Origin of the sequence: Rufibacter aurantiacus (assembly GCF_017916345.1) — a bacterium.
GTDB lineage: Bacteria > Bacteroidota > Bacteroidia > Cytophagales > Hymenobacteraceae > Nibribacter > Nibribacter roseolus.
Genome location: NZ_JAFMSV010000003.1, coordinates 346029 through 403699 on the forward strand (window position 1 = coordinate 346029; position 57671 = coordinate 403699).

Annotated in this window: 53 protein-coding genes and 2 tRNA genes (2 of these 55 cut by a window edge); 28 read left to right on the forward strand and 27 right to left on the reverse strand. The window is 50.0% G+C overall.

The window, feature by feature from the left end; translation table 11 throughout:
- A protein-coding gene (locus J3P34_RS11990; RefSeq protein WP_210488929.1) for an efflux RND transporter periplasmic adaptor subunit crosses the window boundary here: on the forward strand, positions 1–122 show its end. 1264 nt of this gene lie to the left of the window's left edge; the window shows 122 of its 1386 coding nt (coding positions 1265–1386); its start codon lies beyond the left edge, outside the window; its stop codon occupies positions 120–122.
- A gap of 3 nt (positions 123–125) precedes the next feature.
- A complete protein-coding gene (locus J3P34_RS11995; protein ID WP_210488930.1) occupies positions 126–1124 on the forward strand; it encodes an NAD(P)H-dependent glycerol-3-phosphate dehydrogenase in 999 nt (332 codons plus the stop codon).
- Between the two features lie 139 nt (positions 1125–1263).
- Here J3P34_RS11995 and J3P34_RS12000 read toward each other — a convergent pair whose 3' ends face one another.
- Genes J3P34_RS12000 through pdxH form a run of 3 tightly spaced genes read right to left on the reverse strand, consistent with a single transcriptional unit; the run spans position 1264 to position 3794 of the window.
- Positions 1264–1833 carry a Maf family nucleotide pyrophosphatase gene (locus J3P34_RS12000; protein ID WP_210488931.1) on the reverse strand — a complete coding sequence of 190 codons (570 nt, stop codon included), beginning with the start codon at positions 1831–1833 and terminating at the stop codon, positions 1264–1266.
- A complete protein-coding gene (locus tag J3P34_RS12005; RefSeq protein ID WP_210464910.1) occupies positions 1820–3097 on the reverse strand; it encodes a DUF1015 domain-containing protein in 1278 nt (425 codons plus the stop codon). The genes J3P34_RS12000 and J3P34_RS12005 overlap by 14 nt, the downstream gene beginning before the upstream one ends.
- A 43-nt stretch (positions 3098–3140) precedes the next feature.
- On the reverse strand, positions 3141–3794 hold the full coding sequence (pdxH, locus tag J3P34_RS12010) for a pyridoxamine 5'-phosphate oxidase (protein ID WP_210488932.1): 654 nt from the start codon (positions 3792–3794) through the stop codon (positions 3141–3143).
- 206 nt (positions 3795–4000) lie between these two features.
- Between pdxH and J3P34_RS12015 the strand changes: the two genes are divergently transcribed.
- From J3P34_RS12015 to J3P34_RS12035, 5 genes are all read left to right on the forward strand, one after another.
- Positions 4001–4567 (forward strand): YqgE/AlgH family protein, encoded by a 567-nt coding sequence (locus tag J3P34_RS12015; RefSeq protein WP_246853690.1) that lies wholly within the window; start codon positions 4001–4003, stop codon positions 4565–4567.
- Positions 4568–4592: 25 nt separating this feature from the next.
- Positions 4593–6869, forward strand: a complete 2277-nt coding sequence (locus J3P34_RS12020; RefSeq protein WP_210488933.1) for a DUF349 domain-containing protein — start codon at positions 4593–4595, stop codon at positions 6867–6869.
- Positions 6870–6998: 129 nt separating this feature from the next.
- Positions 6999–7071 (forward strand) — tRNA-Thr (locus J3P34_RS12025).
- 94 nt (positions 7072–7165) lie between these two features.
- Positions 7166–7238, forward strand: a tRNA-Thr gene (locus tag J3P34_RS12030).
- A gap of 515 nt (positions 7239–7753) precedes the next feature.
- On the forward strand, positions 7754–9058 hold the full coding sequence (locus tag J3P34_RS12035) for an erythromycin esterase family protein (protein WP_210488934.1): 1305 nt from the start codon (positions 7754–7756) through the stop codon (positions 9056–9058).
- Between the two features lie 198 nt (positions 9059–9256).
- Here the strand turns inward: J3P34_RS12035 and J3P34_RS12040 are convergent, their stop codons facing one another.
- From J3P34_RS12040 to J3P34_RS12050, 3 genes are all read right to left on the reverse strand, one after another.
- Complete coding sequence (locus tag J3P34_RS12040) at positions 9257–10435, reverse strand: SDR family oxidoreductase (protein ID WP_210488935.1); 1179 nt, start codon at positions 10433–10435, stop codon at positions 9257–9259.
- A 238-nt stretch (positions 10436–10673) separates the two neighbouring features.
- Positions 10674–10913: a heavy-metal-associated domain-containing protein gene (locus J3P34_RS12045; RefSeq protein ID WP_210488936.1), complete on the reverse strand. Its 240-nt coding sequence runs from the start codon at positions 10911–10913 to the stop codon at positions 10674–10676.
- A 255-nt stretch (positions 10914–11168) separates the two neighbouring features.
- Positions 11169–11525 (reverse strand): cupin domain-containing protein, encoded by a 357-nt coding sequence (locus J3P34_RS12050; protein WP_210464916.1) that lies wholly within the window; start codon positions 11523–11525, stop codon positions 11169–11171.
- 354 nt (positions 11526–11879) lie between these two features.
- Between J3P34_RS12050 and J3P34_RS12055 the strand changes: the two genes are divergently transcribed.
- From J3P34_RS12055 to J3P34_RS12085, 7 genes are all read left to right on the forward strand, one after another.
- Positions 11880–13217, forward strand: coding sequence for a hypothetical protein (locus tag J3P34_RS12055; protein ID WP_210488937.1), 1338 nt, complete (start codon positions 11880–11882; stop codon positions 13215–13217).
- Between the two features lie 2 nt (positions 13218–13219).
- A complete protein-coding gene (locus J3P34_RS12060) occupies positions 13220–13633 on the forward strand; it encodes a hypothetical protein (protein WP_210488938.1) in 414 nt (137 codons plus the stop codon).
- Between the two features lie 3 nt (positions 13634–13636).
- Entirely contained in the window at positions 13637–15088 is a 1452-nt protein-coding gene (locus tag J3P34_RS12065) for a hypothetical protein (protein ID WP_210488939.1), read from the forward strand.
- Positions 15089–15248: 160 nt separating this feature from the next.
- Entirely contained in the window at positions 15249–18704 is a 3456-nt protein-coding gene (locus J3P34_RS12070; protein WP_210488940.1) for a cell division protein FtsA, read from the forward strand.
- A gap of 175 nt (positions 18705–18879) precedes the next feature.
- Complete coding sequence (locus J3P34_RS12075; RefSeq protein WP_210488941.1) at positions 18880–19824, forward strand: hypothetical protein; 945 nt, start codon at positions 18880–18882, stop codon at positions 19822–19824.
- 229 nt (positions 19825–20053) lie between these two features.
- Positions 20054–21811 (forward strand): hypothetical protein, encoded by a 1758-nt coding sequence (locus J3P34_RS12080; RefSeq protein ID WP_210488942.1) that lies wholly within the window; start codon positions 20054–20056, stop codon positions 21809–21811.
- A gap of 6 nt (positions 21812–21817) precedes the next feature.
- Positions 21818–22477: an OmpA family protein gene (locus tag J3P34_RS12085; RefSeq protein ID WP_210488944.1), complete on the forward strand. Its 660-nt coding sequence runs from the start codon at positions 21818–21820 to the stop codon at positions 22475–22477.
- Positions 22478–22572: 95 nt separating this feature from the next.
- Here J3P34_RS12085 and J3P34_RS12090 read toward each other — a convergent pair whose 3' ends face one another.
- Complete coding sequence (locus J3P34_RS12090) at positions 22573–23712, reverse strand: BamA/TamA family outer membrane protein (protein ID WP_210488945.1); 1140 nt, start codon at positions 23710–23712, stop codon at positions 22573–22575.
- A gap of 461 nt (positions 23713–24173) precedes the next feature.
- Between J3P34_RS12090 and J3P34_RS12095 the strand changes: the two genes are divergently transcribed.
- From J3P34_RS12095 to J3P34_RS12105, 3 genes are read left to right on the forward strand one after another with little or no spacing between them, the layout of a single operon-like run.
- Positions 24174–24866, forward strand: coding sequence for an HD domain-containing protein (locus J3P34_RS12095; protein WP_210488946.1), 693 nt, complete (start codon positions 24174–24176; stop codon positions 24864–24866).
- 22 nt (positions 24867–24888) lie between these two features.
- Complete coding sequence (locus J3P34_RS12100; protein ID WP_210488947.1) at positions 24889–26550, forward strand: M14 family metallopeptidase; 1662 nt, start codon at positions 24889–24891, stop codon at positions 26548–26550.
- Positions 26551–26601: 51 nt separating this feature from the next.
- Positions 26602–28335, forward strand: a complete 1734-nt coding sequence (locus J3P34_RS12105; protein WP_345890358.1) for a M14 family metallopeptidase — start codon at positions 26602–26604, stop codon at positions 28333–28335.
- Between the two features lie 57 nt (positions 28336–28392).
- Here J3P34_RS12105 and J3P34_RS12110 read toward each other — a convergent pair whose 3' ends face one another.
- Entirely contained in the window at positions 28393–29154 is a 762-nt protein-coding gene (locus tag J3P34_RS12110; protein WP_210488949.1) for a hypothetical protein, read from the reverse strand.
- A gap of 239 nt (positions 29155–29393) precedes the next feature.
- Here J3P34_RS12110 and J3P34_RS12115 point away from each other — a divergent pair, with 239 nt between their 5' ends.
- The 5 genes from J3P34_RS12115 to J3P34_RS12135 all read left to right on the forward strand — a co-directional run bounded on the left by J3P34_RS12115 (position 29394) and on the right by J3P34_RS12135 (position 34629).
- On the forward strand, positions 29394–29543 hold the full coding sequence (locus J3P34_RS12115) for a hypothetical protein (protein ID WP_210464929.1): 150 nt from the start codon (positions 29394–29396) through the stop codon (positions 29541–29543).
- A gap of 70 nt (positions 29544–29613) precedes the next feature.
- On the forward strand, positions 29614–32247 hold the full coding sequence (gyrA, locus tag J3P34_RS12120) for a DNA gyrase subunit A (RefSeq protein WP_210488950.1): 2634 nt from the start codon (positions 29614–29616) through the stop codon (positions 32245–32247).
- Between the two features lie 66 nt (positions 32248–32313).
- Positions 32314–33465, forward strand: coding sequence for a tetratricopeptide repeat protein (locus J3P34_RS12125; RefSeq protein WP_210464931.1), 1152 nt, complete (start codon positions 32314–32316; stop codon positions 33463–33465).
- Positions 33466–33597: 132 nt separating this feature from the next.
- A complete protein-coding gene (locus J3P34_RS12130) occupies positions 33598–33999 on the forward strand; it encodes a methylglyoxal synthase (protein WP_210488951.1) in 402 nt (133 codons plus the stop codon).
- Positions 34000–34074: 75 nt separating this feature from the next.
- Positions 34075–34629 (forward strand): DUF4136 domain-containing protein, encoded by a 555-nt coding sequence (locus tag J3P34_RS12135; protein ID WP_210488952.1) that lies wholly within the window; start codon positions 34075–34077, stop codon positions 34627–34629.
- Positions 34630–34797: 168 nt separating this feature from the next.
- Here the strand turns inward: J3P34_RS12135 and J3P34_RS12140 are convergent, their stop codons facing one another.
- The gene (locus J3P34_RS12140) at positions 34798–35178 is read right to left on the reverse strand and encodes a hypothetical protein (RefSeq protein ID WP_210464934.1); all 381 of its coding nucleotides are present in this window, start codon (positions 35176–35178) and stop codon (positions 34798–34800) included.
- 564 nt (positions 35179–35742) lie between these two features.
- Entirely contained in the window at positions 35743–36417 is a 675-nt protein-coding gene (locus J3P34_RS12145) for a TIGR02117 family protein (RefSeq protein WP_210488953.1), read from the reverse strand.
- Between the two features lie 286 nt (positions 36418–36703).
- Between J3P34_RS12145 and J3P34_RS12150 the strand changes: the two genes are divergently transcribed.
- Entirely contained in the window at positions 36704–37744 is a 1041-nt protein-coding gene (locus J3P34_RS12150; RefSeq protein ID WP_210488954.1) for a nucleoid-associated protein, read from the forward strand.
- Between the two features lie 160 nt (positions 37745–37904).
- Complete coding sequence (locus J3P34_RS12155; protein WP_210488955.1) at positions 37905–38837, forward strand: D-2-hydroxyacid dehydrogenase; 933 nt, start codon at positions 37905–37907, stop codon at positions 38835–38837.
- Between the two features lie 186 nt (positions 38838–39023).
- On the opposite strand, the gene J3P34_RS12160 is transcribed toward J3P34_RS12155, so the two are convergent.
- The 5 genes from J3P34_RS12160 to J3P34_RS12180 all read right to left on the reverse strand — a co-directional run bounded on the left by J3P34_RS12160 (position 39024) and on the right by J3P34_RS12180 (position 43687).
- Positions 39024–39428: a phage holin family protein gene (locus tag J3P34_RS12160; protein ID WP_210488957.1), complete on the reverse strand. Its 405-nt coding sequence runs from the start codon at positions 39426–39428 to the stop codon at positions 39024–39026.
- 94 nt (positions 39429–39522) lie between these two features.
- Entirely contained in the window at positions 39523–40224 is a 702-nt protein-coding gene (locus tag J3P34_RS12165; RefSeq protein WP_210488958.1) for an N-formylglutamate amidohydrolase, read from the reverse strand.
- Positions 40221–41465 carry a carboxylate-amine ligase gene (locus tag J3P34_RS12170; protein WP_210488959.1) on the reverse strand — a complete coding sequence of 415 codons (1245 nt, stop codon included), beginning with the start codon at positions 41463–41465 and terminating at the stop codon, positions 40221–40223. The genes J3P34_RS12165 and J3P34_RS12170 overlap by 4 nt, the downstream gene beginning before the upstream one ends.
- The gene (locus J3P34_RS12175) at positions 41446–42927 is read right to left on the reverse strand and encodes a RimK family protein (protein ID WP_210488960.1); all 1482 of its coding nucleotides are present in this window, start codon (positions 42925–42927) and stop codon (positions 41446–41448) included. The genes J3P34_RS12170 and J3P34_RS12175 overlap by 20 nt, the downstream gene beginning before the upstream one ends.
- Positions 42902–43687: a peptidase-C39 like family protein gene (locus J3P34_RS12180; RefSeq protein WP_345890359.1), complete on the reverse strand. Its 786-nt coding sequence runs from the start codon at positions 43685–43687 to the stop codon at positions 42902–42904. Before J3P34_RS12180 ends, J3P34_RS12175 begins: the two co-directional genes overlap by 26 nt.
- A 252-nt stretch (positions 43688–43939) precedes the next feature.
- On the opposite strand from J3P34_RS12180, the gene J3P34_RS12185 reads away from it, so the two are divergent.
- The 3 genes from J3P34_RS12185 to J3P34_RS12195 all read left to right on the forward strand — a co-directional run bounded on the left by J3P34_RS12185 (position 43940) and on the right by J3P34_RS12195 (position 46255).
- Positions 43940–44659 carry a LytR/AlgR family response regulator transcription factor gene (locus J3P34_RS12185; RefSeq protein WP_210488961.1) on the forward strand — a complete coding sequence of 240 codons (720 nt, stop codon included), beginning with the start codon at positions 43940–43942 and terminating at the stop codon, positions 44657–44659.
- A 139-nt stretch (positions 44660–44798) separates the two neighbouring features.
- Positions 44799–45368 (forward strand): TetR/AcrR family transcriptional regulator, encoded by a 570-nt coding sequence (locus tag J3P34_RS12190; RefSeq protein WP_210488962.1) that lies wholly within the window; start codon positions 44799–44801, stop codon positions 45366–45368.
- Positions 45369–45379: 11 nt separating this feature from the next.
- The gene (locus tag J3P34_RS12195; protein WP_210488964.1) at positions 45380–46255 is read left to right on the forward strand and encodes an alpha/beta fold hydrolase; all 876 of its coding nucleotides are present in this window, start codon (positions 45380–45382) and stop codon (positions 46253–46255) included.
- A gap of 48 nt (positions 46256–46303) precedes the next feature.
- Here J3P34_RS12195 and J3P34_RS12200 read toward each other — a convergent pair whose 3' ends face one another.
- The 10 genes from J3P34_RS12200 to hisG all read right to left on the reverse strand — a co-directional run bounded on the left by J3P34_RS12200 (position 46304) and on the right by hisG (position 55019).
- The gene (locus tag J3P34_RS12200) at positions 46304–46912 is read right to left on the reverse strand and encodes an HD domain-containing protein (protein WP_210488965.1); all 609 of its coding nucleotides are present in this window, start codon (positions 46910–46912) and stop codon (positions 46304–46306) included.
- Positions 46913–46941: 29 nt separating this feature from the next.
- Complete coding sequence (locus tag J3P34_RS12205; protein ID WP_210488966.1) at positions 46942–47511, reverse strand: RBBP9/YdeN family alpha/beta hydrolase; 570 nt, start codon at positions 47509–47511, stop codon at positions 46942–46944.
- Between the two features lie 23 nt (positions 47512–47534).
- The gene (hisIE, locus tag J3P34_RS12210; protein ID WP_210488967.1) at positions 47535–48185 is read right to left on the reverse strand and encodes a bifunctional phosphoribosyl-AMP cyclohydrolase/phosphoribosyl-ATP diphosphatase HisIE; all 651 of its coding nucleotides are present in this window, start codon (positions 48183–48185) and stop codon (positions 47535–47537) included.
- Between the two features lie 125 nt (positions 48186–48310).
- Positions 48311–49063, reverse strand: coding sequence for an imidazole glycerol phosphate synthase subunit HisF (gene hisF / locus J3P34_RS12215; RefSeq protein ID WP_210488968.1), 753 nt, complete (start codon positions 49061–49063; stop codon positions 48311–48313).
- A 207-nt stretch (positions 49064–49270) separates the two neighbouring features.
- Entirely contained in the window at positions 49271–49990 is a 720-nt protein-coding gene (hisA, locus tag J3P34_RS12220; RefSeq protein ID WP_210488969.1) for a 1-(5-phosphoribosyl)-5-[(5-phosphoribosylamino)methylideneamino]imidazole-4-carboxamide isomerase, read from the reverse strand.
- Between the two features lie 3 nt (positions 49991–49993).
- The gene (hisH, locus tag J3P34_RS12225; RefSeq protein WP_210488971.1) at positions 49994–50575 is read right to left on the reverse strand and encodes an imidazole glycerol phosphate synthase subunit HisH; all 582 of its coding nucleotides are present in this window, start codon (positions 50573–50575) and stop codon (positions 49994–49996) included.
- Positions 50575–51669 (reverse strand): bifunctional histidinol-phosphatase/imidazoleglycerol-phosphate dehydratase HisB, encoded by a 1095-nt coding sequence (hisB, locus tag J3P34_RS12230; RefSeq protein WP_210488972.1) that lies wholly within the window; start codon positions 51667–51669, stop codon positions 50575–50577. The genes hisH and hisB overlap by 1 nt, the downstream gene beginning before the upstream one ends.
- Positions 51670–51672: 3 nt before the next feature.
- Positions 51673–52740: a histidinol-phosphate transaminase gene (gene hisC, locus J3P34_RS12235; RefSeq protein WP_210488973.1), complete on the reverse strand. Its 1068-nt coding sequence runs from the start codon at positions 52738–52740 to the stop codon at positions 51673–51675.
- Positions 52741–52884: 144 nt separating this feature from the next.
- Positions 52885–54165: a histidinol dehydrogenase gene (gene hisD, locus J3P34_RS12240; protein ID WP_210488974.1), complete on the reverse strand. Its 1281-nt coding sequence runs from the start codon at positions 54163–54165 to the stop codon at positions 52885–52887.
- A 2-nt stretch (positions 54166–54167) separates the two neighbouring features.
- Positions 54168–55019, reverse strand: a complete 852-nt coding sequence (gene hisG, locus J3P34_RS12245; RefSeq protein WP_210488975.1) for an ATP phosphoribosyltransferase — start codon at positions 55017–55019, stop codon at positions 54168–54170.
- A 426-nt stretch (positions 55020–55445) separates the two neighbouring features.
- Between hisG and J3P34_RS12250 the strand changes: the two genes are divergently transcribed.
- Complete coding sequence (locus tag J3P34_RS12250; protein WP_210488976.1) at positions 55446–56318, forward strand: DUF2911 domain-containing protein; 873 nt, start codon at positions 55446–55448, stop codon at positions 56316–56318.
- Positions 56319–56476: 158 nt separating this feature from the next.
- On the opposite strand, the gene J3P34_RS12255 is transcribed toward J3P34_RS12250, so the two are convergent.
- Together J3P34_RS12255 and J3P34_RS12260 are read right to left on the reverse strand one after the other, a co-directional pair.
- Entirely contained in the window at positions 56477–57217 is a 741-nt protein-coding gene (locus J3P34_RS12255) for a hypothetical protein (RefSeq protein ID WP_210488977.1), read from the reverse strand.
- Between the two features lie 80 nt (positions 57218–57297).
- Positions 57298–57671 carry the end of a TonB-dependent receptor gene (locus tag J3P34_RS12260; RefSeq protein ID WP_246853691.1) on the reverse strand. Its footprint extends 2029 nt past the window's final position, so only the last 374 of its 2403 coding nucleotides appear in the window; the start codon falls outside the window, past its right edge; it ends in the stop codon at positions 57298–57300.

The following is a 57671-nucleotide window of genomic DNA, read 5'->3' on the forward strand; positions in this document are numbered from 1 at the left end:
TTTCTGGCCCATTCAGAGCGGTCTCCAAACAACTCAAAGATGGTGACCTGGTAACTGTGAAGGATGAAAAATCACTGAGCCAAAATTTAAAAGAAGATCAACCAGAAGAAGAAGATAACTAAGCTTTGCAGGAAAGAGAGAGAATTGCCGTATTAGGCGGCGGAAGCTGGGCAACCGCCCTGGTGAAGATATTATCAGAAAATAAAACGGATGTAAGCTGGTGGCTCAGGAACCAGGACGATGTGCACCATCTCCAACAGTATGCCCACAACCCCAGATACCTGAGCGGGGTTAGGTTTGACCTGGAATACGTTCATCCTTCAAGTGACATCCGGGAAACTGTAACCCAGGCAGACTGGGTGATTCTAGCTGTTCCCGCAGCCTTTGTGAAAGAAGCTTTGTCGCCTTTGGCCCCAGACGCCTTAAAAGGCAAAACAGTGGTATCGGCGGTGAAGGGCATGATCCCAAAGGAAAACCTGTTGATCACTGATTTTCTGGAGCAGCATTACGGCGTTCCGCCCGAGCGCCAGTGTGTGATTGCTGGTCCTTGCCACGCTGAGGAAGTAGCCCTGGAAAAGCAATCATACCTGACCATCGGATCAGTGGATCTGGACCGTGCCGAGCAGTTCTGCGCCTTGCTCCGGAACCGCTACGTGAAAGCCAATCCGCTGGATGACATTGACGGCGTGGAGTACTGCGCGGTTATGAAAAACATCATCGCCCTGGCCTGCGGCATCGCCCACGGCCTTAACTACGGCGACAATTTCCAGGCAGTATTGGTGTCTAACTCCATGGAAGAGATTGAGCGTTTCCTGGACGCACTCATGCCCCTGCACCGAGATCTGAAAGGTAGCGCCTACCTGGGGGACTTACTTGTAACCGCCTATTCGCAGTTTAGCCGGAACCGTACCTTCGGGAATATGATCGGGCGGGGCTATACGGTGAAATCTGCGCAGTTTGAGATGAACATGGTGGCCGAAGGGTATTACGCCGTGCAAAGCATACATGAACTGAACAAGCGCCTGAAGGTAGATATGCCTATTACCACAGCCGTTTACAATATTCTCTATGAACGTATTTCTCCAGGAGTTGAGATTGAGATCTTAAAGGATAAGTTTAAGTAAGCACGACAGCTTTTCCTTAGGAAACTACCCGATATGCATGGTTTAGGATTAAAACAGAACACCCGCCTCTAATAAAGGCGGGTGTTCTGTTTTAGGGGCGTTTATTAAAAATCGGCCTCAATACGGTTCTAAGATTATACTAGAAGGTCAGGAGTTCTTCGTAGAGGCGGTGGACTGGTAAGCCCATCACGTTGAAATAAGAACCCTCAATGCGCTTAATACCTACCAAGCCCAGCCAATCCTGGGCGCCGTAGCTTCCGGCTTTGTCGAAGGGTTTGTAGTGGTTGATGTAAAAATCTATCTCATCTCGGGTGAGATCTCTGAAGTGGACCGTGGTCACATCATGAAAGACCACGCTTTTCTCCAGGCTGAGGAGGCAAACCCCGGTGTAGACCTCGTGGCTGCGGCCTGAGAGCATGGTGAGCATGCGGGTGGCCTGCGCGTGGTCATAGGGCTTGTTCAGAATTGTCTGGTCCAGGCAAACAATGGTATCGGCGGTGATGATGACTTCCTCGGGCTGCAGTTCCTCACGGTAGGCGCTGGCCTTGTGGGCGGCCAGGTACTCGGCAACCTCGGCGCGTTCCAGTTCTGTGGGGTAAGTCTCGTCTATTTCCTTTACGCGGGATTCAAACGGGAGGCCCAGGTTGGTGAGCAGTTCCTTCCGGCGAGGGGAGTTGGAGGCCAGGATGTATTTTTTAGTAAAATTCATTTTCGTCTATTGAGCTGAATAAAAACCCGCAAATGGTTTTGGGGTAGAAAAACGTTGATTTCTGAGGCATAACAGCACCCGAGTGACAAACCCGCTGCACCTCTTCCATCTTCACCTCGTTCGTGATCAGGGCCACTTCGGCTTTGCCACTGTCCACTTTGGCCATGCACTCGGCAAAGGACCGGACGTAGGAGAGACCCGGGTACTGACGCTGTTCCTCTGGGGAGATTCCTAGTACGCGTTCCAGAATAAAATAGTGCATGACGGTTAGGTCCAGGTCTTTCACCTCCTGCGGAATGTCCCAATCCAGTTGGGCGTGTACCTCAGGTTTGAGCCGCGCTTTAAAGCTGTTTTCGCCAAAATAAACTCCAAACGCCCACTTCTTACCCACAATCACCTCGTTCAGTTCATAGGCCTCTTCAATGGGCGTAACTACGAAAAACTCCTGCAACCGCTCCAGAAATTCTTCCGGTGAGATGGGTAAACGCTCTAACAGCCTGTGGGTTGGCAAGATGCGGAGGTCATCTGAGGCGGCATTGGTCAGGTACATCAAATGGTAATTGAAAGGCTCCTCACCTGTGGCTCCGGGGAATTGTTCCTGCATCTTTTTGCGGTACTGCAAAGACCCTTCGTAGCGGTGGTGGCCGTCTGCCAGAATGATCTGCTGGTCCCGCAGCAGGTCTACAAACATTTGGATAACCTCGGCATCATGGATCACGGAGAGCACATCGCGCACGCCCTGGTAATCCTCAGATTCATACAGCGGCGAAGTGATGCTTTCATCCATGTACTGCTCCAGGGTGAAGTCGGGGTCCAGGAACAAGCCGTGGGTAGCACTGGTGTGCATGCGGGTCTCGGCCAGTAGTTCTATGCGGTCGTTCACGGCCGCCGGGATGGTGTTCTCGTGCCGGAGGATTACCTGCTCTTCCCATTGGTAGGCCTTGATGTGGCACATGAACCCTTTGCGGCAGTACTCGCGGCTGGAGCCCGGCAAGGTGAAATACTGGTAATAGACGTAGATGCCGGGTAACTGGTCTTGGAGCAGAATGCCAGCCCTTTTCCAGTGCTCGGCGGTTCGGCGGGCCATGTCGGCGGGATCCGGGCCGGGCGGCACCGATAAGTGGATGCTGTTATAGGGATTCCGGTAAAGGGCCTGGCGTTGCTTCACAGAAACCACATCGAACAGGGGAGAGGTGAGCGCGTCTATGGAAAACGGGAGCCTGGGGTTGTACCTGAAGCCTTTGATGGGGAGTATTTCAGCCATTGACTGGTTTTAAGCTGTTTTTTGAAATATGGACCTTAAACGATCAGGGCGCCAGGCGCTGGATGTGCCAGTGTCCGTGGCTGTCCACTTCGTACAAGAGCCGGTCATGGAGCCGGTTCTGGCGCCCTTGCCAGAACTCAATCCGGTTTGGCTTGACCTGGTAACCACCCCAATGCTCGGGCCGGGGAATCACCTCCAGGTCCTGGAAGCGGGCCGAGTACTCTTTCTCCAGGTTCTCCAGGATGCTGCGGTCCGCAATGGCGGTACTCTGCGGCGAGGACCAGGCCCCTATCTGGCTCCCGCGCGGCCGGCTATGGAAATAGGTGTCTGACATTTCCGGGGAAATGCGTTCCACGCGGCCTTCCACGCGCACCTGCCGTTCCAGCGCCGGCCAGAAAAAGGTGAGGGCGGCAAAAGGGTTTTCCAGAAGTTGCTGGCCTTTACGACTCTCATAATTGGTGTAGAACACAAACCCCTCTTTTTGCAAAGCCTTCAAGAGCACCACCCGGGCCGTAGGACGGCCGTGCGCATCGGCGGTGCTTAGGGTCATGGCGGTGGGCTCATCGGCTTTGGCTTCCAGGGCTTCCTGCATCCAGGTCTCAAACTGTTGCAGCGGGTCCTGGGAGACGGCTTCCAGGGTAAGTTCCTTCAGGGAATAGTTGATCCTGATATCGGCAAGAGACAGGGGAGTGGCCATGGTATTTACACTGAATTGTTAGACGGTTCCAAAAGTAGGGCTTTCTATTTAAATGCGATGGATTTACGGCGAAAAGCCTTTTCTTTTACGCTTTAACAATTACGACCGGCGTTTTTTATGCGTTTTCTCAATTTTGGTACAGAATCTGCCGCAAACCAAATAACCCCCGATTCAGTAAGTATAGAAAGCTAAATCCACGGAAAAAGATGACTAGAAAGATGGCGAAAGAAATCCAGAAGGGCAGCATCCTTATCTCAGAACCATTCTTGGGTGACCCCAACTTTGAGCGTAGTGTGGTGGTGATCTGCCAGCATGACAAAGACGGCACGGTAGGACTGGTGCTGAACCGGGTTTCTGCCTTGCATCTGTCTGATGTGGTGGACATCAACGCAGAGGTCTTTGACATGGCTTTGGCGGTGGGAGGCCCCATGCAGCCCAACACCTTACACTATATCCATCGCCTGCCTAATTTACCGGATGCGCAACCCATTGCCTCTGGTCTTTACTGGGGCGGAGACTTTGAAGAACTCACCCGTTGGCTGAACCAGGGAATTGTATTACAGGACGAAATCAGGTTTTTCGTGGGTTATTCCGGGTGGAGTCCCGGGCAGCTAGATGAAGAAATTGATAAAAATGTTTGGTTTGTTAATAACAATGCTGCGAATAAATTGCTTACTTTGAATATAGATACCTTGTGGCGCGATATATTAAAGGAAATGGGAGGCAAATACAAAATGTACGCCAACTATCCCGCGGACCCAAGTTTAAACTAATCCAAAGGCGCAAAGCCCCACGTGTATGATGAACCTAAATCCGGAAAATCAGCCAAACGGAAAAGCGGAAGAGCAGTCTACCGAAGCACAATCTAGCCAAGACCAGGCGCTGGACCAACGTAGAATTCTGGAAGAACGTTTAGCTGAAATAAATGCCCGTAATGAGGCCCCCGCAGTTCCCGCAGAAACTTTTGAGCAAACCCCAGTCACAGAGGCTTCGGCTGCTCTGGAAGTAGCCGCTCCCCAAGTGGAGCCAGCGTTGACCCAATCATCCGTCCTGGCTACCGAGCCCGCCTTTGATGGATCGCCGCCAGAAACGTCTGCACAAGTACCCGTGCAGACGGACCTGCCAACTCCTGCAATGGCTACAGCTAGCCCAGAAGCAGAAACGCCAACCGCCTCCACCGAAGAACCAACCACTGCGGCCACCCCGATAACAGAAACGCCGTTGGCCCAAACAGAAGAACCTTCCGCCCCAAATGACCCGAGTCCAGAAAGCCCCTCAGCCGGTCCTGAGGTGCAAACACCAGCCACTCCGGTCGCCCAGGAAACTCACGAGGAAACCACTTCTGAAGAGGAAGACTTGCACCCAGAGGAAGATTACACCCATTTATCCATAGATGAGGTAAGAACCAAGATCCTTTCTTTGGCCCAGGAAGGTAACACCAGGAAATCTGGCCGTGCCCTCAACACCCTGTACAGAATCTATGAACCGCAGTTCCAGGAAGAGCGCCAGGCGGCCCTGAACCGGTTTATTGCCGAAGGCGGCTCTCCAGACGATTTTGAGTACAATGCCCCCCGCGCCCACAAAGACGTGGAGCAGGCCATGCAGCGTTTCAGGGAGGCTCGGTTCAGAGAGCAGCGCCAGGAAGAGGAGCAGAAAATCCAGAACCTGCAGAAGAAGCGCGACCTTCTGGAGCGTCTTCGCCTGTTTATTGAGTCTTCTGAGACCCAGACCAGCGGTAACGCCATCAAAGAACTGCAGAATGAGTGGAAGGCCATTGGCCAAGTACCTACCGCCGAGGCCCAGCAGCTGTGGAACTCTTACCATGCCCTGCTGGACATGTACTACAACAACCGCAGCATCTTCTTTGAACTGAAAGAGCTGGACCGCAAACGCAACCTGGATGCCAAGAACCAGCTGTGCGAGCGCGCCGAAGGCCTGGCCAACGAAGAGAACATCAACAAAGCGCTGCAGGAGCTCCGCCACCTGCATGATGAGTGGAAACACATAGGTCCGGTACCCAATGAGATGCGTGACCAGGTATGGAACCGCTTCATCCAGGCCTCTGAGCAGGTGCACGAGAGAAAAAAACAGTTCTTTGAGTCCCGGAAAACCGAGGAACTGGCCAACCTGGAGAAAAAAAGAGCCCTTCTGGCCCAAATTGAACAATTCCAGCATTTTACCTCAGACCGCATCAATGACTGGCGCGACAAAACCGACCAGATTCAGCAGTTGAAGGAAGCATGGGATGCCGCCGGTTTGGTGCCTAAGGAAAACGCCGAGGAAGTTAACAAAGCTTTCTGGAGCAGCTACAAAGCCTTCTTTCACCACAAGAACACCTTCTTCAAAGCCCTGGACGAGGAGAAGATGCAGAACTACCGCCAGAAGGTAGCCCTGTGCGAGGAAGCCGAAAGCCTGCAGAACAGCGAGGATTGGGACAGCACCAAAGAAAAGCTCATTCAGCTGCAGAAGAAGTGGAAGACCATTGGCCGCGTGCCAGACAAGTACTCAGACAAAATCTGGAACCGTTTCAGAACGGCCTGCAACGCTTTCTTTGACAGACTGCACCAGGAAGTACAGAACAAGGAAACCCACCTGAACCAGCTCTCGGCGCAGAAGCAGAACTACTGTGAACAGTTGGCGGGCAAAGTTGCGGATCCAACCTTTATTGGTTCCCTAGAAGAGTTCAACCAGATTCACCAGGAGTGGCAGTCTTTCTCCACAGAAGGCAAAAGAAACCCCAAAGTGGAGGACAGATTCCAGCAACTGCTGGCCAAGTACCTGGACAAAGTGCCGGAGATGAGCCCGCAGCAGAAAGAGCAGACTTTGTTCCAACTGCAGCTGAACCACATGAAGGCCAGCCCTGACGGCGACCAGAAGCTGTACCAGAAAGAGCAGCACCTGCGCCGCGATATCACCTCGCTGGAAAATGACATATCTACTTTGAAGACCAACATTGAATTCTTTGCCCGGTCTAAGAACGCAGAGAAGCTCCGGCAGGAATACCAGTCTAAGATTGACGATGCCCAGAACCGCATTCAGCACCTGAAAAGACAGCTGAAAGCACTTCGGTCGTAAATTTTTCCCGTTGACTTTCAGGGCCTTTCTGCAAAGGCCGCAAATTAGTTGAGAGGTCTTTTTGCAAATATCAAAAAGACCTCTACTTTTGTATCGCTTTCAGAAACCACCAGGGTTTCAGAAGCAAAAGCCTCCATAGCTCAGCTGGTAGAGCAACTGACTTGTAATCAGTAGGTCGCTGGTTCGATCCCGGCTGGGGGCTCCCAAACAGCACTTATAGGACAGACCTGTAAGTGCTGTTTTTTGAAAATCTTTTTATTGCCGCTTTCAGAGGCCATATGGCTAATAAAGCAAAAGCCTCCATAGCTCAGCTGGTAGAGCAACTGACTTGTAATCAGTAGGTCGCTGGTTCGATCCCGGCTGGGGGCTCTCTTCAAAGCGCTTGCATTCATTAAAGATGCAAGCGCTTTTTTTTGCCTTATTTTTTCTGCGGCAGTGACCAACTCTGCATTTTTGCCTGTCATTTTCCAGAGCATGATCAAAGAGAAACCATTAAGGTTAATGCTTGGAGTTTTTCATGGTGCTTTGGATGGCTAATGCGTCTAGTTCATTTCGCGTATGTTTTGCCAAAACAGGCTCCAAAACAAAGGCCTCGCTTCATTTCCTAAGCACCGCCTTGCCACACCTGGCGTTATCCTGTTCTCCAAGTTTGTATTCCTTGCTTTAAGAACCAATCATAGGTCCGCTGTAATTGGCTTGTTTTATGGAAAATACCCTTAAAACAGAAACCTCCCTCTATTCAACAGAAATCATGATAATCAATGGCCTATCCGTATTTTCTGCGACTCCCATGAAATAACATCTGTTTTAGCTTAGGTAGACAGATTGGGCAAACCCGATAGTGCAAGGTTCGTTGAGAATAAGGTCATCAGAAGAACCTCACCATGGCGGAATCCACTGCAAAGAACAGGACCGGATTGGCTAACTACTGCCTTCCTCTTCAGAATGCCCAGGACCTTGATCCCTTGTTGGAAAGGATAGGTGATGCCCGGTATGTGCTATTAGGGGAGGCTACCCACGGTACCCATGAGTATTATACCTGGCGGGCCGAGATTACCCGGCGGCTCGTCAAGGAGAAAGGCTTTTCATTTATCGCCGTGGAAGGTGACTGGCCCGACTGTTTTGAGATAAACCGATGGATCAAAGGCTACCCAAACACGCCGGAGAGCATTGAGGAGGTGCTGCGCCAGTTTAACCGCTGGCCTACCTGGATGTGGGCCAACTGGGAAGTAGCCGCTCTCGCCCGTTGGCTGCGTTGCCACAATGACAAGCTTGTACCGGCGCGGAAGATTGGATTATACGGCCTGGATGTCTACAGCATGTGGGACTCCATGAAGATCATAGTGGATTACCTGGAAAAGGAAGACCCGCAGGCGGCAGCTTACGCGCGGCGGGCCATAGATTGCTTTGAGCCCTACGGCGAAGAAGAGTCTTATTCCACTGCCCTCAGTTCCATGAAGCCCAGCTGCCGGGAGGCTGTACTGCAGTTATTGCTGGAAGTAAGGCAAAAGGCCGGGCAGTACAACCACGCGCCTGAAGCTGGTCTAAACGCCGAGATCAACGCTCTGGTAGCCGCCAACGGTGAGAAATACTACAGGGCCATGTCGGCTTTCGGAGACAATTCCTGGAACATACGGGACCGCCACATGGTGGAAGCCCTGAATACCCTCATGAACTACCATGGACCTGAAGCCAAGGTTATCGTCTGGGAACACAACACACACATCGGCGACGCCCGGGCCACCGATATGATAGATGACGGGGAAATTAATGTAGGCCAATTGGTACGGGAACAGCACAAGCCAGAGGAAGTAGTGCTGGTGGGTTTCGGGTCATACGAGGGTTCCGTGATTGCGGGACGCAGGTGGGACGGCCCCATGCAGGAAATGCCCGTGCCGCCGGCCATGGAAAAGAGCGTGGAGAAGATCCTACATGAGGCATCGGCAGAAAACAAACTCCTGATCTTTGACCAACAACCGGCTTTGAAAGAATACTTCCGGGGCTGGATGGGCCACCGGGCCATTAGAGTGGTGTACCACCCAGAGCGGGACCGTGGCAACTATGTCCCTACCAAACTATCGGCTCGATACGATGCCTTTCTGTACATAGACAAAACCAACGCCGTTCACCCGCTGCACCTGGAACACAAGGGCCACCAAATGCCTGAAACCTTCCCTTTCGGGATGTAATCCTGGATAAGGGATTAGGGATTTAAAGGCTGTTTTTCAGGAAGGAGCCTTAAACTTTTTGTTTCTATTAACTATTTAAACAGTTTTATAATTAGAAGTTTAAACAAAAAAAGCGGGCCGGAATTCAAACAGAGTTCCGGCCCGCTTTTTACTTTTCCTATCCTTTTATAAAGAATCATTTATGATGGCAGTACCTTATCAGATTCTTCCGCTCTCCGGATAGATGGAGGTGTCAGGGGCATTGTTTGCCTCCGGGAAACGGTCATCTGCCGCGAAGCTGGTGTTATCAGGGTAGGTGGTGTTTACCGGATAGGTGCTGCCGGTTTGGGTGTCACCTGTGCTGTAGTACCCGCTGGTAGCCTTGGTGTGGCCTTTCTTTTTGGAGTTGTTGATAAGGGCATACACGGCGGCTCCGGCGGCCAGGGCAATGGCACTGGTCACTTTGGGATGCATGACGGCGCGGGTGTAAAGGCTGGTTTTCATCACGTAGCCATCATGGTTGCCGTGCACCCGGGCATCTGAGACAGATCTATGCAGAGAATCCCGGCGGGAAGTGTCGGGTTCATCCTTCAACTGACCTTTAGACATCATTTTAGAGCTAACCCAGTCCATCACACCTGGAATCCTTTTGTTCAAGGTGCTCATGACTTTTGCTCCGCCACCCACCATAATGTCTCTGTGCGGATTTACAGCGGCATGCAGAATAGCATTTGCCACCTCCTCGGGCATATACACCGGGGCGGGCAGGGTCTGCGCCTGACCCGTGTAGTTTTTGGCGTGTTCAGGATACGGCGTGTCAATGCCGGCCGGTTTGATGAGGGTTACTGAGATAGGCTCCTTGTCCTCCAGCAGTTCAATACGCAGGGCATCGGTGAATCCTTTTACCGCATGCTTGCTGGCCGAGTACATACCCTGCAACTGAATGGCTACGTCTGAGAGCTCGCTTCCCACGTTAATGATGGCACCGCCTTTGCCGCGCATGTGGTAAGCGGCGGCCAGGGAGCCGTACACCACCCCCCAAAAATTGGTATCAAAGAGACGTTTGTTGTCTTCATCGCTCACCTGGCTCAGACGCCCGTAAATGGAAACGCCGGCATCGTTCACCCAGGTGTCAATGCGTCCGTAATGGCGTAGGGCAGCATCGGCAATCCACTGCACCTCTTCCCAGCGTCCTACATCGGCCGCCACGTGAATAGCTTCGCCGCCTTCATTCCGGATTTGCTGTTCCACCCCGGTCAGGGCTTCCCGGTTCCGGGCGGCCAACACTACTTTGGCGCCTTTTTTGGCTGCTGCCAGGGCAGTAGCCAAACCAATGCCGCTAGAGGCACCGGTAATCACAATTACCTGCTCATTGAGCGGTTTTAAAGAGTAATTCATAGCTATCGTTTTTAGGGATTGGATTATTGCAAATGGTTATAGGTAATTTCTTACGAGGCTTATTTCCAGAAGATACAATGTTCTGCCTCTAAGTGAAGATGGAGGTGCTACCAGAAAGCTTTTCCGGCCAATGAAAGTACGGGTTAGAATAGGGCAGCAGGGTAAATGAACAGCAGCTTAGGGAAGTAGAAGAACCAACTGAAAGGAGCAGGGCAACTATATAAAGGCTGACAAGCAGCTAAAGTTCTGACCCGTCCACCCCCAGGATACGGAGAAGCTCCGCCTGGTAACCGGCATCTTCAAGGGCATTCTGTACTTTCTGCGGATCTAAGCCAGAACCTGAGATGCTGAGAATATTTTCCTGGGTTTGGGTGTCTATTTTCCAGTTTTCTATCTCCTTTACCTTATCCAGGAAAGGAGATACTTTGGCTATACCATCCTGGTCAGACACATTGGTTTTAAATTTGAGAATTTCCATAATAGTAGCAGTTGTTTAAAGGAATCAATAAGCAAATGGCTTTCAATACTTTGTCTTTTTAACTCGGTTTCCTGAAAAAGGGGGCAGAAACGAGGGCATTAAAAAGTTTTATTTGACTTCTATCAAATTATTGCCCAAAAAGGATTTTTCTGTTTTGGTCCGTTTTTTACCCAATTAGGGCTTAAACGTATAATAAACAGGATAGGAGAACGGGCTCTCAAATGAGGAACACAAGCCGGTATAATTGGTTGAAGTTTAATCTGGTATGAAGTTGATATCCATGTCTTGGTTGAAGACCACATAAACCCTTTTCCAGGGCTGGTCACCCAGCATTCTCCATTTGTGGCCGTTGCCGGTGGTATCAGTGGCCAGCAGCACATCGCCGGGTTCCAGAATGAAAGTCTCGCCCAGGCTGGTGGTGAACTCCAGGGTTCCGGTCAGGCTCATGACATACTGGGTGTTGGGGGCGGGGTGCCAGTCATACTCTGAATGAGGTGGCGTTTCCTTGAAATGGATGGAAAGCGCATGGGTGGATAGCTTCTCTTGAATGGTTCCTTGCGTAAAATGGGAGTGCCCATCTGCCCCAGTGTACAGTTTAAAAGCTCTGATCATACGTGGTGGTTTCTGGTAGGTCTGTATATATACCTATCTGGCAGGAAGTAGTTACCTGGAATCTGAATGACGTAATTGCTTGTCCTTTTTAATCATGGAAGGAAACCGGCCATTTCACGTCTTTCATTGTCCGTACGCAAGGGCGTACACGAGCCTGGGTTTTACAACGTTCTAGAACCAGTTGACTAAGTTAAAGTTATGGTGAGCCAGGCCAGGAAGTTGGAACAGGCAGTACCTACAAATCAGTTTTTTGCCTAAATTGGAAAAATAACCTTTTTTCTATATTCTAAGTAAGTGCGCAATAATACTCATCCCAAGGGCATGTACAGATCAAGGTGTATTCGTAGAGGTGAAATGATACTGCTTTGCATGGCGCTGGTTTTCTCCGGTTGCTATAAAAAGGAATCCAAACAGGAGGGAACCCCCTCAGAAAAGCCATCGGCGCAGGAGCAAAGCCACACGCAGAAGCCCGTAAACGAACCAACCGCAGAAAACCCACCCGCGGCCCAGACCAAAGTAGACGTGGACCTGTACTTAGAGGTATCCAATGGTATGAAAGGCTTTATGCCACCGCCCGCTGCTGAAAAAGAGCCCACTGTTTTCCAGAAGCGGTTGAACAAGCTCATATCTGAGGTGCAGGACGGTATTTACGTGGAGGATAAACGCTTTTACCTGGCCGGGCAGAATGCCCAGGGTCAGCCGGTGCTGGACAGCGTTGCCTACGGTACCCTCAAAAACACCATCACCAGCGGCATCAAAGCCAATGTACTGGGCACGCCGCTGCCCGACATGCTGCAGGCAGCCCTTGTCAATTCGTTGAAGCGTGGGGCGGTGACTGTGGTGGTCTCGGATTTCATCCACGGACCAGACCCCAATAACCCCGGACAGTTCCTTTCCCTGGACTCAGACATCCGCAGCAGCCTGAAACAGGCCGAGCATGAGAACCTGGTAGTAGCGGTTTTGGCCAATGCGTCTCCGTTCTTCGGGAGTTTTTACCCTGCCGTGAAAAAACCGGCCGTAAAACGCACGCTCAACGGGGAGGAAGTGCCATTCTACATCTGGGTTATTGGTAAACAGCAGGAGGTGCAGACCGTCACAAACAAGGTGCTGCGCGATCTGCCGGCCCAACAGGCATATTTTGGGTTTGACTACCAGCGGGTTCCGTATTCGGCCATTCTTAAATCCAATACATTCAGACCCGCGGGCGTTGTGTATTGTACCAGCCGGACCGCGGAGGTATGTACCAACGTAAATTTAATGCCGGAAAAAGACGAACCGGTGGAGTTCACCATCGGGTTGAACCTCAGCGATTTCCCGGCCTCCTTGCAGGACGAGGCTTACCTCAAGCAGCACCTGCGGCTGGCGGTGACCGGCGGAAAGGCGTCTATTGGTACAGTAATTGCAGCCTCGGAAGACGTAAAAGCCACCCCAGACCTGAATCAGTACACCCACTTTGTGCGGGTGAGAGTTCCGCAACTGACGGCCAACACGGGTTCTATCACGCTTGCTTTGCCGCAGGTAGTGCCCACCTGGATTAGTCAGTGGTCAACCGCCAACGACAACAACCCGGCCGGGGCTCCCAGGAAAACGTACCAGTTGAATTCAATTATGGAAGGCGTGCAGGCGCTCTACCGAGATAAAAGTGAAAATGTGTTTAGTGTAACCATGAAGTTTAACAAAGAAACCAAGTAAGGATGATCCAAAATTTCTTCTCCGGGCTCTATGAATTGTTTCTGGGCCGCCCCATGCCTGCCAACTACACCAATGATTACCGCGAGGTGGTGTTTCCCAACACCGGTATCCAACTCATATTGATCTCGCTGGCGCTGGTCATCCTGTATTACTACGTTTTTAACCGGGTCATGAGCACCGGTTTCTACAAGCCCATTCACTGGACCATCATGCTCATCATCAACGCCGTGATTGCCTTCATTGTGCCTATCACCCAGGTAAACAGCAATGGCATAGAAACCCATTCCTACACCTACACCTTTGCGCTGGTGAACGCCATTCTCAGCCTTATTCTGTTTTTCATTTTCTCATTGCTGCTTAAAAAAGGATCTGTCCAGGCCTGGACTACTCCTATGAAATGGCCCCACACAAGATAAACTATGGCAAAACTTTTTGTATTCGGAATTGGGGGCACGGGCTCCAGGGTCATCCGCTCGCTGGTCATGCTCATGGCCGCAGGTGTCAAGATCAAGAACTGTGACAAGATAGTACCCATCATCATTGACCCTGACACCCAGAACGGGGACATGAACCGCACCGTAGAGCTCCTCAAAACCTACAAGCACCTCCACGACCAACTGGGCAAACGCGAGGAAGGCTTCTTCCACACCAACATCAGCACCCTCTCCAGCATTGCCGGCGACGGTTCCTCCAAGATCAGAGATTCTTTCGTGTACGATTTCGGGGGCATCAACAAGCCGTTCAAAGACCACGTGGGCTACAACCAACTGGACATTGACTCCCAGGCGCTGGTGGACCTGCTCTTCACCCCCGAGAACCTGAACAACAGCCTGGACGTGGGTTTCCGGGGCAGCCCGAACGTAGGAAGCGTGGTTCTGAACGAGATCATTGATTCGCCGGAGATGCGTTTCTTCGCCTCCAACTTTCAGGCCGGGGACCGCATTTTCTTCGTGAGCTCCATCTTCGGGGGTACCGGTGCGGCAGGTTTCCCGCTCTTGCTGAAGAACTTCAAGGATGTTCATTCCAAACTGCCCAATGCCTCTAGCCTAAACTCGGCGCTGACCGGAGCCATGGTGGTGTTGCCGTATTTCTCCCTGGAGCAGCCCGCGCCCGGCGTGGAGGCGGATTTTATTGACTCCAATACCTTTACCACCAAAGCCAAAGACGCGCTTTCGTATTACCAGAATCACCTCACCGGGGTGAACGCTACCTATTACATTGGTGACACGCCGGACAAACCGCTGGAAAACAACCCCGGCCGCGCAAGCCAGAAAAACGATGCGCACCTCATTGAGTTGCTCAGCGCCTTGTCTATCATTGATTTCATGGATTACTCAGATAACGAGCTTACCGGATCTTCGCATTACCATGAGTTCGGTTTAAGAGAGGACGTGGATAATGTGCAGTTTTCAAATTTTGACCAGGAAACGCGTGACCGTTTGGCCAAGCAGCTCATCAGGTTCCATTACTTCTCCCGCTACTACAACACCCACGTGCCCGAAGATGCGCAGGCGGCCTACGCCAAAGGAGTGGACCTGGCCGGCGCCATCCGCAATGAGCCGGTCTTCAAGGAACTGAATAAGTTTCTTAACAGTCCAGAGTACGGCTATGAATCATGGTTGCGGGAACTGAGCCGCTTGGAGCGAACCTTCTCAGCCTTCAACCTCAACGAGCCAGATTTCAACCGCATGGTCTCAGACAAGCAGGTAGAAACCGGTTTCCTGAACAAGGGCATTCACCAGGGATCATTCGTGAAAGAGCTGAACCGCGCCTCAGAATCCATCACAGACCGCGAGGCCTTCAAAGCCACCATCAAGGCTTTTGAGATTGCCACCAACAGGTTGGTAGAGGAAAAGCTGAAATATTCCTGATGTGCTCTAGCTTGTTTTTAGGGTAATTTCTAGAAAACAGCCTTAGAACAGAAGATCAACATGGGTTTGCCTTTGGCCAACCATCAAAAGGGAGGGTATTAGAAATGACTATAGTCGTTTAGCGCCTCTTTTTTCAAAAACACCTTAAAAAGACAGATTTATGCCGAAAGTACTTCGTCTTCATAAAACCGGCTCAAACGTAGAAGGGTGGGCGAAAACCGCCCAGATCACCAGCACCGAGATCAAAGACATGGTGGACGGAGCTGGCGGAAGGGCGCAGAAAATCAACGCCTCCATTCCTACGCCGTTTGCCCGCATGCACCTGTTTGAGACAGCGTTTGACTTTGTGAAGCAAGGGGTCACCAGCACCCACAACAGCATCTACCATAAGTTTGTGACCCATTTCTGGGACTTGTGGGAATTGCTCTACAACCACCAGAGCTACGCGCAAGGCGGAAACAAGATCGTGATCCGGCGCTGGAACAAACACCAGCAGCTCGCGGCCATGCAGGCGAACCAGAACACGCACCTGTTGGGCAAAACGCTGGAGCTGTTCATGAACGACAGCCGCTTCCATGGGGTAGAGGACCTGTTCCTGTTTTACCTGGAGTCCACCTCAGCCCGCGGTGACCGCAGCCTGCAGTTGTTGGGCGGTACCTCGCCGCTGACCTTCTTGTTTGTGTCGCCCAATGTGCAGCCACTGGCCATTAACCGCGCACAGAACGTGGGTGTGTACTTTGACAACAACTACATTTCTCTCAATGACCGCGAGCGCGACTTCAAAGAGTACGTGCACAAGCTGTTTGTCTCTAATCCGGAATACATCCGTGCCTTCCCGGCCGTGTATAATTCCCTGGATGAACACCTGCTCAAAAGCATCAGCATGTCAGGCGTGGGGGGGCAGGCGGGCATCTCCGCTGAATACCTGCCGTTGGTAGACCTGCAGCAGAATCCGGTACACGTGGGCCATCTTACCTTTTTGGTGAAGAAAGACCAGACCGCGGTAACCAGCAGCGACCTGTTCCTGCGGCCAACCAACCTCATGTTCTCCGGTGACCGACCCATCGTGCTGAAACCAGACCTGCGTCTGGCGCCGCACGTGAAGTACGTGAACAACCTGGCCTGGCCGGCTAACACCAACGTAGGCTACTTAGACAACAAAGAGATTGAGGCCCGTTCCCTGCCCGGCGTAGGTTTCAATTACCCGTACCTCACTGTTAATGACTTGTTGCAGGAAACCATCGTGCAGGTTCCTTATGAGGTGAACACCGACCGTTTTTACAGCGGCACGGTGCTGTATCAACCCGGCGTGACCGAGAAGGTCTTCAATTACCTGTTGCCGGTAACCAGTCTGTACTTCCAGTATTTTACGCCCCAGGACCTGGCCACGCACCTCACTTTCTACGTGGATGTGAACCACGTGCGGGTGACTTTGTCTATCCCTACGGAGAAGGGCAATGTGGTTTACGAGCGCAGCTACTATGACAACCCGTTGAACTCCAAGGATGCCCACGGCGAGATCATCCCTGAAAAAGGGCATATCTTGAAATCCCGGGTGGGCATAGGCGTATTTCCGTTCTACAAGTTCACAGATGCGCCTACCTACAATGATTTCTACAAGGTAATGCTGGTAGACGAGGACATTGATCCTCTACTGGTAAATAGAAACCATTCGCTCAACTTCTACGCCGGCGGACGGCAACTGGAAGCCAGCGGAGGATTAATCTCTGCCACCTCGCAGCGCAGGACGAAGAAAAGCAACGCCAGCGCCGGCAGCACTTACTATGAGATTAGGGGCACGCACTTTGACGTGGCCGAGCTGGTGCACACAGGCGTAGACGTAACCGGTCGGGCTTTGATCGTGCCTAAGTTCCAGGAAGTGCAGCAGGGCATCCAGACCTTTACCTTCGCCATTGACTTCGGGACCTCCAACACGCACATCGCGTACACCTCTGGGGCGAACCAACCTCCTAAAGAGTTCTCCATCACGGCCAATGACCAGCAATTGGTGATGCTGAACAAGCCCTCTGATGATACCTCTTTATCGGATTACCAGCGGTTCCATAAGCGGGGCTTCGGGCGATTGTTTGCGGTGGAGACTCTGCTTAAGCGCGAGTTCCTGCCCTTGATTATCAACTCGGGCGGATCTTTGTACACTTTCCCTACCAGAACCGCAACCTGCGAATCCATTGACTTTGAGAACCAGATTCCCAGCTTGTTTGGGAACATCAACATCGGGTTCTCCATCAATACCGAGGGCACGCACCAAGACCAGTACAAGCAGAATTACCATACAGACCTGAAGTGGAGTGAGACACTTTCCAATACCGGCAAGCGCCGGATTGAGGCGTTCTTCACCGAGATCATGTTGCTGATCAAGAACAAGGTGGTTTTGAACCACGGCAACGTGGCCAACACCAAGGTGGTGTGGTTCGCGCCGCTGAGCTTTGATGATTACTCCCGCAACATGTTCCAGAACGTGTGGGACGGCGTTTACCACAACATTTTTAAAAACGGCCGCAATACGGCCTGCATCACTGAGTCGGTGGCGCCGTTCTATTACCTGTCCAGAACTGGAGTAGTAGTGCCCAGCCAAGACGAGAACCTCATCAACGTGGACATAGGCGGCGGTACCACTGATGTACTTTTATTTACGAACCGCAAACCCTCGCACAGCGCCTCTTTCCGCTTTGCCGGGAATGACCTGTGGGGCGATGGCTTCGCCTCGGTGAAGACAAGCAAGGACAATGGTTTGCTGCAATACGGCGTGGCCCACGTGCTGCAGATCCCGCTCACCGAGGAAGGCAAGGAGTACAAGAAGTTCCTGGAGACCGCGCTGGATAACCCTGATTTCAGCTCCGCCGATATCACCAGCTTACTTTTCAGCTATGACAAGGAACTCCATTACAGCTCGCAGCTCTTGCAGGCCCGTCAGCTGAGACTGATGTTCTACCTGCACTTTGGAGCCTTAATGTACCACCTGGCGCAGCTCACCCAGCAGTTAGGCACCCAGGTACCACGTTACATCTGTTTCAGCGGACAGGGAAGTTTGTACATCAAGCTACTGGCTGCGGGCAACAACCTGTCTAACGTGGAGCGGTACGCCAAAACCATCTTCCGGAAAGTGACGGGCCAGGAAGCACCGGGCAACTTCAAGTTGGTGTTAGTTGACAACCCTAAACAGGTTACGGCTAACGGCGGCGCCATGGCCCTGGAAGGCAACAACCTGTCTGACCTCACCGACATTCCGATCATGCGCCCTACGGGAGCCGCCTCCGGCGAGGATGCTTTGAGAGCGGTGAACAAAAGCCAGATCTCTTCCACCATCCGTCAGGAAGTGCTGGACAATGTGATGAACTGCCTGGAAATGCTCCTGGACGATGCGGACATCGCACCGCTCATGCGCTCAATGGGTGTGGAGGTTGATCCGCACTGGATCCTGAATTTCATGCGCTCCAACATCCAGGACAGCTATACCATGGTGCTGGAAGAAACCCTCAGAGGCCTCTCTGACCGGGAGCTCATTCCGGAGACCATGTTCTTCATGCCCCTGAAACAATCGCTGTATTTGTTGTCTAAAGAATTATATCAGCAACAGGTAGGCGCATTTGTTTAACTTTGATGCCTCAGATGCCATAGCCAAACGCATCTGAGGCTTTTTGTTACGTCATTTTTATTCAAAAACTATTTACGGTATGGCATATGTACCTATCATCTTAGGAGTTGTGGCACTAATTGTCGCGGGATTCACCTTTTTTAAAATGGGCGGGATCGTTTCTAGAACCAAGTCCTTGGAAAGGAAAAACCGCGAGCTGGAAGCCGGTCTCAAGTCCTTGGAAAACCAATTGAGAAGAAGCGCCAAGAACCAGCCGCAAGACAATGGTCGGCAGCAAGGCCGCGGAAACCAGCAGAATCCGCAGCCCCAACAAGCTAAGGCCCAACAGCCTCAGGAGCAAAAACAGAGAAACCAGAACCAGCAACCCGGCCGTGCCCAGCAGGAGCCGCGCGGAAACCAAGGCCAGCCGCAGCAGCCGCGTCAACCACAGGAGCCCCGTCAGAAGCAGGAGGGACAACCCCAGCAGCAGAGACCACCGCGTGAGCCCAGAGAGCAGCGCCAGCCGCAGGAACCACGGGAGCCGCGTCAACCCCAGGAGCAGCGCCAGAGACAACCCCAACCGCCACAGCAGCAGCCCGTGGCCGGAGCCGCCCAACCAGCCCGCGAACCTCGGCAGCCGCAGCAACAACAGAGAAGAAGCGAAAACAGAAGACGTGAGCCGGTCATGGCCGGGGAGGACCAGAGCCCTGCCGGGCAGCCAGTTCCAACCGCTACATTAGGCCAGGGCATTGTGGGCGATGACCTCCTGAACGAATTGACCCAACAGACCGCGCCGGCCCCAGCGCCTGCTCCCGAGCCGGTGAGCCGTACCCGTTACGCCATCATCCCCGAGGACGGAACCATTAAAACGCACCAGTTGCAGCAGCGCCCAGATTCAGATTCTTACCTGGAGATTGACTCACCCACCGAAGGGCTCCCCACCACCAATTATCGGTTTAACCTGGGCGGCAACCAGGCCTTTGTGATCTCGCAGGGCATGGACCGGCTGGAGAACGCCTTCTCCTTTGAGAAGCCTTCTAACCGCATGGTAAGCAAAATCATCCAACAAGGTGATGGGGTGCTTGTGAGAACTAGTGCCGGCTGGAAAATACAGGAAAAAGCCAGAATTGATTTCCGGTAGGTTTTAGTCAGAAGCTGTCTTTGAAAGTAAAGAACCGTTTTAGGCCTGTTTTTTAATAAGCAGCTCTAAAACGGTTCTCCTTGCTTTAAGACCTCTCCAAAGACCCTCAGATTACCTATCTTTAACCTGAAGTAAAGCTTGAGACTATACCTTTAAAGGCGTCTGCAACAGGGAAAACACCTTATGCCAAACGGAAGTTTGGCTGCCCATTTCTATACATCAAACCTACATGGAAGGAATATTTATTTTCGAGGCGCTGCTGGTGATCCTCATCATTGGGTACCAATGGCGCGTGTACCAGGCCAACCGCAAGAAGGTGGAAAGCATTGCGGGCCTTTTTCCGGTCAAGGAAAACCTTTCGGTGGCCCGGCGGTCGCTGACTGCCAAAGAACCGGTAGCATTAGAGGCGCCCTCCCTGGAAAAACAGTGGGACCAACTGCTCTACGGTGAGTACTTCAGGGAATTCTCGCCCACCAACCCGGTGGTGAAAAGGATCATTGCGGTAGATGCCGAGGAACTGCACATTGAGGCGCAGAACGGGGAGATCCCATTTTACACCATCAACATTGAGAAATTCAGGCAGCTGCACCGGGACGGCAACATCTACCTGGCCAAGGACCTCCCCGCAACCGCGCCAGCTCCCAAGGCAAGTGAAGACCCTTCTGATTACGTGGACCTGATTGAGGCGCAGCATACCTCGGCCACGTTCCAGGAAATCAACAAAAGCACAAATGAGTACCTGAGGCTGAACAAGGGCGCGGCCGCCGATTTTGACATCCTCAAAGACGTGGCCGAGCGCCACTCAGATGCCCTTGACGCGGAGGTGCAGTCCACTATTGCTACACCGCTCTACGTGGGTCTGCTGGGGACTTTCGCCGGCGTAATCCTGGGGCTCTCCAGCCTGATCTGGACCGGCCTCACGGGCTCCGCAGATGAAGGTTCTTCCTTTATCACCGATCAGAATATTCCGTCCTTCTTGTTCGGGGTGCTCATTGCCATGGCCGGAAGCCTTTGCGGTTTGCTTTTCACCATGATGGGCAACCATGCCCTCAAGAATGCCCGCAGCCTCCGCGACCGCCTAAAGAACGACTACTACACCTTCCTGCAAACGCACCTGCTGCCCAAGCTCAACTCAGACATGTCGGCCAGTCTGGGGAACCTGAAATCGGTGCTGGACTCGTTTAACAAGGATTTCCTGGACAAGATCCTGGGCTTCCGCCCGATTGTGGAGACGCTCACCGATAACATCAGCACGCAGAAGGAATTTATCCAGAAGCTGGACCAGATAGGCTTTACCCAGATGGCCAACGCCAACCTGCAGGTGTTTGACAAGATTAAGGAAAGCGAGCGCCTGTTCATGAACTTTCTGCAGTACCAGGAGGCCCTGAATGAATCCGTCAGGAAAGGCGGCGAACTCACCCAGAACATCACCCAGGTCTTGAACCGCCTGACCAAACTGCAGGAAGGATTTGACCTGGTGCCCGGCTACCTGCAGCAGCACGATGAATCCATTCAGCGGCAGATCAATTTCTTCGCCCGCCATGAGGAAGAGCTGGATACCATCGCTAACCGAACCGAGCAGTATTTTGACAAAGCGGCCCTTAAACTCACCGACCTGATGCAGGCCCGACTGCAGCATCAGGAACGAGACGCCCAAAACGCCTACGAAAAATGGCAGGAGCACTTCAGAAGACTTAACGAGGACAACCTTTACCAGCGCATCCTGGATTACATGCATCCGTTTGAGAATCTAAACCCGCAACAGGATCAGCTAAATAAGCAGCAGCAGGACCTGGCTCAGGAGATTAAACAGACCAATGAGCGCCTGCTCCGCAAGATTGACACCGATACCGAGATCCAGCAGAAACTGCTGCAGCAATTGGCCGTGCTGAACGCCAACGTGGAGAAAAGCATGGAACCAGGTGCCATTAAAGCGGCCTTGGGCAGAATTTTCGGAACGGGTGCCAGCAATGGCCGGAAAGGATAAACAGCCATGAACAAAGACAACCAAGACTTCTTCTGGCCCAGTTACGTGGACCTCATGACGGCGCTTTTCCTCATCATGTTGGTACTGTTTGTCCTGGGCTTCAAGATGTTCACCGACAAATCATCGGAGAACCTCCGCAACATTGCCCGCCTGCAGGTAGAGGTGCAGGAGAAACGGAAACTAGACGAAATCAAAGCCGCCCTTTCACGCCTGGACAGCCGCTACTTCCAGTACAACGAGAAGTATAAACGCCACGAGTTGCTGGTGGATGTGCTCTTTGAGCAAAGCAGCGCCTCTATTCCGCAGCGGTCTTTGGTACCCTTGCGCCGGGCCGGGCAGGAACTGAGCCGGGTGGTGAACTCCGTCAAAGGCGCCGATGTAAAGTACCTCATCGTGATCGATGGCCGGGCCGCCAGTTTCCCCCGCGGAGACGCCCGCAACATCACTCAGCGCGAGTACGCCCTGGAACTGAGCTATAAACGGGCTTTGGCCTTGCTGCAGTTCTGGCGCAACGCCGGCATCAGATTTCCCAAAGAACGAATAGAACTCATTGCCTCAGGCAGTGGCTTTGAAGGCGCCGGCCGTACCGGAGACGTGCGGGACCGCCGGTTTGTAATCCAGATCCTGCCCAAAGTTGGTACGCTGGAGACAAGGCAGGTTAGGTAAAAAGTAAAATTGTAATAATCAGAAATCAGAAAAGCCGCTGCAACCTAAATTGCAGCGGCTTTTCTGATTTCTACTCTTTTTTCAATAAAATAGCTTTAAAACGCCTCTGCGAAGGAAAAGTAGATGTACATGCCCTCCTTAGAGAAAGCTACGTCTCCGCGCACCACCATGCCTTCGTCGTTAAGTCTGTAGCGCAGGCCAGCGCCGCCGGCCAGGTGGAACTGGTCCACGGCAAAGTCTGGGATTCTTTTGGAGACCTGGCCGGCCCCGCCGAATAGCGCGCCGCCAATGCGCCCTTTGATGGGGAATCGGTAGTCTACCTGGCCCACAATGGCATCTTCATCCCGGAAACGACCTTCCAGGAAACCGCGCATCACGTTCACGCCGCCCAGGGTAGCCAGGTGCTGGAAAGGTGCATCGCCAACGGTGAAGGTAAAGAGTCCCTGCACAGCTAATACTCCCGGCCCTAAACCCGACATGTATTTCCTAAGGTCCAGTCGGTAGCGGGTAAAGTTGTTTTCTCCGCCCAGGTACTTACCGAAAAATAAAGCCGAGAACTGGTGGTAATGCCCTCTCTTGGGGGTATAATTGTTGTCACGGCTATCAATCATCAGAACCGGTCCAATCCCCGAGGAAACCACGCCTTCACTTCCTATGATGTTTTTCTGCGCCAACTGTCCGCCTTCCTGTATTTCTGGCAGGGTCTCGTGTTTGAATTCATAACGGGCGCCCAGGAACACTTTAGCAAATATCTTTTGGTCAAACTGCCCGAAGAAGTTGATGGTACGGCTGGTATAGGGTTCCTCGGCTTCCTCGGGGCTATTGTTCCCGATTCCGTAGAAGAAGTAAGGATAGTTATTGTACTCCGCCTGTCCGTACAAATGTTGGCCGTTGTGCTGGCGCCAAACATCAGCGGAGAGGGCCGTGAGGATTTGCTTTCTGGTGGTATATACCAAAGTAGGAGAGTACAGGTCGGGCCGGTCATCGGGGAATTGTCCTTTTGATTTCCGCACGTGCACCAGTTTCACCCCGAAACCGAACTGCGTCTCTGGGGTGTAGTAAGCCACCGGATAGATATTCAACTTCCGATAAGCGGGCGCCACTGAATCCTGGGTTGCGGTGCTTTGGTCTACAGAATCCCGGGCCAGGGAATCAGCAGGAGTCTCCGTGGTAATCTGGGCGAAAGAAGCCAACGGCAGGGCGAATAGCGCCAGCAAAAGTAGTTTTGTTTTCAAAGGCGTTCTTGTTGGTTGTCTCGGGTTCTATACGTGTTTACCACAATTTATATATAGAAAACCGGCAGAATTATTCATTTAATCTCCTGTAAAGCAACATTTTTAATCTGGTGAGGGGATGCTCTATGATTTATTGGTCCTTTTTGGTGCTTCACAAGGTCTAATGCAGATTGTTAGCACAAAAAATGCTTCAAGGAAATAAGTAAGTAAATGACCAAAGCAGGAGGGGGACCAGAGCGTTTAATCTGTTTAGAATCCGTTTTCCTGAGATCGGCCCCAAAATAGGCCACTGGTTACTGGTGGGTTAAAATGCCAAACTAATTAGTACCAGACCGTGGCTCCTCATGATGCGGCTACTCCGGTTTGACCTTATTTATAGGAAAACAGACCTAAAACAGGATTGTCCGGTGACCTGGCTCCCATGGAACAATGCTCTGCGATTTTTTAACTAATTTTCCCCGATGAATGCTGAAGAACTGGTGGCAATCACCGCCCAACACGTAGAAAAACTTTTTGCCGGTGAGGGCTCCGGCCATGACTGGTGGCACATTAAACGGGTTTGGCAAAACGCCCTCTCCATTGCCCAACAGGAAAACGCCGACCTTACCGTTGTGCAGTTGGGCGCCCTGCTCCATGACATCGCCGATTGGAAATTCAACGCCGGAGACGAGGAAGCCGGTCCCAGGGCCGCCCAAAAATGGCTGGAGGAGCAGGGTGCCCCCGAGGACCTGATCCAGAATGTATGTCGGATCATCAGGGAGGTGACTTTCAAAGGCGCGGGCGTTGACACCACGCCTTCCACGCTGGAGGGCAAAGTAGTACAGGACGCTGACCGACTGGATGCCATCGGGGCCATCGGGATTGGGCGGGCTTTCGCCTACGGCGGGCACAAAGGACGCGAGATGTACCACCCTGGGCAGGAACCGCGTTTACACGCTTCTTTTGAAGAATACAAGAAAAACCAGGGACCTACACTCAACCATTTCTACGAGAAGCTTTTCCTGCTCAAAGACCGCTTCTCCACGGCCGCTGGTCGTCGGTTGGCGCAGGAAAGACATGCCTACATGGAACAGTTTGTAGAACAATTTCTACAGGAATGGCACGGGGAAGAAGTTCCGCCCGCTGCTTTTCATCTCACCGCCAAAGCCGATTAGGACAAAGTCTCAAGTATTTTTCATGAATAAAAACTTAAAGGCAGCCTTGCTGGGCATCGCATTCTCCGGCCTAAGTTCTGTGGCCGTGGCCCAGCGCGATTACCAGAGCTATGAGCAGCTCACCGCCCGGCTGCAGAAACTGAGTTCCCGCTACAGTAAACTGGTCTCGCTCACCACCGTGGGAAAAACCGCCACCGGCAAAGAGATCTGGCTCTTGACCATGGGCCGCGACAATGCCGCAAACAAACCTGCCATTGTGGTTGCCGCGGGCGTGGAAGGCACCCAACTTGCCACCACCGAACTAGCCGTGCAGATGGCCGAACAGATGCTTCAGGGCGCCGTTCTGCAGGACTCGGTGCGCGATCTTTTATTGAGCAAGACCTTCTACATCTTCCCCAACCTCAACCCGGATGCCTCTGAGCAGTACCACGAGAAGCTTCGCTGGGAGCGGTTCGGCAACGCCCAGCCCATAGACGATGACCGGGACGGCCGCATGTTTGAAGACCCGTACGAGGACCTGAACAAAGACGGCCTCATCACCATGATGCGCGTCAAGAATCCCACCGGTCCGTTCCGTCCCGCGGATGAAGACCCAAGGGTTATGGTGAAGGCCGATGTCTCCAAAGGCGAGAAAGGCGGTTACCTGCTTTACACCGAGGGCATTGACAACGACAAAGACGGCAAGTGGAACGAAGATCCAGAGGGCGGCGTGATGTTCAACCGGAATTTCACCTTTGACTACCCTTATTTCCAGCAGGGGGCCGGCGAGCACCCTATGTCTGAACGCGAAACCAAAGCCTTCGCAGATTTCATGTACGAGGCCAGGAACGTGTACGCAGTGTTTGTCTTCGGGCCGGCCAACACCCTCACTGAGCCCCTGCGGTATGACAAAGCCGCCACCTCCAAGCGCATTGTGAGTGGTTTGCTGGAGAAAGATGCCGCCGTGAACAGCCAGATTTCCAAGCTTTATAACAGAACCATCCAGCCTAAAAACGCCCCCCGTGTAGCACCTTCGCCCGGCGATGTGTTGCAGTGGGCGTATTTCCATTACGGAAGGTTCAGCTACAGCACGCCCGGCTGGTGGACCCCGCCTATAGAGGCATCTAAAGACACCACCGGTGGCAAAAAGCCGCAGGCTCCCTCTGAGCATGATGACGTTAATTTCCTGCGCTGGGCAGAGGCCAATGATATGGCCGGTGTTTTTATAAACTGGAAACCCATTAAGCACCCTGATTTCCCAGATCAGCAGGTAGAGATAGGCGGCCTGGCACCTTACGTGAAACAAACCCCACCGGTGCGCACCTTAGGGCCCATAGCCACTAAGCACTTCCAGTTTTTCTCAGCATATGCTAAATGGATGCCTTCTCTGCAGATCGTGAACATCAGCTCAGAGAAAGTGGCCGGCGGCCTCACCCGCATCACCGCCGACGTATACAACCAGGGCTCCCTGCCCACGCATTCAGAGATAGGAGACAAGTCAAGATGGGTGCAGAAAGTGAAGGTGACCCTTAAGCTGAGCGATAACCAGGAAGTGGTCTCGGGTAATAAAATCCAGCTGAGCAACGCGTTGGCGGGTGGCGAGAAGTTCCAGGTTTCCTGGCTCGTGAGCGGCAAAGGCTATGTCTCCATCATGGCCAGCAGCCCCACTGCCGGCAAACAAACCAAAGAAGTCTTCCTCCGCTAGTTTCCTGCCATGAAGAAAAGAATTTTAACAATAGCGTTTCTATCAGCCTGCTTGTTTTCTGGGCTGATTTCGGAAACCAAGGCCCAAACGGCAGACCAGGTTTTCAGGGCTGCCGGCACGCCCCAAGCTCCCAAAGTAACCGTAAGCTGGAACCGGTACTATGACTATGACGGCCTCACCGAGATATGCGCCAAGTTAGCCAAAGCCCACCCAGATTTAGTGAAAATGGAAACCATCGGCGATTCCTACGAAGGTCGACGCATTTGGGTGCTCACCATTTCTGATTTCAACACCGGCGATCCGGACCGGAAACCGGCCATGTACATTGATGGGAACATCCACTCAAATGAGATCCAAGGCTCTGAATTTGCCTTGTACACTGCATGGTATTTGGTAGAGAACTTCCATGACAACAAGTTCATCCAGGAGCTGTTGCAGCAGAAGACGTTCTACATCATCCCCACCATCAACCCTGATGCGCGGAACCATTTCATGCACCAGGCCAACTCGCCGCACTCGCCCCGTTCCGGCATGATTCCCCTGGACGATGATGGTGACGGTTTGGTAGATGAGGACCAACCCGACGACCTGAACAAGGACGGGCACATCACCTTTATGCGCCGCAAATCACCTAACGGACGGTACATCCAGGATCCGCAGAACCCGCTTCGGCTCATCCCGGCCAAACCCGACCAACCAGGCCAGTATGAACTGCTGGGCTACGAAGGTTTAGACAATGACGGCGATGGTAAGGTAAACGAAGACCCTCCCGGCTACTATGACCCTAACCGCGATTGGGGCTGGAACTGGCAGCCAGATTACATTCAACGAGGCGCCTACAAATACCCGTTCTCCATCCCCGAGAACCGGGCGGTGAAAGACTTTGTGCTGCGCCACCCCAACATCGCGGGCGCACAGAGCTACCACAACAATGGCGGCATGATTTTGCGTGGCCCCGGGGCAGAGGAAGACCAGAACACATATAACCGGGACGACAACCAGGTATATGACTTGCTGGGGAAATACGCTGAGCAAATCATACCAGGCTACACCTACATGGTGGTATACAAAGACCTTTACTCCGCCTTCGGGGGTGAGTTGGACTGGTTTCATGGTGCCCGCGGCATCTTCACGTTCTCCAACGAGCTTATGTCGCCGTACCTGCAATTTGACCGCAAGGGCACCAGCTCCGCAGACCGGGAAGCAGAACAATACGACTTTAACCAGATGCTCTTGTTCAACGATGCCTTTGTGGAGTGGACGCCTTTTGACCACCCTACCTACGGCAAAGTGGAAATAGGAGGCTTCAAGAAGAACTATCCCAGGGCACATCCGGGCTTTTTACTGGAGGAAGATGCCCACCGCAACATGGCTTTCACCGTGTACCAGGCGTTCCAGTTACCGAAGTTGGTGATCCAGGATGTGCAGACCCGGAAACTACCCCACGGCTTAACGGAGGTGACAGCCACTGTGGCTAACACCCGCATCATTCCCACACACTCCAGCCAGGACCTGAAATACAGAATTGAGCGGCCAGACTATATCTCCCTGCGGGATTCTACTGTGGTAGCTGGCATGGTGCTGGAGAACGCTGACCTGAACCTGGGTAAAGAGCAGAAACTGAACCCGGCCCGTTTGGAAATTCCTAACATCCCGGGCATGGGCTACATCAAAGCCCGCTGGATTGTGAAGGCCAACAAGCCAAACCTTTTGGTCGAAGTTGATAGCCGAAAAGGAGGGGTGGTAAGCCGCCGTTTTGAGCCTGATTCAAAGAATACACCCTAAAAACAGAAAGGGCGGCCCACCGGGTCGCCCTTTCTGTTTTTAGGGTGTAATTGTTGCTTATATAGACTGGTAATAAGTAACTGCTTTAACCAGGTCTGCCTCTGAAGACATGGCCAGTTTCTGGCTGGAAATAAAGGATTTAATTTGGTCCGCTTTTTCTGGAAACGCCTCTAAAAGAGATTTTTTGTTCAGCTTCACCTTCTTCATTTTGCCGTTTGCCACCACGTAATAACTGGTCTCATCTACGATCTCGTCATAAGTTTGACCTGCGCTGTACGGGCCTTTGAAGTTGGCTTCTATTTTCTTTTTAGCAATCCTTTTCACTACGGTAGCCTTTCCGTTCTGGCTGTCATACAGCACGGCAAAAAAAGCATCTGCCAAAGCTGGGTCAAGCTCGCGGGCTTCTTTTATTCTTCTGAACTCCAATTTGTCTCCTGCAGGCGCTTCCATACGGAAAGAAATGACAGGGAGGGTACTGATCTGGAGCGTGTCTTTCGTTTGGGGAATCACCGCCACCAGAAGGTTGGAGAATACATCGTATTTCAGGTTCAGGTCTTTAAAGAGCTCGGTTTTACCGGTGTTTCCTGCCTTGATTTCTATCTCACCCGGTAACCAGGCCTCCATAAAATACGGGCTTCCTTTAACACCTTCGTACCTGTTGTCAAATATCCGCACGTTAGCGGCATTTCCCCCGGCCGCCAGGGTATTCAGGTTCATCTGGGCGGCCATTCCCTGCGGAGCGTTGGTTTGGGAGAAACCAAGGGTGGAATAAGTTAATCCTAAGGTAAATACAAAGAGGCTTTTGGCGTTAATTTTCATGAGGGTAAACAGGTAGAGCTGGTTTTATCTGTATACCAATGTATGATTTTTCTAGGAATAACCAAAAAATTGGGAGTCGCGCTTCAGAATTAGCTTATTTTGTGGCAGAACTTCTTTCCATTTTTCCTATGATGCCCCTTATGAGAAAAAGTGTTTTTTACTTCCTCTTGATTATTTTCTGCAGCGTTTTGGCCTCATCCTGTAGACCAGCCTGTCCCATTTCCTCCTGCCAAACCCGCATGGTTCACCGCCATGGCGAGGGTGAGTACAGAGGCATGCCCTGGTATAAAAAACAGAATCCCAGAATAGGCGAGAAGCTCCCCAAAAACTCAAAAGCCATGCAGAAGGAACTGGACGGAAAGAGTGGCCGGAAGAAGGGCAAAAATTAGCAAATCACTATCTTTTTTCGTAAATTGCAGGCTTACAAATAGTACAAATTTTAAGCTGTATTGAAGTAAAATGGCAGAAAACGAGCGGATAATTCCCATTAACATAGAAGACGAAATGCGCGGGGCGTACATTGACTATTCAATGTCCGTTATTATTTCCCGGGCCCTTCCGGATGTGCGCGATGGCTTGAAACCAGTGCACCGCCGCGTGTTGTATGGGATGTCTGAATTGGGAGTTTCCTATAACAAAGCATACAAGAAATCAGCCAGGATTGTGGGGGAGGTATTGGGTAAATACCATCCGCACGGCGACTCATCTGTTTACGACACCATGGTGCGGATGGCGCAGCCCTGGTCTTTGCGCTATCCCCTGGTAGATGGTCAGGGTAACTTCGGGTCCATTGACGGTGACTCACCGGCGGCCATGCGTTACACCGAAGCCCGCCTGAAGCGCATCGCTGACGAACTGCTGGCCGATCTGGAGAAAAACACCGTTGACTTCGTCCCTAACTTTGACGACTCCCTGAAGGAGCCCAGCGTTTTTCCGGCGAAATTTCCAAACCTGCTGGTAAACGGAACTTCGGGGATTGCGGTAGGGATGGCCACCAACATGGCGCCTCACAACCTCACCGAGGTAGTGAACGGTACCATCGCCTTTATTGAAGACCCTGAGATCAGTGTGGCTGACCTTATGAAGTACATCACCGCGCCAGACTTCCCAACGGGAGGTATCATCTTCGGGTATGACGGAGTAAAGAATGCCTTTGAGACTGGCCGTGGCCGTGTGATTGTGCGGGCCAAAGCCGTGATTGAGACCTCCAAAACAGGCAAGGACCAGATCATTGTTACCGAGATCCCTTACATGGTGAACAAGGCGGCAATGATTGAGAAAACTGCCGCCCTCATCAACGAGAAGAAAATTGAAGGCATCTCTGACCTGCGTGATGAGTCTGACCGCGAGGGTCTGCGCATTGTGTATGATTTGAAAAGAGACGCCGTGCCAAACGTGGTGCTGAACAACTTGTTCAAGTACACGCAGCTGCAGTCGTCCTTCGGGGTGAACAACGTGGCGCTCGTAGGTGGTCGCCCAATGACCCTGAACCTGAAGGATCTGATCAAGCACTTCGTGGACCACCGCCATGAAGTGGTGATCCGGAGAACCGAGTTTGAGCTGGAGGAAGCCCGCAAGCGCGCGCACATCCTGGAAGGCTTGCTCATCGCACTGGATAACCTGGACGAGGTCATCAACCTCATCAGAGCTTCCCGCGATCCGGAAGTGGCCAGAACCGGCTTGATCGAAAGATTCCAGTTATCTGACATCCAAGCAAGGGCTATTCTGGAGATGCGTCTTCAGCGCCTTACCGGCCTGGAGCGCGATAAGATCATGAAGGAGTACCAGGAGATCAAAGAACTGATTGATTACCTGACCCGCGTTCTAGCCGACGAAGGCTTAAGAATGGAGATTATCAAGCAAGAGCTGACAGATATCCGGGACCGTTACGGCGATGAGCGCCGCACGGCCATTGAGATGGTATCCAGCGACATTTCCCTGGAAGACATGATCCCGGATGAGAACATGGTAATCACCATTTCGCACGAAGGATACGTAAAGAGAACGCCGCTCACCGAGTACCGCAGCCAAAGTAGGGGCGGGGTTGGTTCAAGAGGCGCCGCTACTTCAAAACAAGATGACTTCACTGAGCACTTGTTTATTGCCAGCACCCACAACTATCTGCTCATCTTCACCGAGGCCGGTAAAGTATTCTGGCTTAAAGTGTACGAAGTGCCGGAAGGTGGCAAGACCACCAAAGGCCGCGCCATCCAGAACCTCATCAACATTGAGAAAGAGGACAAGGTACGCGCCGTGATAAACGTAAGCGGCCTCAAGAACCCAGATTACGTCCTGAACAACTACCTGGTGTTCTGTACCGAGCAGGGAACCATCAAGAAAACGCCGCTAGAGGCCTATTCAAGACCGAGACAAGCGGGTATCCAGGCCATCACCATCAATGAAGGCGACCGCCTGCTGGACGTGCAGCTGACCAACGGAGCCAATGACGTGATCATTGCCCTGCGTTCTGGCCGTGCCGTACGGTTCAACGAGGAGAAAGTGCGTACCATGGGCCGTACTGCGGCTGGGGTGAGAGGGGTGACGCTGGCCGGAGAGGACGACAAAGTAGTTGGTATGGTTTGTGTACATAACCCTGATACCAACTTGCTGGTAGTATCTGAAAAAGGCTTTGGTAAGCGTTCATCGCTGGAGGAGTACCGGATCACCAACCGTGGCGGTAAAGGCGTGAAAACCCTGAATGTAACCGAGAAAACCGGTCACCTGGTGGCCATCATGGGCGTGATTGACTCAGATGATATCATGATCATCAATCGTTCAGGCATCACCATCAGGTTACGCGTGGCAGATTTAAGGATTATCGGGCGGGTATCACAAGGGGTGAGACTGATCAGGCTGAACGAAGGAGACGAGATTTCATCTGTAGCCAAGATTGAGGTGGAAGACAAAGCAGAAGTAGTAGTGAGCGAGTCTGATTTGCCAATAGCCGAGTTGCCGATTGATGAAGCCCTGAACCCAGAGGATATGATTGACCCGGCGGAAGATGACGAAGAGGATGAAGTACTGGAAGATGACATCATTGACCCGGAAACCTCCACTGACCTCCTGGACCCTGATACGCTGAGTGAGAACTAAATTTTAAAAATTCCAGTTTTTAGAGAAAATACACAAACAACCTATATTTCTAACCTAACGAAAGCAATGAAAAAGTTTCTTTTAACAGCAGCCGCGTTGGTGTCCATGCAAGTGGCAATTGCGCAGACTTCTGCCGTAACAAGTGCCATCATGTACCAACAGAAAGGTACCTTAGACAAGGCTAAAGAAGAGATTGACAAAGCCGTTGTGCACGAGAAAACCGCCAATAACGCTAAAGCTTGGTATTACAAAGGCGTGATCTACTCAGATATGGCTAACCACCCTATCTATGGTAAACTGATGGATCCGGCTGAGGCTTCTAAGCAAGCTTATGAGGCTTTCTCTAAAGTTCCTGCCCTGGAAACGAAGAAAAAGGAATTCACAGATGAGGCCAACAAGCGCAAAGAGGTGCTGGTGAACAACATGTATGCCTATGCTTTGAACGCTGGGGTAGAGAACTACAACAACAAAAAGTTCGCTGAGGCTCAGAAAGCGTATCTGCAGGCTATCACCTACAAGCCAGAAGATACCACTGCTTACATCTATGCCGCTTACGCTGCTGCCGGTGCAGAAGATTATGCCTCCGCTAAACAACTGTACACCCAGTTGGTAGACAAGAACCTGGCTTCTCCTGCTGTGTATGGTCAGTTGCTGTACATCGCCAACAACGTTGAGAAAAACGAGAAAGAAGCTTTAGCTGTGTTGGAAAAAGCCCGTGCCAAATACCCTAACGACAAGAACTTCATGCTGCAGGAACTTGACCTGTACCTGAAAACCGGTCGTGAGAAAGAAAGCATGGACAAACTGAATGCCGCAATCGCTGCAGATCCAAACAACGCTAACCTGTATACCGTACGTGGTAACATCCTGGAGAAACTGAACAAAGGCGATGAGGCCCTGGCTTCTTACAAGAAAGCCGCTGAAATTGACCCAGCCAACTTTGATGCCCAGTATAACCTGGGGGTTTACTACTTCAACAAAGGCGCTAACCTGAACAACAAAGCCAACAAAATGAGCCTGGCCGAGTACCAGAAAAACGGTAAAGCTGTTCAAGCCGAAGCCAAGAAGTTTTTCTCTCAGGCAATGCCTTATTTTGAGAACGCTTTGAAAGCCCAACCAAAAGACCGTACCACGGTGCAGTCTCTGCTGAAGGTATACACTGCCTTAGACAGACCAGCTGACGCAAAACGCATGGATGCTTTGCTGCAGACCTTGTAAGAAATACAACCAAAAGAAAGGGGCTCTTGTAGCCCCTTTTTTTATGCCCTTTTTATAAAAACAGGTCAGAAATAAAAACAGGGGTAAACATGGTGAGGTAAAATCCAGTAGTTTAGGCCAAACGAATTCAATATGCCAGCAGAAAAGAGAATCGCCATAATAGCCCACGATGGCAAAAAAGCAGAGATGGTAGCCTTTGTGAAAGACCACTCCAACCTGTTCCAGAACACGCAATTGGTAGCCACCGGCACCACCGGGCAGTATGTAGAGCAGACAGGCCTAAAAGTGAAAAAGCTTTTATCCGGTCCCAAAGGGGGAGATGCCCAGATTGCCAGCCTGGTAGCCGAAGGCAAGATCCTGGCCGTGCTGTTTTTCCGGGATCCGCTGGGTAAACACCCCCATGAACCAGATGTACAGATGCTCATGCGACTTTGTGACCTGCACAACGTACCCCTGGCCACCAATCCATCGGCTGCTAGGCTACTGGTGAAGGGACTGGAAGCCGAAATGCTGAGCGGAAAAGCAACCCGTTAGAGATAAGCCAAAAGGGAGGTACAACCTAAGTTTTCTAATCAAGTACATCTTACTTGTACAAACTTGATTAGATACATGAAAAGGAAAATAGATTATTTTTTGGGGTTGCTGCTTTTCCTGTTGCTTGCGGCCTGTAGCCCCGTTAGGGTGGCCAATACAGAAGCCGCCCATGATTTCACGCTGGCCAATTACAAAACCTTTGGTTTCCTGGAGGTGAATGCAGATTCTTCTAAGTTGGAGATTCCGGCAGAGCATATCGCAGCGCTGCAAAGGGAGGTATCCAACCAGTTGCAGAAGCGAGGTTTAACCATGGCTACATCAAACCCAGATCTTCTGGTGAACCTGGGCGTTGTGGTACAGGAGAAAAAGCAGACCCGGCAAACTGATTTCAGAACGGATGCACCCTATTACATGGGTCAGAGAAGGTATACCTGGCGCAGCAAGGAAGTAGAGGTAGGGCGATACAAACAAGGAACCATTTCAGTACACCTGGTGGATCGGGCCCAAAATAATTTAGTATGGAGCAGCCAGGCAGAATCTGTGGTGCCCTCCAACAATGCAAAAGTGCAGGAAAGAATAGCCGAAGGAGTGGAGAAACTCTTTCAATCACTACCAACTTCCACTCAGTAGAGAAGTTTGCAAATGAGTTAAAGGAGTCCGCGCTTCTTTTTTTATGTTAAATAACTAAAACGCCTCTTATTAAATTAAGAGGCGTTTTAGTTTGATAAGACAAATGATCAAATCTGTGTTTTTCGCGTGTTATTTAAAAAACAGGACAAAAACAAAGGACTTAATATACTAAGCATTCTGCAGGCTATCGATAAACTCGTCAAGGGTGTCTTTGCTGTAGCCAATGCGGCGGGCATATTCCAGACACAAATTATACTCCGCTTTGTCTATTCTGCCATCCTGAAGCACCATCATAACCAGGCTTTGCAATTCCATTGTTTTTTGCAGCCCATCTTCGGGGATGATGAAAGAGAGCACGGGCAGGTTATCAGCAATAGGAGTGGTATCTTCTTCTGTCAGGCTCAGCCTTCTTCCTATGGAAACCAGGAAATCGCTTTCCTGCTGGTCCAGGTAATTATCTGCGACAGCCACTAAGACCAGGTTCTGGAAAAATGCAAGCTTCTTTTGTTTTGTATTCAGGAGTTCATCAAAGGATCTCTGTGTAGCCATGGTTAAACATTTTGATTTCCTTAGTGCCTACCGTAAAATGAAAGGGAAAGTTGTGGGTTCAGTATAAACACCATGATTAAGTTAGGAGAGCTGAAAACTGTAGACGATCAAGTTAGTAAGTGCTTTTTAGTAAACTCACTGATTCAAAGCCAAAGCCTTAGGTGATAGCCATACAGTAAAAACCCAAATAGCAGTTACAGTCTCTTTAGAAATAAAAGCACGTTACATACGTGCTTTTTCTATGTGGTTATATTATTGACTTAATGTTGTGATTCAATATGCCCAACAATGCCAAACAGTTAAACAATACTAAAAGGTAAATAGGAATGTCCAACAAAAGTAGAGCCCAAATAGGAGAAGAAATAGATAGGAGATTAAAGGTTTATCTAAGTACAAAGGAACTTCTTTTTTATTTACTTAACATAATATAAATTATAAGACTTTTATGTAAATCAAGTTATATAGGCTTATAGCTTATTATATGTTAAATAGACATTAATATTTAAACTAATCACTGTATTTACCTTCAAATACGGTGATGCTAACAATTCACCACAACGTTCATTATCTGTAGTGATAAAATATTCCTTTGTAAAACGGCGTCCATACAGCGGCTTTCTGACCACAGGCTTTCAGGCCTTCGTTGGCCCAGGTGTTACAGGTATAAAATAGATTGTAGCTTCCTGTTGCTTCGTAAAAAGCATCATTCTGGCCGTAGTTTGCATCTGTTTTTATATGGATTGTACTTCCATGCTCATCCAGATCAAACCGTTGTTGGATAAATTTCACCAATCTTCCGTACTGTTTCCGGCTGATGTCTATCCTGTGGCAAGCCTCGTTTTCTGGCATGGTCTTGTAAAAAGTAGCATGAATGGCCGAGGCACTCAGACCCGTCATCGCTTTGAAAGCCACTTTCGCCTTCAGATCAGCCCAAGTGGGCGTCTCCAGGTAAAAGCCTTTGTCACCCCACCCAAAGGCTATAAAGTTTGCCGTAGTGTCTTTGCCTGCGGTATGGTCATATTTAACATAATGCCGCCAATCATAGACCTCGTTCTTCACCGGTACTACTAAATCGGTATGCACTCCGTTGGTCAGAATGTAAATGGAAACCTCTTTCCTTGTTTCAGGCTCTGCGTCTACGCTCATCCTGGACAGCACAAACGCAACCAGGAAATAAATCAGTACCAGCGACAACAAGACCAGGAAAACGTATCCGGAGGTGATTAAGGCAGATTTCAATATAAAGGTATTTCAATTTTGAAGACCCGAAAGATAGGTCTTTCCGCTTGAACCACAAGAAGCCTCACTAACCTTCATGCCTTCTGGCATAAGAACAGTCAATAAATCTCTTTTTGCCTGGAGAGCCATTACATTCCGTTTAAAGGCTGTTTTAGATTAAATGGATTGAAAGCAGTATCCTAAATCTAAATAGCATGAGTATTTACTCCCATACCTTACCAGATGCAGTAGATTCCTTACTTTTGCAGCTTCATTTGAATTACAAATCCCTAGCGCAACCTCCTTCATGAAATTTGATACCGCCTCACTTACGCACCTTTCCATCCACCACGTGGGTAACAAAGGACTGGAACAGAAACTGACCTTATCAGAGAACACCTTTGATTTTGGCGACAGCCTTACCGAAAAACTGGAGAAGTTCTTCCTGGGTAAGTTTGCCCAGGCGCACGAGCGGTTCAGATTCTCGCACCCTTCATCGCTGCAGTTCAATGAGGTGTACAGCTACGCCGAGAACATCTTCGCTGATAAGGAGTCCTTCCATGAGAACTCCCGCAACATCGCGCGTCACCTGTTTGAAAGCACCACGCACCCTAAAATCAAACCCGGTGAGCTGTACGTGGCCCATTTCATCAACTGTGAGATTGAGGAGCGCGTGGTGGAAGCCGTGGGAATCTTCAAAACCGAGGTTAAAAGCGGATATTTTGACGTGAGCCGCAAAAACCGGGATTTTTCCATGTCATACCTGGAGGGCATTGACTCCAATAAGTTTGACAAAGGCTGCATTATCTTTAACACCAAGCCCGAGGAAGGCTTTCTGGTGGCCATCATGGACAACCAAAACCGCGGCGAGGAAGCCAAATACTGGAGCGAAAACTTCATGGGACTAACCCAGATCAACAACGAGTTCCACCAGACCAACCACCTGCTCAACCTTACCAAAGAATTTATTTCTGAGCGCATGTCAGAGGAATTTGAGGTAGAGAAAACTGACCAAATCGTGCTGCTGAACCGCTCCGTGGAGTACTTCAACAAGCATGAGACCTTTGACAAGGAAGAGTTCGTCACCGAGGTTTTCGGGCAACCTGATCTTATTGAATCCTTCCATAACTATGACACCGAGTACCGCCAGAACTATGACATTGAACTGGAAGACAGCTTTGACATTTCGCCTCAAGCGGTGAAGAAACAAGCACGGGTTTTCAAGAGTGTGCTCAAACTGGACAAGAACTTCCACATCTACATCCATGGAAACAAAGACATGATTGAGAAAGGCGTAGATGAGGATGGCCGCAAATACTACAAGCTGTATTTTGAGGATGAGGAATAAACCTGTTCTGGCCCTAGTTTCCTAAAAACGAGGCCAAAACAGCAAAAGGCCTCCCCTTCCTTTTACTTTTATTATAACATCGGGCTTTTTCTCTACGTCTTACCTGTAGCACGCTCAATAAAGAGCCCCAAACTTTGGCCTTTTGCCTTAACCTTCTCGCATGAACCTGTTTATCTTCGCTGAACTTGACCCGCAACAGCAGACATATCTAAAGGACCTACTTCCGGCAAATATTCAAACTTATTTCTATAACGGGTTTGAAAACCAGGAAAGTGAATCTGCTTTTGCCTCGGCGGAACTCCTGTTTGGGAACCCTCCCTCCTCTTGGTTTGCCTTAGCCCCTACTAATCTGCAATTCTGGCAATTGGAATCTGCGGGTTTTGACCAATTCAAACAGGTACAAACTAACGCAAAGGTCTCCAACATGGGTAATTTCTTCGCGGAAGCCTGTGCCGAGACTATGGTGGCTGGTATTCTGGCGTTCTACCGGGGTATTCAGGATTTGGTGAAACTGCAGCAGATACAGAACTGGCAGGGCAAAAAGATGCGCTTAAAGCTGGACCTACTTGGGCAGAAAACCGCCATTGTATTGGGCGCCGGTACCATTGGCCAGGCAGTGAAAAGGATTCTGGAAGGTTTCGGGACCGAGGTAAAAATGACTGCCCGCCAGAATCCCGCTGCCCAGATCCATTCTCTTGATGAGCTTTTCCAGCATCTGCCGCACACAGATATCATCATTAATACCTTGCCTGGCAACCTTGACAAATACGTCTCCAGAAAATTCATCCAGACCATGAAAAAAGGCAGCCTGTACGCCAATGTGGGCCGCGGCAATACCACCGATGAAACTGCGCTGATAGAGGCTCTGCAATCTGGGCATTTGGCTGGGGCGGTGCTGGACGTCACCGAGGAAGAGCCTCTACCAAAAGGAAACCCGCTTTGGGAGATGGAGAATGTATTAATTACGCAGCACACCGGCGGTGGTCAGGCCCGTGAGGTGGAAGGTAAAATAGAGAGGTTTGTCTCCAACCTTCAACTTTATTTGGCCGGTGAAGAAGTGTCAGACCAGGTGAATCTGTCACAGGGTTACTAATCCTCCGGCGAATCCGCAATCAGGAAAAACGCAGCCTTAGTTCAAGGGCATTTTTATTAAAAACAGGCCCAAAACATAAGATTAAAAATAACTAAAAAGCCTTTTGCTTTTAGCCTTTAACAACACAAAAAAGCGCCAACATCTTATTCAGATGCTGGCGCTTTTCATTATCTGGCATATACAAATTTAGCTGACCATATGCTTCAAGGGCCCTTGAACCAAGGCAGTTTGCTGGTACTCTGCGCTGTCATATTCCTCATCGTTACGTTCCAGTAAAGTACTGGCAACTGCCAGGGCAATGGCAATCACCAACGCGGGCCAGAATCCGCGCACCTCAAAGTTTCTCACCAGCTTGTCTACTACTTTGATGATGACTGCGGTCACTATCAATTTTACTACAAATTGAAGCAAGAACAAAGTCACCAGGTTCAATGGGAACCTAATCAGCAACCCAAGGGTAGCGTTAAGGATACCCACCAAAAAGGCAACCCAGAGGGCCGTCCAGAAACTCTTTATGGTAACCTGTGGCATTAAATACGCCAACAGCATCAGTACCCCGGCGCTCACGAGAAGGTTAATCAAGAAATCCATACTTTTTTCATAGTTTAGGTAGAACAGTATTGTATATGGGTTCCAGAATATTTAGTTCTGGTATTGCTTCTATACTGGAAAATACGGAAAGGGTTTATAGGGCAAGGTTGAAAGTCTGTATCAACTGGCTTTGCAGAACCTTCCATTCCTCCTTGTGGGCCTCGGGAAACCGCTGGTTTACTTCCAGTTCCAGGCCGGCATATTGGGTGTCTGTATAGTCTTTGCGCAGATGAGTGATAAAGCCATCGGCGGTGCCTTTGTAAGGATAATTATACCTGATCTTAATCTCCGTATTCACCATCTGCATCTGCTGGCGCCAGCGTGCGGCAAACAATTGCTCTTTTTCACGCTTAGGGTCATAGAGCAAACCAATGTCTGCTTTCCGCTCCTTCCCGTTGAGTTCAGGCGTGAAGCTGTGCACCGATACATGTATCACGGAGAAATCTTCCCGCACCCAACTGGCAATCTGCTCCTCTACCCTCTGCCGGTAAGGCTGGTAGTAATCTGCCACCACTTTCTCTGCCTCCGCGGTAGACAAAGGCAGCATAAACTCAGAGAATAATTTTGGGTGGTGCAAAGACCTGTTCAACTCCACCACCAACCTGCTGGTGGTACTGTACAGAGAGAAATCAGCTATTTTGGAGAACTTCTGGTACAGCTCAAGAGCGCCAATATCATACCCCCTATGCGTGGCAAGTACTTGCTTTGCCCCCTCAAAGGCGGCTGCAAACTCCGGAGGTATCTCATTTCCGGCGTGTTCACAGGTGACGATAACCTTCAACCGTTCGTTTTTCAAGGTGCATATAGTTGATTATGAGCCAAACAGTTAGCTAATTTTCTATATACGTCTTTGATGGCATCAATGGAAGGCGAAGAACCTAAAATCTTCAAAATTCGCTGGGAAAGGCAGCCTTCCTGAAGTATTAGCCTTATGGCTTGGCTCAGTGCCGGGGTGAAAACGGGTTCTTCCTGCACTTCCCGCCACAGGTGCGCCCAGATTTCCTGTAAGGTGGCTTTCTCCCCAGATACCCCAAAGAGCCGCAGATAATCAGGTTGCTGTACTTCCGTTTGGGGGCCGTTTTTAAGAGAAGCCAGAAAAACCGAAGCCAGGAAAGAGGTGTCAACTTTTTGCTGGTCTGGGTAGCTGCCCCATCTTTCGGAAACCATTTTTTTCAGCACCTCGGAGACCAGCGTCACAATAGCAATATCCGCCAGCGGACACTCCTGGTTGTCAATGATCCTGATTTCAATGGCGCCCCGGCTGAACCGCGCGATGGCTCCCCTGGAGTTCAGGAACTCTTCCTGCAAATCACCTTCAGGGTCGTAGGGAGCAATGGCCCGGAACATGGGCTGGAAAATCTGGGCTTCATAATCCGCCTCTGAGAAAACCGCCTCCGGCACCACTTCTCCCGCAATGAGTGGGATTTTTGCCTGGTTTTTCCGGTACACTTCCAAACGGGTGTCCAGCAGGCCGCTAACTTTTCCGTCCAGCACCGGTGAGGCCGCGCTGATGGCCGGGATAAGCGGCAAGATCAGCCTGATAGCCGCATGCAATCGCCCGAACTCCTCATCATCTCTGAAAGGAAGGTTCAGGTGGGTGCTCTGCAGGTTAGACCAACCGTGGCCCTGGCAATTGAAGATGCGGTTGTAGGCCTCGTAAATCTCGCTCGCTTCGTGCGGCCAAAGCTTTGTTTCCTTGTAAGGGTCCATGAACGGGTGCGCGCCCGTTGGCAACAGCATGGCGTTAAAGGGCGCCAGCAAATCATTTACCCGCTGCACTTCACCATGGAATTTATCAGCCAAAGATGATAGTTCCTGTGCTGGCCCGTTGGTCTTCAACTCCAAAACGTGCAGCACTAATTCATTAGACCAGGCCATGGTGCCACGCTCCACATCTGATGTCAGTTCGCCCGCCTCTGCTTTGAGCACCTCATCTGAGATGGGCTTCACCTGGAGGGTATCCCGGTCCACAATCATGTATTCCATCTCTACGCCGTAGCCCTGGAACAAACCTAATTTAGGAGGGGCGCTGCTCATTGCCATTCAGATTTTTTTGGCTGTCTATTCGCCGTTTAATTGACTTGAGGATGGTGAGATACAGGTCTTTCTTGAGGATGCGGTCTTCCACACCGTGGTCTATATTGGGGTTGTCATTCACCTCAATCACGTAGGCCTTTCCATCAATTTCCTTTACATCTACACCGTACAAGCCGTCACCGATGAGGTTAGCTGCCTTCAAAGCCGTATGCAGCACAAAAAACGGTACGTCTTCAAAGGGCACAGTCTCAAAGTTGCCGGTCACGTCTTTCTTCTTACCTTCCCAGTTGTAGATCTGCCAGTGGTCTTTGGCCATGAAGTACTTGCAGGCGTAGAGCGGCTGTTTGTCCAGCACGCCAATGCGCCAGTCAAAATCCGTAGGTGTAAACTCCTGCCCAATGATAAGGTCAGACTCAGAGAGCATCTCCTTCAGCTGCTCTTCCAGTTCTTCCTCGGTTTTCACCTTCACCACGCCCTGGGAGAAAGAGGAATCCGGTTTCTTGAGCACGCAGGGCAGCCCCAGTTCCGCTACCACCTTACAGCAATTGTCGCGGTGGATGATCATGCTCTTGGGGATGTTCACCTTGGCTTTGGAAAGCAACTCGGCCAGGTACACCTTGTTCGTGCACCGCAGGATGGAAACCGGGTCATCAATCACCACCAAGCCTTCAGCGTGGGCCCGGCGGGCGAAACGGTAGGTATGGTGGTTCACGGAGGTGGTTTCCCTGATGAACAGCGCGTCGAACTCAGACAACCGGCGGTAATCTTCTTTGGTGATCAGCTCAGTGTAAAAGCCCAGGCTCTCGGCGGCGTCAATGAAATTCTGAATTGCCCGGTCATTTGAGGGCGGATCACTGTCGGCGTGGTTCACCAGGATGGCCAGGTCATAAATTTTCTTATTCGTCCGGATATTGGAGAACCGGTTGCGGGCAAAATAGGCCTTCGCGAAATTGTACAGGTCCCGGAGGTGGTGTTCGGGTACCTCGTTCACCGGAATTGGATTAATGCTTTCCAGCGTCCACTCTTTATTATACACGAACTGCGCCCTCAGAAGCGGAGCCTGGAAGAGGTCATGCAGCTGCTTGCTCAGTTTCTCGTACTGTTTGGCTACATTCTGACCAAAGTAGATACTAAGGGTAAAGTTCTTGGACTTGAGCTTGGACAAACTCTTCTGGATGGTCTCGTTGATCTCATCGGTGATGGCCCTTACAATGGTCTGTGATTTCAGGTCCTGGATGGTGGTCACGTTTGGGATGGCCCGGTGGCCCCTGGCTTCGGCTAAAAGCGAGACGTAATAACCACTGCTCTGGTATTTGTAAGACCGGCAAAGGTTGAAAATACGGGCGCTTTTAATTTCTGTGTAGGCCGGATCGGTGAGATAACGCTGCGCATCTACCACCTCTACATCCTCAATGTCAAGATCCCAGTCTTTGGGATTATTGACCACTACTAGTTTGCGCATGAAGGTTGGTCTGTTCTGGGGTAAGTTTAGATTTTGGTTGCGGTTCAATGGCCAAGAGGTTGGCGTCGTAGGTGACTATGCCCAACATAATGGCGTTAATGAGACGCGAAATAGGTACGTTATAATAATTGTTTCCTACCAGTGGGTTTTCCTGATAAGGGTCTGCCACAATCACGTGTTCTTTATCTTGTTCGTTGTCAAAGCCCGCGAGGACCACAAAATGCCCCAGCGGCTCGCCCCGCACATCGTCATAGATAGCTTCTCCGCGTTCATTGGTTCTTTCCCGGGCACAGTTATACAGGTAGGTGGCGCTTAGCCCCGTTAAAAGTGGAATTCCCCGGGAGAAGTAATGGTCCAGCAAGCTAAGGGTAAGATCCTTATGCAGAATCTCGCCGCCTAGTTCCAGGAACTCAATGTAGGCGTGAGTGGCTACGTGCAGCTTGGCGTCTGGTTTATAGATGAGTTGTTCCCGCAGGTTGGCGATAATTTTCTCTTTGCCCAGTTTAAACCAGGTGGGGTCAAAAACGTGCAGGTTATAGGTATAGATGCGGGCTTTGTAGCCCCTGCGCAAGGCATGGCAACCCAACAATACCGCCAGGGTGCCGCCCTCCTCCAGGAAAGAAACCTCAGAGATGACCTGCTCCAGCGGAAGTGGATCCTGGTAATACTGGTAAACCGCATGAAGGCTGGTGGGCCCACAGGTAGAATCATCCGGCTGGGTAAGAATCCTTAAAGAATTAAGTAGGGTAACTGGAAGCACTTTTCTTTTGGTCTATTTGTGTCTCTTATACGTGTTTTTACGGTTGGGTTACTCAACCTTGGTCCCCTATGCACAAACTTTCCATCCTCCTGGGCAATGGAATTACCCCAACTTCTTTTTCATCACTTTTTTTAGGTTGGCTTAAGTACTTTTACCTATACAATTTACCATTTGCACCCGTGGAAATTATAATTAGATTGATATCTTTGGGAAGAGAAAGTTTTATCCTGTTACTAACTAACCTCTAGACATTTGAAAAAAGAAACTCCCCTCCGCTCAATTATTATTGATGATGATGAACTAAGCCGAATGATTCTGGAGCGTCATATAAAGGCTACTCCCAGCCTGGAACTGGTGCAAACGTTCAGTTCCAGTGTGGAGGGATTGGCCTGGTTGCTGAAAAACGATAACGTGGACCTGCTTTTCCTGGACGTGGAGATGCCTGAGATGACCGGAATGGAACTGCTCAAGACGCTGCCCCATAAACCACAGACCATTCTTATCACTTCGCATAAGGATTTCGCCTTACAGGCTTTTGAGTTACAGGTAGCAGATTACCTTTTAAAACCTGTTGATTTCACCCGGTTCACCCAGTCGGTACTTAACGCCACCAAAAAGCTAGACACCAAAACCAACGGTACACCAATTACCAACGGCAACTCAGAGGAGCTTTTTGTGAAGGTTGACAACAAAATTGTAAAGCTGAACCTGAACAATGTATCATTTATTGAGGCCCGCGGTGACTATGTGGTCATCAACACTGATACCAAAAAGCACATTGTCTATACTACCATGAGCGCCATTGACCAGAAACTGCCGCAAGACATGTTCCTGCGCATCCATAGGTCATTTATTATCAACCTGAAGAAAATAGAGCTCATTGAAGACGACTCAGTGTTCATGCAGGACAAGTACATTCCCATTGGTGGTTCTTACCAATCTAAGTTCTACAGCCGCCTGAACAAACTTTAGTCATTTAAGCTACTATATACTGAACTCCTGTTTAAGGCTTCTTTTTTACAAAAGAGCCCTAAACAGGAGTTTTGCTTTGAAAGAATTTTCCTTTTTATTAAATTGAACATACGTTCATTCAACTAAAAAGTAGCAGCCTATGTCTAAAAGGGTATCCCAGCGCGAATCCAGCACCCAGAACATCATTAATACGGCGCTGGAGTTGTTTGCCGAGCATGGGTTTGACCGCACCTCCATCAGGCAGATTGCGGCTAAGGCAGGCATTTCCCTGGGATTACTCTATAACTATTACCCAAGCAAAGAAGACCTGCTCAAAGAGATTCTGGTAAGAGGCCGGCAAGACATTCTGCAATCCTTTGAGAAACCCGAGGGGCTTTCCCCTTTTCAATACCTGGAACACCATATCCGGACTACCTTCCGGCTGCTGGAGCAGAACAAAAACTTCTGGCGCCTCTACCATAGCCTTAAGATGCAGTCTGAGGTTTTGAAGGCCTTGGAGAGGGAAGTACAAGCCGAAAACCAGCTTGTGCTACAGTTGCTCTCCCAAAATCTGGCCTCGGCCGGATCTGCTAACCCATTCGCAGATGCGGTACTCATGTTTGCCACCATTGACGGAGTTGCCCAGCACTACCTCCATCTCCCGGAATACCCGCTGCAGGAGGTGATTGAAAATTACCTAGTCCAGTTGAAGAATCATTTAGCCACTTAATCTTTACCGTTATGCAAGATCAATCATGGCTTGACAAAAATGCCTACCCCTTCAAACAGCACTATCTGGGGGTACCCGGAGGACAGCTCCATTATATTGATGAAGGTCAGGGCGACAACGTGCTGTTTGTGCACGGCACACCTACCTGGTCCTTCCTGTGGCGAAACCAGATAACGGCACTCTCCAAAAATTATAGGTGCATTGCGGTAGATCACTTGGGTTTCGGACTTTCTGAGAAACCGCCGAACTTCTCTTATTCATTGGAGGATCACCGAGACAACCTTGCTAGACTGGTAGAGCACCTGCAATTGGAGAACGTAACGCTGGTGGTTCATGATTTCGGGGGACCTATTGGGCTTGGCTGGGCCGTACAGCAGCCCGAGAAAGTGGCGAAGGTGGTAGTGCTCAACTCCTGGATGTGGCCTCTTACTGATGTTAAACCCATGATGCAGGCAAGCAAACTGTTCGGCAGTCGGTTTGGGAAGTTCCTGTACGTAAACCTGAACTTCTCCCCAAAATTCCTGCTGCCCCAAGCCTTTTACCAGAAGGAGAAACTTACCAGGGAGGTGCAACAACAATACCTGGGACCGTTCAGGAAAAGGAAAGACCGGTTAGGTACCTGGTACTTTGCCAAAGCCTTGGCCGGCGAGACTCCGTATTTCACCAGTTTGTATAACCAAAGGCATGTTCTAGACGGCAAACCTGCACTAGTGTTGTGGGGCACAAAAGACAAATTGATTCCGGCCCCATTTCTGGAAAACTGGCGAAAAACACTGCCGCAGCTAAAAGTATTGGAAATGGAAACCGGGCATTTTCTTCAGGAGGAAGCGCCTGAGAAAGTCACGAAAGCCATTCAGGCTTTTCTGGAGCAGCCGGTTTTACAGTAAGTACTTTAACAGGACTGCATGTATAGCTCTCCCTTTTTTAGCTAGTAATTACTCGCCTGTATCTGTTTTCTTAAGGATGCCCTTCTCCACCGAACTATCCAGAAGGGCTTTGGCGAATTCCCAAATGGTTTGGGAGCCATTCTGGAGTCCAACCGTTTTCTCCAACACTCTGTCATAAGGCACGTTGTACTCCATCCAGGTACCGCCTTCGTTGGACACGTTCTGGAGAAGTGGCTCCAAACGGTCCATGGTGCGGGCAAATTTTGCCTCGGGGGTTTCACCTGCCTCAAATTCTTCCCAGATATGCAGAAACTCCTCAGCTTGTTTTTGGGACAATAAACCAAAAATCCGCTGGGCAGCTTTTCGTTCCACCTCGGTATTTGTATGGTTTAAGACGGTATCAAACAGGAAGGTATCGCCGGCGTCAATCTCTACCAGGTCATGAATGAGCAGCATCTTCACCACTTTGAGTACATCCACCGGCTCGTTTGAATGCTCAGCCAATACCAGTGCCATCATGGCGAGATGCCAGCTGTGCTCCGCATCATTCTCGTGGCGGTTGCTGTTGAAGAGACGGGTCTTGCGGGTAATATATTTCAGCTTATCAATCTCGTGGATGAAGGCGATTTGCTGAAGAAGAACATCAAAGGTTGTCATGATCAATCTCGTAATTTGAGTAAAAGCAATTATCCTAAAGAAGTAAGTCTTTTTGATTCTACACCTGAGTCAAGTTGCTTAAGAAGCGCCAAGCCTTCAGGCCAATCCCCGAAACCTGCGGATACGTTGATATGGCCAGCCGCTCCGATATTCAGGAAGCTGCTGCCCCACTGCTTTGCCAAGTATTCCGTCCGACCTAACTCCATGTAAGGATCGTTGTCGCTGGCCACCACCACAGAAGGGAAAGGCAGTTTTAGCAACGGAATGGACATGAACCCGGTGGTTCCCTCCGGAAAAGAAACAGCTTCTGTGTCACTAGGCGCTACCAAAAGGGCTCCTTTGATCCTCTTTTTGTATTTAGCCGCCCAAAACGCAATGGTGATACAGGCCAGGCTATGTGCCACCAGGATGAGATTTTCAGGGTTGTGCTGGCTTACTGCGGCCTCCAAGGCCTCTACCCAATCTGCACAATCCGGTGTTTCCCAATCCAGCTGCTGTACCCTGGAAAAGCCAAACTGCTTTTCCCAAAGCGATTGCCAATGCTGCTTACCTGAATTCCCTAAACCCGGGACGATGAGAATGGTAGCGTTCAAATTCATGCCACTTCAATTACAACTAATCCCTACTCGCGAGGCTTATGGCGGCTTTCCAGTACCTGTACTACTTCAGCTAGTGAAAGCCCTGAAGCTTCTAACAGCACCAACAAGTGGAAAATCAAGTCAGCTGCTTCACCTTTCATCGGTTCTGTGTTTCCGGCTACTGCATCAATGACCACCTCTACCGCTTCTTCCCCTACTTTCTGGGCCATTTTGTTCAGGCCTTTGTTGAACAGGTGATTGGTATAGGAGCCTTCAATAGGATTCTTTCTACGGTCTTTAATGGTTTGCTCCAGATTCGCGATGAATTGTAGCGCTTGCTCGGTTGGGGTGAAGTTCTGGAAGCTTCTCAGATGATAAGAGTCTCTGTCGCTCTCCACATCAAAGCATGTTTCGGTGTTGCGGTGACATGCTGGTCCGGTTGGGTCCACCAAAATTAGCAGCGTATCTTGGTCGCAGTCCAGTTCCACCTTCACCACCTTAAGCGTGTTGCCCGACGTTTCACCTTTGGTCCAAAGACGATTCTTAGAGCGGGAGAAAAACGTCACCAAGCCTGTTGACTGAGTTTGCTCAAAGGCCTCCTCGTTCATGTAGCCCAGCATCAATACCTTACCGGTAGCAGCATTCTGGATGATGGCGGGAACCAGCCCCTCTCCTTTGTTGAAATCTATGGTCATGTTTTTAACCTATATCTGCTTTTGAGATGTTTCTGTTTTTGACCTGGGTTTAGAGAAACGAGTCAAAAACAGCTTGTGTCAGTAAAGGAAAACCTCACAGGTTTTAAAACCGGTGAGGTTTGGCTCTAGCATCTTATATCAATCTTATTCACTGCTAAGAACTTCTTCAGCCCGGGTAGCGGTACTTCCTGGAAGTGGAAGATACTGGCAGCCAACGCGGCATCGGCACCGGCTTCAAACACGTCTAAGAAGTGTTGCTCATTCCCGGCCCCGCCAGAGGCGATCACCGGAACTATCACGTTGCGGGAGATTTCGCCCGTAATATCCAGTGCGAAGCCGTTCTTGGTGCCATCGTTGCTCATGGAAGTGAGCAGGATCTCTCCGGCTCCACGTTCTACCACTTCCTTGGCCCATTCCAGTGCCCAAAGTCCGGTATCTACTGTACCAGCTTTGCTGAAGATTTTCCAGCCTTCCGGGGTGCTCTTGGTGTCAATGGCCACTGTCACGCACTGACTCCCGAAACGACTCGCCAGTTCAGTAATCAGTTCAGGACGGTGAATAGCCGAGGAGTTTACTGATACTTTGTCGGCGCCATTCTGTAACAGCACTTCAACATCTTCTACGGCACTGATGCCGCCACCCACGGTGAATGGGATATCAATGTAGCGGGCCACTTCGCGCACCAGTTCCACCAAGGTCTTGCGCTTTTCATTGGTGGCTGTGATGTCCAGAAACACCAGTTCATCGGCACCCTGTTTGGCGTACAAAGCCGCTAGTTCCACCGGGTCACCGGCATCGCGGATATCTTCAAAACGTACACCCTTCACGGTGCGTCCGTTCTTGATATCCAGGCAAGGAATAATTCGTTTTGTGAGCATTTGTTGATGCTAGTATTTAGATGTTAGATGCTGGACTTAAGAGTCAAGTCTGAACATCAAACTTATTTAAATCATTTATTCCGCTGGCGCGAGCGTCCCGCTCGTGTCCGTACACATACCTAACTCTATTTTGCGTTACTGCGCGAAGCACTAATCAGCAATGCGTGGGGACACGAGCGGGACGCTCGCGCCAGCAAACCTAATTAACTAGATAACCTCTTTCGCCAAATCTTCTAGAGAAATGGTTCCCTCATAAATGGCCTTACCAATGATAGCCCCATGCAAACCAGCTTCGCGGAGCTGACGTACTTCTTCAATGGTAGTTACGCCGCCGCTGGCGATGAACAGCAAGGTTGGAAATTGCTCCAGTAAACGCTGGTAGACCTCAATAGAAGAACCTTGCAGTTTGCCATCTTTGCTAACATCGGTACAGATGAACGTTTTTCCGCCTTTTTCAGCAAAAGAAGCCAAAAACGATTCCAGCGTTAGTTCGCTCTGGTCAGCCCAGGCATTAATAGCTATGCGGTTATCTTTGAAATCAGCGCCTACAATGATGCGGTCAGCACCGTACTCCTGCAGCCAAGCCTCTACGGTTTGCGGCTCCCGTACGGCAATGCTGCCTGCGGTGATTTGCTTTGCACCGGCATCAAACGCCTGACGGATAGCTTCTGAGCTTTGCAGGCCTCCGCCGTAATCAATGTGCAGTTTGGTTTGGCTGGCGATGCGCTCCAATACAGGAAGGTTCACCGGCTGTTTGGCACGGGCACCATCTAAGTCTACCAGGTGAAGGCGACGTAAGCCGAGGCCTTCAAACTGTTTCGCTACTTCTACCGGGTCTGTGTGGTACGTAGTCTGCTGGGAAAAATCACCTTCGGTGAGGCGAACGCACTGGCCGCCAATTAGGTCAATAGCCGGAATAATGTCCATGGCTTAGAGATTTAAGAAATTCTGAAGGATGTGCGCTCCCGCAGGGCCGCTTTTCTCGGTATGAAACTGAACCGCGTAGAAGTTTTTGTACTGCAGGGCGGCACTGAATGGCTCTGGATAAGAGCTCTGCGCAATGGTATGCTCTGTTACCGGAGCATAGAAGCTATGCACGAAGTAAGCGTACTCTTCTTCCTGTATACCAGTGAATAAATCACCCTTCAAGTGGTGCAGATTGTTCCAGCCCATGTGCGGCACTTTGATAGCCGCATCAAATTTCTTCACGGGCACTGGAATAATGCCCAGCATCTCGGTGTCGCCTTCCTCTGAGTGTTGGCACAACAACTGCATGCCTAAACAAACACCTAAGAATGGCTGAGTTAAGGTAGGCAGCAGCTGGTCCAAATTATTAACTTTAAGCGCACGCATCGCCGAGGAAGCTTCGCCTACGCCCGGGAAAATTACCTTATCGGCAGTTTGAATCTCTTCGGCATTGGAGGTAACAGTAGCGTGAGCACCCAATCGCTCCAGGGCGAAAAGCACGCTCTGCACGTTACCTGCTTTATAATCTACTATGACGATTTTCATTATAGAACACCTTTGGTACTTGGAATCTCCATCTTGTTCACGTCACGCACTAACGCCATCTTGATAGCTTTGGCTACTGCTTTGAAGATAGCCTCAATTTTGTGGTGCTCGTTCTCGCCTTCGGCCTTGATGTTGAGGTTAGATTTAGACGTGTCTGAAAAGGATTTGAAGAAGTGCATGAACATTTCGGTTGGCATGTCTCCTACTTTCTCACGAGAAAACTTAGCATCCCACACTAACCAAGGCCGACCTGAGAAGTCAATAGCAGCGTGTACCAAGGCATCATCCATTGGTAACAGGAAGCCGTAACGGTTAATGCCGCGTTTATCGCCAATGGCTTGCGCGAAGGCTTCGCCTAAAGCCAAAGCAGTGTCTTCAATGGTATGGTGCTCATCAATGTGCAAATCGCCTTTCACGTGAATGCGCATGTCTACGCCTGAATGACGAGCCAATTGGTCCAGCATGTGGTCAAAGAAGCCAACCCCAGTTTGCATGTCTGATTTGCCTTCGCCGTCAAGGTTGATCTCCACGCTGATTTGCGTTTCATTGGTGTTCCGCTGAATAGTCGCTTTACGTGCTGGCAAACGCAGAAAGTTGTAAATCTCGTCCCAATCGGTGCTGATGAAAGAAGCAGCTTCATTGGCTACGTTCTGGAGCAAGATGCTTTTAGAACCCAGGTTCTTTGCCATCTGCACATCGGAAAGGCGGTCGCCAATTACATAAGAATTAGCTAAGTCATATTCACAAGTCAGGTACTGACCCAACATGCCTAAGCGTGGTTTGCGGTTAGGGCTGTTCTCGTGCTCAAAGCTGCGGTCAATGTGAATGTGCGCGAATTTGATGCCCTCGCCTTCCAGAATCTCCAGCATCTTGTTCTGGTAAGGCCAGAATGTATCTTCAGGGTAAGAGTTTGTGCCTAAACCGTCCTGGTTCGTCACCATTACAAACTCGTAGTCCAGCTCTGTATATATTTTGTATAGGTTTCGGATGACCTTCGGGTAAAAAGAGAATTTCTCAAAAGAGTCTACCTGATAATCGGTAGGTGGTTCAAGGAGAATGGTACCGTCGCGGTCTATAAATAAAACTTTTTTCATGGTTTACAGAGTGGCTTCTTGAGCGGAATAAGCGTTCAGTGATTCTAAAAGATTATCGTTTTCAGCAGGGGTGCCTATGGTAATGCGAAGGCAATTGGCACAACCCGGTTGGGTAGAACGGTTACGAACTACTACGCCACGCTCTAGCAAGTAAACGTACAGTTCATTGGCGTTCGGCACCTGTACCAGCACAAAGTTGGCATCTGATGGGTACACTTTCTCAATCAGCGGAAGTTCTGCAAAAGCTTCCATCAAACGAGTACGTTCCTGGAGGATAACTTGCAGCATATCCTCTAGTTGTGCGGTTTTATCTAAAGCAGCACTTACCAGCTCCTGCGTCACCACATTGATGTTATATGGCGGCTTAATTTTGTTCAGGTAGCTAATGATTTCCGGCGAAGCGAAAGCCATTCCCAAACGAAGGCCGGCCATTCCCCAGGCTTTGGAAAGTGTCTGCATCACCATCAGGTTCGGGAACTCGTCTAAACGGGTAATCCAGCTAGGTGAATTAGTGAAGTCAATATAGGCTTCATCGACCACTACCAAACCTTTGAAAGAACGGATAAGCTTCTCTATGGTGGCTGGCTCCAGAATATTTCCGGTGGGGTTATTAGGTGAGCACAGGAAAAGAATCTTGGTGCGCTCGGTTTGCTTTTCGGCTATTTTCTCGAAAACAGGCTGAAAATGCTCATTTAATGGTACACGCAGAATGCCTATGTTGTGGATGTTGGCGCTTACCTCGTACATGCCGTAGGTTGGAGGTAACAACAACACCTCATCACGACCAGGCTCACATACCAGACGCATCAGCAAGTCAATAGCTTCGTCTGAACCGTTGCCTATGAAGATTTGCTCTGGTCTTACACCTTTCAGCTTAGACAGCTTTTCTTTAATGGTTTTCTGGTAAGGATCTGGGTAGCGGTTGTAATCTACGCCTCCTGCCAGACTGCCCAGGTTATTTTCGTTTGCGTCCAGATAGACGCTGGCTTCGCCTTCAAACTCATCACGCGCCGAGGAATATGGCTTCAGTGACTTCAGGTGCGGACGAATTAAATTATCTATTGAAAACATGATTACTGATTTGAAGATTTGGAGATGGGGAAATTTGAAGATGATTCATCTTGTTTCTCCTTCTCCATATCTTGTTTCAATTAATTCTAGTAGCATTATTCATGATGTGAGAATCTGTTTTCTAATCTACACATCTACAAATCTTCAAATTTTACTCAATCTAACCGTCACTGCATTTTTATGGGCGTGCAACCCTTCTGCTTCGGCCATGGTTTCTACGGCAGGTCCTATGCGCTCCAAACCTTCACGGGTTAGTTGCTGGAACGTAATCTTCTTCACGAAGCTATCCAGAGAAACACCGCTATAATTTCGGGCATAGCCATTAGTAGGTAGCGTGTGGTTAGTTCCTGAGGCATAGTCACCTACCGACTCTGGACTAAAGTGACCCATGAAGACAGAGCCTGCTTGAGTTACTCCTTCAGCTAATACTTCTGGCGCTTCTACAGAGAGAATCAGGTGCTCTGGTGCATACAGATTTGAGAAAGCTAACGCTTCTTCTAGGGTGTTTACTACTACCCCAATACTGTTACACAATGCTTGTTCCGCCACTGTTTGGCGAGGTAATTTAGCTACCTGATCTGCTACGGCAGCCTGTACGTTTTTCAGCTGGTTTTCGGAATTCGTGACAAAAACAACCTGTGAGTCCGGACCGTGTTCTGCCTGTGAAAGTAAGTCGGCAGCTACAAAGTCTGGATAAGCAGAGTCATCGGCAATCACCAATACTTCAGAAGGACCTGCCGGCATATCAATGGCTACTCCCATTTGCGTCACCATTTGCTTAGCTGCGGTTACATACTGGTTACCCGGTCCGAAAATTTTATCTACAGCCGGTACCGTTTCCGTCCCGAATGCCATAGCGGCAATGGCCTGCGCTCCACCTGCTTTCAGGATGCGTTTAATGCCAAGTCTGTTGGCGGTAAAGAGAATGGTGGCGTTGATAGAACCGTCTGCGCTGGGCGGAGTAGAAAGAATGATTTCGCGGCAACCGGCAATCTGGGCGGGAATACCAAGCATGAGCAGCGTAGAGAACAAAGGTGCAGAACCACCCGGGATGTACAAACCAACCTTCTGGATACCAACTGACTTTCTCCAACAAGTAACCCCTGCCATGGTTTCTACTTGTTGAACCGGTTCACGCTGGGCTTCATGAAAACGCTGTATATTACTGTATGCTAAATCAATAGCTTCCTTTAACTCTTCAGATACTTGCGGAATGGCAGCGGCAACTTCTTCCTCGGTTACCCAAACGCTTTGCAGCGTGGCCTTATCAAATTTGGCCGCTAACTCAATAAGAGCTGCATCTCCGCGTTGCTGAACCAGGTCAAAGGTCTGCTGCACGCCTGCTCGCAACTGGTCCAGCTTTTGAACCGGACGCTGAGTAAGAGCTGCCCATTCCTCTTGTTTAGGATATAGAAAGGTTTTCATGCTTACCCAATCATCTTTTCAATTGGAACCACCAAGATACCCTCCGCCCCTGCTTCTTTCAGCTTCTGGATAATATCCCAGAAATCATCTTCGTTCACCACCGAGTGCAGCGAGCTCCAGCCTTCTTCGGCTAACGGAATAATGGTGGGTGATTTAATGCCTGGCAACAGCGGCTTGATCTGCGGAATGGCCGAGTTTGGTGCGTTCAACACCACGTACTTAGACTTCTGCGCTTTCTGTACCGCTTCCATCCTAAACAATAGCTGCTGCAAAAGGCGGTTCTTCTCCTGATGCAGGTTTTGGTTAGCGATTAGAACAGCTTCAGATTTGAAAACCGTTTCCACCTCGCGCAGACCGTTGCTGATCAAAGTAGAGCCCGAAGAAACAATGTCACACACCGCATCTGCCAGGCCAATGCTAGGGGCAATCTCCACCGAGCCGCTGATGGTATGAATATCGGCTTGTACGCCTTTAGAAGTTAAAAATTCCTGCAACAGGTTGGGGTAAGAAGTAGCAATGTTCTTTCCCTGCAAAGAGGTGACATCGGTGTAAGTATCTCCTTTAGACACCGCCAGGGACAAACGGCACTTGCTGAAGCCCAGGTTCTTGACAGACAACTCCTGCAAACCCTCCTCCACCAGAACATTCTGGCCCACTATTCCTATGTCGGCTACACCGTCGGCTACGTAGCCGGGAATGTCATCATCGCGCAGGAACAGAATTTCAAGCGGAAAATTGGTGGCTTCGGTCTTGAGTTTGGAAGAAGTACTGATAAAGGAGATGCCGCATTCACGGATCAGTTTCAAAGAGTCCTCTGAAAGGCGCCCGGATTTCTGGATGGCTAGCCGAATCATAAATTATGTAAGTGCTTTTGAAAGCGTAGAAGAAGAAACAAAGATAGTAGCTGATTCGCTGATCTCTGAGAAAAGCGACGGCTTAAATGGGGCCCTGCCCCTGAATGGACGATATGATGATATAATTCCTCCTAAGAGGAATGATGGAAAAGATGGCAATGCACCCCATGAACCGCGGTTGCGGCTTTTGAAAGGGAAATATTTTTGTAGGTGCTGCTCATAATGTAGTCCAAAGGTAGTACGTTCTCCCTTTAATCAAATAGATACGTCTTCTTTTTTGACTTGTTTTCTTCAGTTAAATACGTAATATTTGTATTTTACAATTTAAACATGAAAAAGGATAAACTAAATTGGCGATTTGGTTTGCCTTTTGCTTCTGACTAAAAGTTGCAGCAGTTCTGTTTTAGTGTTCAACCCGTAATTACTATGCGAAAATACCTGATAGCGGTCACACTCCTTTTCTTTACCGTCTCTGGCTTTGCCCAGACTATGCTCAAATTACCTCAGGCTAGTCCAAGAGCCAACCTTACCTACACCATTGGAGTCACCGATATCACCATCAACTATGGCGCCCCCGGCGTGAAGAACCGCGAAATTTGGGGCAAACTGGTTCCTTACGGGAAAGTCTGGCGTGCCGGTGCCAATGAAGCCACCACTATTAAGTTCAGTACCGAGGTCCAGATTGCCCAGGAGAAAATTCCGGCTGGTACTTACACCTTATTTGTATTGCCAACAGATTCTACCAATTGGTCTTTGATCTTGAGCAAGCAAAAAGGACTGTGGGGTACCGATGGCTACGATCAAAGCCAGGATATGGTCCGGATTCCGTTTTCCCCGCAATGGTCCGTCTTCCATGAAACCCTGCAGTATACCGTTCAGGACATTACCCCAAACAGCGGCCGCCTTTCTTTGAACTGGGCAAACAAGCAACTGGTTATCCCTATTAAGGTAGACGCGCACAGCCAGACCCTGAAACTCATCAAAGATTCCCTCTCCTCGGCTAAGCCGACTGATTGGGCTATTCTGGCCCAGGCTGTTGGTTACCTCCTCCAGCAGAACTCAGACCATGAGCAAGCCCTTGAATGGATAAATAAGTCCATCAACATTGAAGAGAATTTCTTTAATACCTGGCTTAAAGCCAAATTGCTGGCCCAAAAGCACGAATACGCTGAGGCTCTTGAGTTGAACAAGAAGGCACAGAAACTGGGTAGGCTGTCTAAAGAATCGTATCAAGCATACGCCGATGAAATTGAAGACGCCGCCGTTCTCTGGAAGGAAAAGCGTTTTGCAGTGAATTAGTTTTTAGGCTATTTTTTAAAATTGGCGTAAAAGCAGCGAGGCCGTCCATTACTTGGGCGGCCTCGCTGCTTTTACGGTGAATATTGCCTTCGTGGTGTAGACAACGACGAATTCAGTCTAGTGAGGCTTCTTCATATATGTTTTTGGCATTCCTTGATTTATTTAGTGCTTTTTTCAAAGTCAAATCCCTCCAGGTAAGAGACTTTCCACTGGCCATTTAATTTCTTAACCTTAAATCTATACCTGAATTCCTTCCAATTTGGGGAATGGTTCAATCCAAGTTTACCCCATTTCCACTGAAAGCTCCCTTCATTATCTTTCAATATCAATGCCTCTACCTCAACAAAGGCCCATGGGTTGGGGTTATCATAGGGAACGTCTTGACATAGGCACCAGGGATCTACGTCATTCGCAAAGGAAAACGTTGGTAGTTCGCCCACCAGCCATTCATCCAATTCTTTGTTTTTGAGTTTCCTATTTAGCGTCAGGATTATTCTATCATAATCCTCTATAAACTCATCCGAAAATATCCCGGTTTTTCTAAGACTCTGTAGATTAGATCTGTGCATGCTCATATCAAAACCTATGTAAACGGCCCCTTTGCCATCGGTCAAGGCGGGTAACAGGGTTATTGCCTTTTCTGAATTGCTCCAACTCAAGGCTTGCCTTATCAGGTTTTGGATTTCCTCTTCGTCTTTATACAATGCATTTGGTTTCGCGGCCTCAGTGTTGCTTTCTTTTTCTGCAGCCACCACCTGAAAATTTTGCCTGCCACTCTGAGCTTGTGCCAAGGCAAGACTATCAATTTGACTAATGGTTTCTGTTTCTACCTTGTTTTTCTGATTACAACTAAAAAACACCAATAAGGAAACCAGAGCCAGCGACCTAAATATTACCATGGGGATTTTTCAAATCTATTCTATCCAGAGACTGCCAACTATTGGCAAACCTTATCATCAACCTGTTTGAAGGCCGTTTTCTACAGTTTGGCTATAAAACGAAGGTTGAACAAGCGGCCTGTCAGGTAATTAGGCACGGCGTAAGTAATGCCATTATAATCCCGCACGTAGTTGTAAGAGATCACGTTGTTGGCGGCAATAAGGTTAAGGACTTCCAGGCTCAACCAAAGGCTTTTAAGACCGAAATTGCTGGAGTTCTCCGTACCCCTGATGGTGATGAGTTTAGAAAAACCAATGTCAACCCGTTTATACGACGGCCCAGGGAAACCGCTTCTCAGGCTCAGGTTACCAGGCGGACTGAAAGGCAATCCGGTACTGAACACCATGTTCAGGTACATGCGCAAAGTGGGGTTGTTTGGCAGATGGTCCTGAAAGTAAACCCCGAAATTAAGTA

What these genes read in the sequence shown, in the direction of transcription:
- J3P34_RS12000 (WP_210488931.1), bottom strand. Translation starts at nt 1,833, where the DNA reads ATGAATTTTACTAAAAAATACATCCTGGCCTCCAACTCCCCTCGCCGG.
- J3P34_RS12005 (WP_210464910.1), bottom strand. Translation starts at nt 3,097, where the DNA reads ATGGCTGAAATACTCCCCATCAAAGGCTTCAGGTACAACCCCAGGCTC.
- pdxH (WP_210488932.1), bottom strand. Translation starts at nt 3,794, where the DNA reads ATGGCCACTCCCCTGTCTCTTGCCGATATCAGGATCAACTATTCCCTG.
- J3P34_RS12015 (WP_246853690.1), top strand. Translation starts at nt 4,001, where the DNA reads ATGACTAGAAAGATGGCGAAAGAAATCCAGAAGGGCAGCATCCTTATC.
- J3P34_RS12020 (WP_210488933.1), top strand. Translation starts at nt 4,593, where the DNA reads ATGATGAACCTAAATCCGGAAAATCAGCCAAACGGAAAAGCGGAAGAG.
- J3P34_RS12035 (WP_210488934.1), top strand. Translation starts at nt 7,754, where the DNA reads ATGGCGGAATCCACTGCAAAGAACAGGACCGGATTGGCTAACTACTGC.
- J3P34_RS12040 (WP_210488935.1), bottom strand. Translation starts at nt 10,435, where the DNA reads ATGAATTACTCTTTAAAACCGCTCAATGAGCAGGTAATTGTGATTACC.
- J3P34_RS12045 (WP_210488936.1), bottom strand. Translation starts at nt 10,913, where the DNA reads ATGGAAATTCTCAAATTTAAAACCAATGTGTCTGACCAGGATGGTATA.
- J3P34_RS12050 (WP_210464916.1), bottom strand. Translation starts at nt 11,525, where the DNA reads ATGATCAGAGCTTTTAAACTGTACACTGGGGCAGATGGGCACTCCCAT.
- J3P34_RS12055 (WP_210488937.1), top strand. Translation starts at nt 11,880, where the DNA reads ATGATACTGCTTTGCATGGCGCTGGTTTTCTCCGGTTGCTATAAAAAG.
- J3P34_RS12060 (WP_210488938.1), top strand. Translation starts at nt 13,220, where the DNA reads ATGATCCAAAATTTCTTCTCCGGGCTCTATGAATTGTTTCTGGGCCGC.
- J3P34_RS12065 (WP_210488939.1), top strand. Translation starts at nt 13,637, where the DNA reads ATGGCAAAACTTTTTGTATTCGGAATTGGGGGCACGGGCTCCAGGGTC.
- J3P34_RS12070 (WP_210488940.1), top strand. Translation starts at nt 15,249, where the DNA reads ATGCCGAAAGTACTTCGTCTTCATAAAACCGGCTCAAACGTAGAAGGG.
- J3P34_RS12080 (WP_210488942.1), top strand. Translation starts at nt 20,054, where the DNA reads ATGGAAGGAATATTTATTTTCGAGGCGCTGCTGGTGATCCTCATCATT.
- J3P34_RS12085 (WP_210488944.1), top strand. Translation starts at nt 21,818, where the DNA reads ATGAACAAAGACAACCAAGACTTCTTCTGGCCCAGTTACGTGGACCTC.
- J3P34_RS12095 (WP_210488946.1), top strand. Translation starts at nt 24,174, where the DNA reads ATGAATGCTGAAGAACTGGTGGCAATCACCGCCCAACACGTAGAAAAA.
- J3P34_RS12100 (WP_210488947.1), top strand. Translation starts at nt 24,889, where the DNA reads ATGAATAAAAACTTAAAGGCAGCCTTGCTGGGCATCGCATTCTCCGGC.
- J3P34_RS12110 (WP_210488949.1), bottom strand. Translation starts at nt 29,154, where the DNA reads ATGAAAATTAACGCCAAAAGCCTCTTTGTATTTACCTTAGGATTAACT.
- J3P34_RS12115 (WP_210464929.1), top strand. Translation starts at nt 29,394, where the DNA reads ATGGTTCACCGCCATGGCGAGGGTGAGTACAGAGGCATGCCCTGGTAT.
- gyrA (WP_210488950.1), top strand. Translation starts at nt 29,614, where the DNA reads ATGGCAGAAAACGAGCGGATAATTCCCATTAACATAGAAGACGAAATG.
- J3P34_RS12125 (WP_210464931.1), top strand. Translation starts at nt 32,314, where the DNA reads ATGAAAAAGTTTCTTTTAACAGCAGCCGCGTTGGTGTCCATGCAAGTG.
- J3P34_RS12130 (WP_210488951.1), top strand. Translation starts at nt 33,598, where the DNA reads ATGCCAGCAGAAAAGAGAATCGCCATAATAGCCCACGATGGCAAAAAA.
- J3P34_RS12135 (WP_210488952.1), top strand. Translation starts at nt 34,075, where the DNA reads ATGAAAAGGAAAATAGATTATTTTTTGGGGTTGCTGCTTTTCCTGTTG.
- J3P34_RS12140 (WP_210464934.1), bottom strand. Translation starts at nt 35,178, where the DNA reads ATGGCTACACAGAGATCCTTTGATGAACTCCTGAATACAAAACAAAAG.
- J3P34_RS12150 (WP_210488954.1), top strand. Translation starts at nt 36,704, where the DNA reads ATGAAATTTGATACCGCCTCACTTACGCACCTTTCCATCCACCACGTG.
- J3P34_RS12155 (WP_210488955.1), top strand. Translation starts at nt 37,905, where the DNA reads ATGAACCTGTTTATCTTCGCTGAACTTGACCCGCAACAGCAGACATAT.
- J3P34_RS12160 (WP_210488957.1), bottom strand. Translation starts at nt 39,428, where the DNA reads ATGGATTTCTTGATTAACCTTCTCGTGAGCGCCGGGGTACTGATGCTG.
- J3P34_RS12170 (WP_210488959.1), bottom strand. Translation starts at nt 41,465, where the DNA reads ATGAGCAGCGCCCCTCCTAAATTAGGTTTGTTCCAGGGCTACGGCGTA.
- J3P34_RS12175 (WP_210488960.1), bottom strand. Translation starts at nt 42,927, where the DNA reads ATGCGCAAACTAGTAGTGGTCAATAATCCCAAAGACTGGGATCTTGAC.
- J3P34_RS12190 (WP_210488962.1), top strand. Translation starts at nt 44,799, where the DNA reads ATGTCTAAAAGGGTATCCCAGCGCGAATCCAGCACCCAGAACATCATT.
- J3P34_RS12195 (WP_210488964.1), top strand. Translation starts at nt 45,380, where the DNA reads ATGCAAGATCAATCATGGCTTGACAAAAATGCCTACCCCTTCAAACAG.
- J3P34_RS12200 (WP_210488965.1), bottom strand. Translation starts at nt 46,912, where the DNA reads ATGACAACCTTTGATGTTCTTCTTCAGCAAATCGCCTTCATCCACGAG.
- J3P34_RS12205 (WP_210488966.1), bottom strand. Translation starts at nt 47,511, where the DNA reads ATGAATTTGAACGCTACCATTCTCATCGTCCCGGGTTTAGGGAATTCA.
- hisIE (WP_210488967.1), bottom strand. Translation starts at nt 48,185, where the DNA reads ATGACCATAGATTTCAACAAAGGAGAGGGGCTGGTTCCCGCCATCATC.
- hisF (WP_210488968.1), bottom strand. Translation starts at nt 49,063, where the DNA reads ATGCTCACAAAACGAATTATTCCTTGCCTGGATATCAAGAACGGACGC.
- hisA (WP_210488969.1), bottom strand. Translation starts at nt 49,990, where the DNA reads ATGGACATTATTCCGGCTATTGACCTAATTGGCGGCCAGTGCGTTCGC.
- hisH (WP_210488971.1), bottom strand. Translation starts at nt 50,575, where the DNA reads ATGAAAATCGTCATAGTAGATTATAAAGCAGGTAACGTGCAGAGCGTG.
- hisB (WP_210488972.1), bottom strand. Translation starts at nt 51,669, where the DNA reads ATGAAAAAAGTTTTATTTATAGACCGCGACGGTACCATTCTCCTTGAA.
- hisC (WP_210488973.1), bottom strand. Translation starts at nt 52,740, where the DNA reads ATGTTTTCAATAGATAATTTAATTCGTCCGCACCTGAAGTCACTGAAG.
- hisD (WP_210488974.1), bottom strand. Translation starts at nt 54,165, where the DNA reads ATGAAAACCTTTCTATATCCTAAACAAGAGGAATGGGCAGCTCTTACT.
- hisG (WP_210488975.1), bottom strand. Translation starts at nt 55,019, where the DNA reads ATGATTCGGCTAGCCATCCAGAAATCCGGGCGCCTTTCAGAGGACTCT.
- J3P34_RS12250 (WP_210488976.1), top strand. Translation starts at nt 55,446, where the DNA reads ATGCGAAAATACCTGATAGCGGTCACACTCCTTTTCTTTACCGTCTCT.
- J3P34_RS12255 (WP_210488977.1), bottom strand. Translation starts at nt 57,217, where the DNA reads ATGGTAATATTTAGGTCGCTGGCTCTGGTTTCCTTATTGGTGTTTTTT.